Source organism: Pueribacillus theae (assembly GCF_003097615.1).
Classification (GTDB): Bacteria; Bacillota; Bacilli; order Bacillales; family UBA6769; genus Pueribacillus; species Pueribacillus theae.
Genome location: NZ_QCZG01000006.1, coordinates 1 through 57,671, shown reverse-complemented (window position 1 = coordinate 57,671; position 57,671 = coordinate 1). Strand labels below are relative to the sequence as shown.

The following is a 57,671-nucleotide window of genomic DNA, read 5'->3' as shown; positions in this document are numbered from 1 at the left end:
TACAGATGCGCTGACAGTCGATCAAATCGTTCACTTTACGCCAGAACAACTCAAAAAAATAGAGCATGCGATGGAAGACCCCAGCCGACGGCCGCTTCGAATTGTTTGCGATGTACCCGAAACCGGACATTTAATTGGATTGCATTTTAAAGAAGATCATTGTGATTCCGGTGTACATTGTGAGCAAGTCGGTGAAAAACGAGATGTGACCGTACCGGTAAACGGTAGATTCACAGATGCCCAGCTTGTCGATCTCTTGTTTACTGCGGATATAAAGGTGAGTGTTATTGATCGCCACGGTAAGGAAGTTACATCGTTAAACTGCAATGCATCAGTGTTTGAACCTTTCATCCTATGTTATCCTGACGGGACAGAATTGTTCTGTAAGGTAACGAAGGTATTTTGCAAAATTCCTTCTGGTACCGTTCTGTTAAATTCGCCTTGCCCAAGATCATTTAAACTTCACGTCACATTCTGTGTCGATATTCAAGTAGAGGCAGAGGTGAAGCTTGAAGTTCTCGCTAAATTCTGTTCTCCAAGAGAAAACGACATTGAGGCTCCTGAACTTGGCGAACAGTGCCCAGAAATTGTGTTTCCTGAACAATGCCCAGATATTTTTCCTCGACAAAACTGTGATTGTTCAGCAGAAGCGGAAGCAAGCGGGATAACTCCTCACGATGCGACAGAACATGGAAGGATTGGTATTTTTGCCGACATCTGTCCGAACTGCAGCTTAGTTGACAGCGAATTTTCAATGACATTCGATGATACAGATACTTCCGATGGTTTGAAGGATGTCTCTTTTAAGGCAATCGATTTTGACCAATCTACATTAGTATGTGAACCTTGCCATGGTGATGGATTAATCTTAAAAATAAGCGGGTCAGGACGTACGAATAAAGACAGAATGTTAGACTTTAATCTTGCGTTAGTAGATAGCCCAGAAGGAGATCAATTCCAAATTCAACTCTTCGACAGGTGGGGCAAGAAAGAATTCGATTCAGGAATTGTAGACGTGACTGAAGGTAAAATTAGAGTCGAAGATTGTGTAACATTTCAAGATTTGAAATATAAAAAAGCTCCTTAAACATGAAAAGTAAAGGAATAAATCAGGATGGCATAAAAGGGAAACCGGTTATGCCATCCGTTTTTATGCATAAAGCATAAATTTAAGCCAATCTGGCTTCTGGCCTCTGGCGCAAGAAAATCGCGCAAGCGTTTTTTCTTGCGTACGTAAGGCAGGCTCTTTTTCCCGTTTTTTACATATGATGAAATAGATGAGGAAGACAGGAGACAAGGAGGTATTTGTTTGTCAAAATTAAGTGATTTAAGCCATCCACGATTAGTTTTACGAACGATGTATTACCAAGATATGACGCTTAAATTAGAAAAAGAGGTTGCTTTCAAAGATTATGAAATCAGTAAATTGAAAAAGCAATTAAAAAAATTGCAGGCAGAAAATAATGGACGATCCGATGAACGAAATCACAAAGAAAAAATGGAGCAATACAATCAGCAACTGCAAAAGCTTGAAGAAGAAAACAAACAATTAAAGGAAAAACTCGAATCAATGAAAGACATCCAAACATCAAATCCGGAATTAGAGAAAAAAATTGAAGGATTTGAAGAATTGTTGAGCGAGATTCAAATCGAATTGACACAAAAGGAAAAAGAAGTGGATTATTACAAATCAAGAGTTAAAAACCTTGAAAAGAGGGCTCCGCATTTACCTGTACCACAATCAGACCATAATAAACTAACGCTTGATACAAGTTCCGAAAAGGGGTACAAAGATGATTTAGCAATCATTACTTATTTTGATTATTCGATTGTTTGGCAGTCTGAAAATCGATTAATTATTCGAGGAGATTTTCACATAAAAAATATTGGGAATCAAACGTTAAAAAATCCTGTTCTCTGCTTTCGGTTTTCTCCTCCGGAATTTTCAAATATGAAAGGAAAGATTATCTCGGTTGATCAAGCGGCTGCTAACAAACAAATATCTCAGCACAATGCGACGAATTGGATGTTTTTAGAAAGCGAATGGGCAGAGGATGCAAAGGAACGCGGAGAAATTTGGATTGTTCCAATCAATGATTTCATGTTAAATGAAGGGGAAACAGTGTCTTTGAATGAATTTCAAATTCCTGTCCAAACCGAATTTAAGGACACATTGATCGTTGAAGGCTTTGTTTATTTTTCAGATATTCCCCTTAAAGTCAAGTCTTCCAACAATATTATCATATCGTTCTAATCACGAATGATTCGAACGAAAAATAATGGGAGGTGAAAGGACTCCCTATTAGTGCGTGTTCAAAAAGGAGGACAACGAGAGGCAAGAAGGTCAAGGAAGCGTAAGCTGACGTAGAGATTCGCAGCCTTTAAGGAAGTTCGACTAAAAGCATCACGTCCTGTGATAACGTCGAACTGACTTACTTCCTGTAAGCCTCCGGACTTTTTGAACATCCTCTATTAATTTTTTTGAAGGAGTTTTAAACTTATAAGTGGAATACAAAATAAAGCTAAGAAAGGAGATAAAAATGTTAACAGCGAAAACGAAAAATGGAAAATTGATTTCGCTCTTAAATGAGTGGAGCCACAAAGACCTATTAGAATTAAATGACAGGGAAGCATTTTATTGCCCTGCTTGCGGTTCAAAAGTTTTAATGAAACTTGGCTTGAACCGCAGATGGCACTTTGCCCATAAACGTGATTCAGCATGCGGCTCCTCAGAGGCCGAGTCAGATTATCATCTGAATGGAAAAGAACAATTATATGACTGGCTGAAAAGCCAAAATTTAAATGTAAAACTTGAGCCATACATTCCAAAAATTAAGCAGCGCCCCGATTTATTTCTGTCTTCCCCTTACTACACTCCGATTGAATTTCAATGTTCTTCAATTAGTGATTCCCATTTCTTAAAACGAACGAGAAACTATATGAATTTGCGAATAAGCCCTATATGGATTTTAGGCGGAAACCGTTTGAAGCGAATATCGCAAAACGGCTTTCAATTAACGAAGATGGATTGGTTAACATTGCGGGAACCTGAAAACGAATCTAGAGAACCTTTTTTATTCTATTTTTGTCCCAATGCAAAACAATTTGCGCTCCTCACAGACCTCGTCCCTTATTCTTCGACAAAAACCTTGGCAAAACTTTCCTATCTGAATCGTGAAGAAGCCTCTTGCGATGATCTCACACAAAAGAAATTATCACCGATTTATCAATTTCCTTCGAATTGGCTGCAAATCAAAACGACATGGCGATCTTACTCACATTTAAAAAGAACCCCCGCATCCAGATATGTCAGTAAAATGCTGCAGGCTGTAAGCCGAGAGCTTTCATTTTTTCCACCTGAAGCTGGCCTTCCAACACGATACCAGTTTTGGGTTGATACCCCTTCGTACATTTGGCAAACGTGGCTATTGCTTCAATGTGTACACCCGCTCCGAATCGGCCAAACCTTTCGTTTCCATGACGTAAACCGTTCTTTTCAACGAATGCTCTCCAAGCAGATTTTTACAGTTCGCAAACTTCCTCTTATAAAGAAATCCCATTATTCATTTGCCATTATGGATTACTTGCTTGCCTTATGTGACTTGAGAATTTTAAATAGAACAGGCAAAACTTCCTTTGTTAAAAACTCTTCCATATCATTGCCTAACACCATCGATGAAGCGATGCATTTGGATAAAGAAGCTTTACATATTGTCCAAGGAAAAAGAAATTCACAAGTCATTACTTGATTCCCGCTCAAAAAGGTGCATTACTTGAGTATTGCATTTTTTACTCAACACCCTAAAAAAGGGCATACGGGTAGTGTCTCTGGCGGTTGTGACTTTTTTAAACCGCCAATCTCAGGTCTTTCAGCAAATCCTTCAGGGATCTTTTTGATCGTCCTTGTTCATAGGCGTATACCACAATTTGTCCAAGGTGATCCTTTCGTATCCGACGAACCACATCGCCAATCGTTAAAGGAAGTTCCTGTTGCCACTCTTGTCGCTGGTACTCTAGATAATTGTAGGTCAAAAACTCGATGCACCAAAAGCGTTCGATCCCTTTGCGTGAAAGAAGCTGATACTCATCAAAGCCCAATAATTCCTTGAAATAACGATATCCGGTTTCGATGTTCCAGCGCACATTATAATACCGCAGAATGGTCACGAGATTCAGGCTACTATCTGTGCAAAGGAGACAAAACGGAGTTTTGTTCGAAGCGAATTCGTTTTCCCAAGACAACAAGACTTTGGCATACTCGGTGTCAGCAAGGTTTCCTTCGTAGCTGTAAAGTTTATAGGAATGACCATCCACGGTAACGGAGTGGAGGTCAGTTGCCTCGATAAAAGTTGAAGCAAAATCGGATATTTTCACACCGATTCCACTAGGGTATATTTTACGATTTACCCTTAAACCACCGATGAGATGAAATCCTTTTAGGTAACAGGCTTCAATTAGCTTTTTACTCGTATACCAACTGTCAACGAGGACATAAACTTGTTCATCGTCGCTTTGTTGATACGAGTTGATCAACTCAATGGCAAGATCATTTTTGCTTTTGAAAGAAATCCCTTCCTCTTGGCAATAGGATTCTCGGAAATAAGAACGGAAATCCCAAGCAAATGAATAATCTTCACTGACAACATGCGCAGTTACGATACAATGGGACCATACTGTTTTCCCGTCGGAATGGGAGAAGTGGTTATCCAGCCCTTCCATTCGCTTCGTTGAACGATCCTTTTTGGACTGAGTGTCATCGACAATGAAAAAGACAATTGGACGGATATCTCCAGCTTTGGCGCGAGCCCTTCGGATGCGATTGATAACAAATTGAAGTCGGCGTCTTGTCACTCGATTTGGGCACCAAGGGGACTCATTTAGAAAACGAGTCATGCAACTAAGATCCCGAGTGTCGCCGGTTGAACGGCGAATTTGAGCAATATTGACTCGACCGTCTGTCAAAATAATCCCATGAATGAAAGTCAACAGATGATTCATCTGCGGTTTAGAAAGTTGCAGCTGTAAGGCTAAAATGAAATTGACGATATGCGAATAAAAGGTTACCATCATAGTGGACATTCTCCTTTTTGTGGAAATTTGGCTTGGTAACCGAAATTTCAATATAAAGGGAAGAATGTCCTCTTTTATTTTCAGAATCGACAAAGGTTCTAAACATAAGACGGTTTTAGACGAAGTTCGATATGACAAGTTTTTTGCAATAGCCTAGTGCATTAATAAGTTCAATCCATTAGAATAAACTAATAACAAAATTTTCTAATACAAGTGGAGGTGCTTTTATGCCAGAAGAATCATCTGTCCAATCATTGCCAAAGAGAAGTGACATTCCAAAAGAAGAAACATGGAACCTTGAAGCTATTTTTGCAAATGAACAAGAATGGGAAACTGAATTTCAAAATGTAAAAAACCTTCTTCCGAAAATCACTGAATTTCAAGGAAAATTAGGGGAGTCGTCAGAAACGCTTTATGAAGCGTTGGAACTTCAAAATGAGATTTCGATGAAGCTAAGTAAAGTTTATACATATGCGAGTATGCGGAATGATGAAGATACAACGAACGCCCATAACCAAGGGCTGAAAGACCGAGCTTTCAACCTAGCGACGGGGGTAAGCAGCGAATTGGCATTCATCGTCCCTGAGCTTTTATCGATTCCTGAATCAACGCTTAATTATTTTCTTGAAGAAAATGACAAACTTAAGCTGTATACACATGCGCTGGAAGAAATTAATCGCCAGCGGCCCCACGTGTTATCCCAAAAAGAAGAGGCCTTGCTTGCACAAGCAAGTGAAGTAACAAGCTCGCCTAGTAATACATTTGGAATGCTAAATAATGCAGACTTAAAATTTCCTGTTATAAAAGATGAAAATGGAAAAGATGTCGAAGTGACGCATGGCCGGTATATCCGCTTTCTAGAAAGTGACAATCGCGACGTCAGGAAATCAGCTTTCGAAGCGGTTTACAGTACATATGGCGCGTTTAAAAATACGTTTGCAAGTACGCTCTCGGGTGCTGTGAAGAAAAATAATTTTTACGCTCGCGTTAGAAATTACAATTCAGCCAGAGAAGCGGCATTAGACGGTAACAACATTCCCGAGTCGGTCTATGATAATCTCGTTAAAACGGTCAACAGCCGTCTTGATCTGCTTCACCGTTACGTCAAATTAAGAAAGAAAATGCTCGGAATTGATGAGCTGCACATGTATGACCTTTACACCCCTCTTGTGAAAGACGTAAAAATGGAATTCACTTATGAAGAAGCGAAAAAAGTTATTTTAGAAGCATTCGAACCGTTAGGTGAAGAGTATGTAAAAACAGTGGAAAAGGGGTTTGAAAGCCGCTGGATTGATGTCCACGAAAATGTAGGCAAGAGAAGCGGGGCCTATTCATCAGGCACGTTTGGAACGATGCCATATATTTTGATGAACTGGCAAGATAACGTGAACAATTTATTTACGTTGGCGCATGAACTGGGGCATTCGATGCACAGCTATTACACATGGGAAAACCAACCCTATCCTTACGCCAATTATTCCATTTTTGTCGCAGAAGTCGCTTCAACATGCAACGAATCACTTTTGAATCATTATTTACTGGAAAAAACGAATGACAAAGCGGAAAAAATGTATTTGCTGAATCATTTCCTTGAAGGATATCGCGGAACCGTCTTTAGACAGACGATGTTTGCAGAATTTGAACAGCTGATTCATGAAAAAGCCGCATCAGGAGAACCTTTGACAGCAGAACTGCTTACAAATGAATATTATGCGTTAAACAAGAAATACTTCGGTACGGATCTTACAATTGATAAGCAGATTGGACTGGAATGGGCGAGAATCCCACATTTCTACTATAACTTCTACGTTTATCAATATGCGACAGGATATAGTGCAGCCGCGTCATTGTCCAAGCAGATCCTTGAAGAGGGACAGCCGGCGGTGGAGCGATATGTAAACTACCTTCGTGCAGGAAGCTCTGATTATCCAATCGAAGTACTGAAATCAGCCGGTGTCGATATGACATCTCCAAAACCAATTTCTGATGGCTTAACTTTATTCGAGAACATTTTAACTGAAATGGAAAGCTTGTAATTAATCATCAACTTTTGGTTCTCTCTTCTATTCATGCGTTTATTCTTTGTTGTAAAGGGAATAGACAATAGACACAGATAAATCTTAACCATTCAGAGGAGGGAACCTGAATGACGCAAGATAAATATGAAAAAATGAATGAACAAATCATTGGACAAACTCAAGCTCATCAGCCCGGAATCGAAGCAAAAATGGTTCCGGAGCCCATATTTGATGATAAAGATTATAAAGGTTCTGGTAAATTAGACGGCAAAGTTGCACTTATTACGGGTGGTGACAGTGGAATCGGGCGTGCTGTTGCTGTAGCATTCGCAAAAGAAGGGGCCAATGTTGCCATTTCCTATTTAGACGAACATAAAGATGCTGAAGACACAATAAGATGCATTCAGTCATATGGTGTCCAAGCATTAAAAATTGCCACTGACATTAGTAAACCTGAAAGCGGAAAAGAGCTGATAAAGAAAGTATTACATGAGTTCGGCAAAATAAACATTGTCGTAAACAATGCTGGAAAACAATTCCCGCAACAAAATTTTCTCGATATTTCCAATAACCAGCTCCATGAAACATTCGAGACGAATATTTACTCAATCTTTTACTTAGTAAAGTCGGCACTCCCTCATTTATCAAGCGGCGATGTTATTATCAATACATCCTCGATTACAGCGTACAACGGCTCTCCAGGATTAATTGATTATTCAGCATCAAAGGGAGCAATTACAGCTTTAACACGTTCACTTGCTTTAAATCTAGCTAAGAAAAAAATTCGTGTAAATGCCGTCGCGCCCGGTCCAATATGGACCCCATTGATCCCTGCAACGTTTGATAAACAGAAAGTAGAAGAACATGGAGAAGACACTCCAATGGCAAGGCGTGGACAACCTGCAGAGGTTGCACCGGCTTATGTTTTTCTTGCTTCAAATGATTCTAGCTATATGAGCGGGCAAACGATTCATGTAGATGGTGCAGATTTTACAACTTCATAAGACTTACTCCCGAGTTTTCTTAACTCGGGAGTTTTGCTGTAATTATTTTGTTATCTTGTCTTTATAGATTTGAAATCTCCTTGTAACTTTCGAATGGTAAAGTTGGGACAGTAAGAAAAAGGGGGCTTTCAATCTATGAAAAAACAACTTATTGCATTTACAGCATTTACAGCCATCACAATAGGTGCAGCAAGCCAAGCATCAGCAGCTTCTGTACATACTGTAAAAAAAGGGGATACACTTTGGAGCATCTCTCAGGCAAATAATGTTACAGTTCAAAATATACAAAACTGGAATAACTTGTCTTCTACAATTATCTATCCCAATCAACAGCTACAAATTGGAGGAAATGCAAAGGAAGCTGAAAAAACTGTGACACCTGCCGAAAACGGCGCAAATACATACACAGTCAAGAGTGGAGATACACTTTTCGTTATTGCTTCAAACCATGGTATTTCAGTCAGTGAATTAAAAAGCTGGAACGGGCTTTCAAGTGACTTGATTCATCCCGGCGATAAACTATCGGTAAAAGGAACAGTGAAAAAAGAGGCAGCGGTTCAACCTAAAAAGGCTTCTGCACAATCTGAAAAAGCCACTACGCAACCTAAACAAGCTGCTGGGCAATCTAAGCCGGTTTCCGCCCCGGAAAACGCTTCTAAAGAATTGACAGTGACGGCAACTGCCTATACGGCCAACTGTCCTGGATGTTCCGGAGTTACCGCAACAGGCATTAATTTAAAAGCCAATCCTAATCAAAAAGTAATTGCTGTCGATCCGAATGTTATCCCTCTTGGGACAAAAGTTTGGGTAGAAGGATATGGTGAAGCGATCGCAGGAGATACAGGCGGGGCAATAAAAGGCAATAAAATTGATGTCTTTATCCCGTCCAAACAAGCCGCTTCTAATTGGGGAATAAAGAAAGTAAAAATTAAAGTACTATAATTGCAAAAATTATCTAAGCCAAAGAGAAATCGACTCTTTGGCTTTTGTGCGTATGGCAATCATCATTTATCATGCCGCAACCGTCCGTAAGACCCCCACTTGAAGACTTAGAGGAATCAAAGAAGCCTAAGTGGGGGATAACGGACGCTAATCCCCTGATAAGTCTCGTTTATCGAGACTACGAACGAAGTGAGTTAGCGAGAATTATACTCTGTGAGTGCTAACCAGCAGTGGGGGATGAAAAAAACCCCCACTGCTGGAAGTCTCGCTTTATAATAAAACATATCGGTTTATTATGATTTTTTTAGTTTTGGAAAGGAGAATAAAAATGAATGTTCACGAAGCGGTTGAACAACGACGGGAAATTACTTCATTTTCACAACAGGAAGTAGAAAACGAAAAGATTGAACGGATCGTGCGAGCAGGTTATTTGGCCCCAACAGGCAATAATTTGGCATCCAGAGAGCTCATTGTAATTACAGAAAGGGAACAATTACGAAGCCTTTCTGAAGCCACTCCGTTTATGAAATGGTTGGCTGACGCCGGTGCAGGAATTATTGTAACAGGTAGGCCTTCTGTCAGCAAATACTGGTTACAAGACTCTTCCATTGCATGTGGTTTCATGTGGCTCGCTGCAACAGAAGAAAATTTAGGTGCGGCGTTTGGAGCAATTTACCATTCGGAAGATGCACAGGAATCTGAAAAACGTGAAAGCCACGTTCGCAAACTAGCTTCAATCCCGGATGACAGACGGATTACAGCAGTTATTGGCATCGGTTATCCTTCAAATCAACCTAAACCGAAAAAGCATGTCGCCTTTGATGAAATTGTTTACTTTGGAAAATTTAATGAATAAACCCGAAGCGTATTTTTTCACTTCGGGTTTTAATATTTTTGAGGAAATATAACTCAGGCTCGGACTTATTTTTTAAGCGTATTTAAGTAATGATATAAATGGAGAGCAATCTCCTGTGCTTCTAATTCAGCTGAAGTTCCAATAAAAGCTTCACGGAAGGAACGGATGACCGTTTCGATTAAGAGAACTCTCGGCTGTTCTGATTGTAATTCATCGATTAGAAACTCAGGATATTGTTTGCTGCCAAGCTTATTATCGAGTGAAGCTAAAAAATGATGAAGCTTTTCGAGCAATTGCTCTTTGCTGTAACGCTTTTCATTGGACTGTTGTAAAAATATTCCTATATCAAGCAATTTATCGTCCGTTGAAATCATGCCGGAAATAATGGAATCCATCCTCCGCAGAATGAACTGAACGATGATTTCAGGCTCCAAATCCTCATTTGAACCGGGTATTGACACATGATAATGCTGAATCATACCAATCAACATAACTGCGCAGTCTAAAGAATATGGTTTAGCCTCTTGCCCATACACATCAACTAGTCTTTTCGAAAGCCAAGCTAGCTCTGTTAAAAGCTGTTTTTTTATAAACGCTTTTAATTCAGCATCTTTGGAGTGAAAAATTGCTCCAAACAACGGCATCAAATTGTGTTCTCGATTCACTTGCGTACGAACCGCAATCTGTTTGGCTAAAATATTTTTATTTGAAACATCTTTCCCGATAATCAATTCCTGCCTTCTAATCAATGCTTCATCATACGCGTGTTCGAGAATAGCAATAAGACACTCATTTTTAGAAGAAAAATAATTATAGAAAGTCCCCTTGGATATACCCGATTCTTCTAAAATATCTTGAACAGAAGTAGCAGAAAAGCCTTTTTCTAAAAAAAGTCGCTGCGCCGTTAAGAAAACATGCTGTTTTCGATCGATCATATAATCACCTTTATACACTTAGTATAATTACAGATTAATACATAGATCTTTATTTATCAACAATATTGGTAACCTTGAATTTTTTTGTTTGCATAAATTATACTTTCAGTATAAAATATGAAAGGTAATAAAAAGGGGAATGAGGAGAGATTTATGGATATAAAAAAATTACATGAAAACCCACCATATGGCATGATTGCCATTCTTTTTTTCGGAGCTTTTGTGGCATTGTTGAATAATACCTTGTTAAATGTAGCGCTTCCTGCAATTATGACCGAGTTCAGTGTAAAGCCTGCTGTCGTGCAGTGGTTGACAAATGGATACATGCTTGTCAATGGAATATTGATTCCAGCGAGTGCATTTTTCATTCAGAGATTTACAAATAGAAGGCTGTTCTTAACTGCCATGTTATTGTTTACGCTTGGGACAGCGCTTGCCGCTTTCTCACCTTCTTTTGGTTTCCTTATAGCTGGCCGAATGATCCAAGCTTCCGGGTCCGGAATCATGATGCCACTCTTAATGAATGTGATGCTCACTGCCTTTCCGGTTGAACGGAGAGGGACCGCAATGGGAATATTCGGGCTTGTTATGATCACTGCACCAGCAATTGGGCCGACATTGTCAGGCTGGGTCGTTGAACATTATAGTTGGCGGACGCTTTTTGAAATTGTTTTGCCGTTTGCCGCTTTAGCGCTTATTTTTGCCTTTTTTAAATTAAAAAATATCACGCCAAACCGTGATATTAAAGTAGATATTTTTTCGCTTGTTTTATCAAGCATCGCTTTTGGCGGTTTACTTTATGGTTTCAGCTCGGCAGGCGATAAAGGCTGGGATGCACCGATCGTTTACGGAACAATTATCGCCGGAGCCGTTGCCCTTGTGGCGTTTATTATTCGCCAGCTTCGCATGGACGATCCCATGTTGGAATTTCGAATTTATAAATATCCGATGTTCGCTTTGTCCTCTGTCATTATGATCGTATTATCTGCTTCCATGTTTTCAGGAATGATTCTTACCCCAATTTATGTTCAAACGGTAAGAGGAATTTCACCGTTTCACGCTGGAATGCTTATGCTTCCGGGAGCGATTCTAATGGGAATTATGTCGCCTATCACTGGAAGATTATTCGACAAATATGGAGGGCGTGTCTTAGCGGTGATCGGTCTTACGATTACGGTTTTCACTACCTATCTCTTTAGTAAGCTTAGCTTAGATTCTGGATTTTATTACATCATGTTTCTCTATTCGATTCGGATGCTGGGGATGTCACTCGTCATGATGCCAGTCATGACAAATGGTTTGAATCAGTTGCCTGTTTCGGCAAATCCGCATGGAACAGCGATGAACAATACGCTGCAGCAAATTTCGGGTGCCATCGGTTCTGCAGTGCTTATAACGATTATGAATACGCGAATGGAGACAAAAGGAACAGAGCTCGCTGCGAAAGCAGCCGCTTCTAATCATGGAGCAGTCAGCCCTGAAGCAATGGAGCAATTGTCCAAAGTTGCCATGCTAAATGGGATTACCTTTACCTTTTTTATCGCAACTTTCATCGCACTTGTTGCTTTAATCCTGTCTTTCTTTATGAAACGGGTGCAGCCACCGAAGACAGATGAAGCAGTTGCGAAAAAATTAAAATTAAAACCCCAAACCGAATAATCGGCTGCTAAAAACGAAACGAGTTCATCACAGCGATGAACTCGTTTCGTTTTTTATTTTAACACTTGACTCTCACGTAGCGTGATACTTTATATTGAGAGTTGAAGGGAGGAAATTTGATGGCATTGAAAGTAAAAGAAGTGGCAGAGTTAGTCGGAATTAGTGTGCGCACACTACACCATTATGATGAAATCGGGTTATTAACTCCAGATAAAGTAACAGAGTCTGGTTACAGGATCTACTCCAACGAAAATCTCGAAACACTGCAACAGATTTTATTTTTCAAGGAGCTTGGCTTCCCTTTAAAAAAAATTAAAGAGATTATCAATCGCCCTTCATTTAATCGTCAAGAAGCATTAGAATTACACCACAAAATGTTGCTTGAAAAGCGAAATCGGCTAGATAAAATGATTGCGACGGTTGAGAAAACAATGATGCATTTGAAAGGTGAGATAGAAATGACGAATGAGGAAAAATTCGAAGGATTTGACTTTAGCCATAATCCGTACGAACAGGAAGCGAGGGAAAAGTGGGGGGATGAAGCTGTTGATCATGCGAATAAGAAAGTTGGCAATATGACGAAAGATGAACAGGAAAAGATGTCTAAAACAATGGCTTCCATTTTTAAAAAACTTGCGGACCTTCGCAATCATTCACCTGAGTCAAAAGAAGCCCAGGCTGCGATTAAAGAATGGTATGATTTCTTAAATAACCACTTCGGCCACCAATATACTCTTGATGCGTTCAAAGGATTAGGACAGATGTATGTTGATGATGATCGCTTCATGAAAAACATTGACAAGTATGGTGAAGGTTTAGCGAAATTTATGCGGGATGCCATGGCAGCTTTTGTAGATAAAAATAAAAAATAATGTCATTTGAGCAAGGCGGTCATTACGGACTGTATGCCGCAAGAAAAAGCTGGAGCTATACCATCCAAAAACGGATGCTAGCTGCAGCTTTTTTAAATTATCAATTTTTATTTTTTACTGTCTCACTAATTATCAAACCCTCGAAAGCGGTGTCGATTATTAACAGTCGAAACTGTGATTAAGATTGAAAAAAATAATAAAAGGACAGCCAGTGGTCTTGGAAAAAAGTGAAGTAAACTGAGTATAAACACGATAAAAGAAGCAACGATAAGGAGAATACAGAAAAAAAGAAGTGCTTTTCGCATGTTGCCACCTCCAATTACAATTGTATGCAACTGGTTTGGGAAAAGAAGCTTATATTTCAAAAAAAGCTCGACTAGTTAGAGGAGAAATATTAACTGTTACTGAAAAAGTACAGATGCGAATGGGAGGGTTTGATTTGATGATGTCATTTACTCCTTTTCTCAATTTCTATTTTTTGTATTAACATATATAGGCGTTGTTCTTCTACAGGATTAACCCCAATAAATTGAATGCCATAAGAGAAATCGTTAAGAAATTCTTCTTTTCTCACAATTTTTCCTTTAAGAGAAAATTTTTCTTTTTGGAGTTCAAAATATAGTTGTAAAAAAATCTCTTTTCTGACAGGAAAATTAAGTTCAGAGTTTAGTTTCATCCCTGTATGACTAATATCTAATATTTTTCCCTTTCCAGTTTTATGTTTCAATCCTTCTAGTAATTTGTCGCCAAAATCGATCAGTTCAAATATGCATTCTTGTTCGAAAAGTTTTAATCGAAAAGCCCTGTTCTTTTTAACTATTTCTAATTCGAATTGCATATTAGCAAGTGACTTTTCCAAGTCATGAATTTGCTCTAAGTTTTTCCCTAATTTTCTGTTATAAAACAAGTATATTGATAAAAGGATAAGTAGAAACAGCAAGATTAAAAAAATGATTCCCCATGTTAACATTTTTCATCAGCCTCTTCCTCGAATTAAATCCACGATCGAGGTGGGCTTTTTCAACAAATAACCTTGCCCTAAATGAACACCCAGAACTTTTGCAACCGCCAAATCGATCGGTTCTTCAATTCCTTCTAAAATCAAAAGCATTTTTTTTTGTTGACAAATTTCCAATAGGTGTTGAATCATGTTCTGTTTTTCCATCGATCCAGATAAATTGGTTGAAAAATATCGATCCAGTTTGACAAAGTCCAGTTCTAGTTGCATGACAGATCGCATGGATGATTCTCCCTTGCCGAAATCGTCTAATGCGATGGCATATCCTTTTTCTTTTAATAAATGCAAGGTTCTTCTAAGCAAACCCATATCTGGTATATGTTCTGCTTCATTGATTTCAAATACAATAGTGTGATTCAGGAGAAATCTATCCACTTGCTTTTCTAAAAGACCGGGAAAATGAGGATGAACCAATGTTGAAGGATAAACATTCAAAAAAAGTGTAGTATATCCAAAATTGTCCAACAATGCGAGGGCACGAAGAATAGAAAGACGATCTAACTCAAACAATCTGTTTTTTTCCTTCACCAATTGAAACAGTTCTTCAGGATTACTAAAAAATTTGCAACGAAGTAACGCTTCATAGCCTAAGACTTCCCAGTTTTCTAAATCATAAAGTGGCTGGAAAACATGATAAAAGTTCTTCTCCCGTATGATATCTTCTAAAACCTTATCCTTAGCACCAAACATGATGAAATCCCCTTATAAACTTAATTTGAGAAATACACTCCAAAAGAATTAAATCAAAAGTCACAAATAATATTTATAGTATATCATTTTAAATTTTGAATATCTATAGTCTATTGGGGGAAAATAAAGATATATCTACAGTATCCTTTAGAGGTGATTATATGGGAGACTTAAAGAAAATAATTGGTGAAAGGATACGAAATTTTCGAAAAGATAAAGGGTTGAGCCAAGAGGAATTAGCTCATATGTCTAAGCTTCACTCTACATACATTGGACAATTAGAACGCGGGGAGAAGAATGCTACTTTGGAAAGCATAGAAAAAGTGGCTAACGCCCTTAATATTTCATTAGAAACCCTATTTCGGATAAGCCAGCCAAGGCAAAATGAAAATGAATACACATTGTCCCAAATTGTTACGCAATTGCAAGCCAGAAGCATTAAAGATCAAAAATTCATTCTGGAGTTGATTGATCTTCTGTTAGATTGGAAAGGTAAATAATATACAATAAAGAAATCCCCAGTTAAGGAAAACGCTAACGCGTTTTTTTGGAAATTATAAGATTGGCGACCTGCCAATTTCTTTCTTATTTTTCGCAAAAAAGGTTAAGTCGGAAGATAAATTCCTACTTAACCTAAATTTGTTTATATCGCCAGAAAGTCCCGTATTTTACAGGTACACGCTCAATTTTTTGTTTTAAGAGAAGTTTTTTCATCTCACGTTCGACGTTTTCTATTGTCATATCATATACAACAGCAATTTCCTGTGACGCAACAAATTCATGTTTTGCCAAAAATTGTTCAAGCGGTGGAGGATCGGCATTTTCAAGTCTCTCATTTAATACTTCCGACATGACTTCCAAGTAAACATCAAAAGAATAAATCCCCGATACTTTAATGCCAGCTTCTTCTATATTTTCATTAAAAAAGACAAGTGTTGGATATTCACGGATGTCCATTTCTGAACTTATTTTCAGATCACATTGAAAGGCTTTTAAAGCTCGATCAGAATATAAATCATTCTCAAATTCGAACAAATCTAAGCGGGCTTTATCAGCACACTCCATTAAAACTGTTTTTTCAGCAATGTTTTGTTTTTCTAAAAAAAGATATTCCCGGATTTTTCTAAGAAACCGCGCTCCCGCTTTCCGTCCTTGAAATTCTGCCGCTTTAATTGCCACCGATGCAGCAAAAGGGGATGAAATTGGATTTTCAAACCAAATATCGCCATCACAAGACATTCCTGAGCGATGGGCTGTTTTTTCCCACTTTCTTGCTAAGTCTTTCCGTTCCTGCATTCTATCCTTCTGATTGAAATGTTTCAACGTTTCAACCTTACCGCCGATAAAATAAACAATCTTAAAATAGTTTCCGTATTGTGTTTGCAGTTTTTTAATAATTGGTTCCAAAGCCCAGCATTCAGGGCAGAGGGGATCGATAAATAAATAAACTTCAATTGGCTTATTTATGCAAGATTGCCTTGAAGCTGTCCACTCTTCGCAAGCGTTGATGCAGTTTAATGTTTGTACCGAATGAGAGCCAGCTTTGTTGTATGCCACAACGATTGCTCCTTTCTAATCAGAATCTTCGGTGTTTACCATATGGTGTGCAACCTTTGTTAACCGATTAAAAATTTGCTCACGCCAAGGTTGAGGGAAGTTTACTTCTTCCATCGCTTGATTCATACAGCTAAGCCACGCTTCTGCTCTTTTCGGCGTGATTGGAAAGGGAAGATGCCTGGCACGCAGCATGGGGTGCCCATGTTCTTCATTGAATAATGGCGGCCCTCCCAAAAACTGGGTAAGGAATTGCTTTTGCTTTCTTGCGGTTTCAGTTAAGTCGTCTGGAAAAATAGGGATCAAATCAGGATGTCTGCCAACTTTATCATAAAAGGCGTCCACCCAAACATCGATCATTTGTGAACCGCCTATTGCTTCGTAAGGAGTATTCTTTATCGTATTCATCATTAACTGTCTCCTTTTAGGAACAACAAAAGTAAAACTGAAGTTAAGTTAATTGTAGCAAGGTCTTATTTCTTCGGCAAATAAGATGCTTTTCTGCTAGTAAGAATAACGCGTCCTCTTTTAAAGTTAGAAGTGGGAAGTTGGACTAGAAACCGGCGAAAAGGGAAATTTAGACGCGTATCTTTTCAAAAAAACGCCGATTAGGCGTTTACATACGAGTGCAATACTTTTTTAACGTAATTTTGTGTTTCTTTAAATGGCGGGATGCCGTTGTATCGATCAACATTACCCGGGCCTGCGTTATATGCTGCAAGAGCCAATGTTTTGTTGCCATTATATTTGTCTAGCATCTGCTTTAAATATTTTGTTCCGCCCTCTATATTTTGGACAGGATCAAGCGGGTTCACAACACCTAAATAGCTGGCTGTTTTAGGCATTAGCTGCATGAGGCCAAGAGCTCCCGCTTGGCTTTTCGCATGAGGATTGAAATTCGACTCATGTTTAATGACAGATTGGATGAGCTTAGGATCAACCCCATATTTTTTCCCGGCGTTTTCAATAAGTGAGCGATACTTTCCGCCAATATCCGTTGATTGGTCAGATTGCGGAGGATGGCCGTTGCGGCTCGCCGAAGGATGCAAGGATGTACGATTGGATAAAGCGTGGGCGGCAAACGAATCCGGCAATACTTTAGAGCCAAATAAGGGAATTGCCATATTTCGGCGAGCAAGTTCGGACGATAAAAGCAGTGAAAATAAGCCATCAAATGAAGGGTTGTTCGAATTTTGTTCATTAAATTGCTGTACGTTTTGCATTTGTATCAATGGTTGAAGAAATTGTAGTCTCATAGGTAAATACTCCTTAACATTATCTAATCACATCTTACCAAATGATTTGGATTTTTGCCGTTCTTTTTCGACAAAAAAACGTTTTATTTTATTTTTTGCGGGTTTTTTTTCGATGTTTAAGTGGTTCAATAATGCGTCAAAATGCTCAATTCCCTTTTTTTTGTTTTGAACCTCGTATTCGACCTCATAGTCTTCCACACCTAAATAGCGGCTATGATCCAAAGCAATCATACCATCTTTATATGGGAATTCACTCCGATTTGTCGTTAAAACGCCTATGCAAACGAGTTCCGACGTATTCACGGAAAGGGCGGTGGTAATCATTTCTTTCATTTCGTCCGCTTGTGTTGGGAATCGATTGCCATGAATGAACGCGATTGCTTCCTTTTCATTAAGAGCTATATTCGTTTCCAGTAATCCGTCGGGATGCGGCTGTTTCAACGTTAACTCGTAGCTGTGGTTTTTTATCCGAATCCGTAAAGCGCTTTTTTTGGCAGCAAGGTTGAGGAGTGGAGTGTCGAAATAAAAGTTTTTTTGTTCAATAAAGTTTTCAGGTTTAAGTTGAAAGTGATTTTTTATGATTGTAAACTCTTCTTTTGTTAACATATTTTTAAATTCAATTTCCAGATACTGATCGATGAGAGTTCACCTCATTTTTCTGTATTAAAAATTTGACATGTATTATGATACACTAAAATGGAGTGCAAAGCTTTAAATTGTATCCTCTTTAAAAGGAGTGAAAAATATGGCGGCACGTTATGAAGCAGTGCAGATTCGCATTGAGGAAAATAGGGTCATAGCCTCAGTTTCTCCTTCAATGGAAAACATCCAATCTTTTTCTCCAAGCGGACAGATGCTTGTTGATTCAGAAAATCTAGCTTTTTTATATATTCTTGACAGTGAAGAGGGATACCAGTATGTTTCTTTTCGGCATGATTTATGGGAAACTTTGAAAGAAGGCATCAATCAGGATATGCACGTTTTTATTGAAAATAATAACAACATGATTGAACTGAAAGATTTTTATACAGAATTGGCTTATTTAATACATAATATTAAAGACAACCCGAATTATGGAGAACGAATGGAGAAAGAAGTAGAAACTAATTTCTTTTAGTGCGTGTTCAATGAATTAAAACTTAAGGTGGTGCTGGCTTGAAGTTTTCAGTGTTGTCTAGAGGTGACCATACTTCAAATAAGCTAAAACGAAAAATAACGAGTTATTTGGAAGACTTCAATCTTTCATACGATAATGAAGAGCCGGATATCGTCATTTCAGTCGGCGGGGATGGAACATTTTTGCAGGCTTTCCATCATTATAAAGACCGTTTGGAAGATACGGCGTTTGTTGGTGTACATACGGGGCATCTTGGCTTTTATACAGATTGGACCCCTGAAGAAGTTGAAAAATTAGTTATCCATATCGCAAGAACACCTTTTCAAATTGTAGAATATCCATTGTTGGAAGTGACAATCCGCTATACTGACGGCTCTGACGAAGACCGTTATCTTGCTTTAAATGAATGTACGGTTAGAACAGTGGAAGGCTCTCTTGTTATGAATGTTGAGATAAAGGGAGAACTATTCGAGACGTTTCGCGGCGATGGGCTTTGCATTTCAACCCCTTCTGGAAGTACCGCTTACAATAAGGCGCTCGGAGGAGCGATTGTCCATCCCTCTCTTGCGACATTGCAATTAGCCGAAATGGCTTCAATCAATAATCGCGTTTATCGGACGATCGGTTCCCCGCTTTTATTACCTCAGCATCATACGTGTATGCTTAAGCCAGTTAACGATGTCGAATACCAAATTACGATTGATCATCTTACTTTGAGGCATACAAATGTAAAATCCATTCAATGCCGGGTAGCCGAAGAACAAATCCGCTTTGCACGCTTTCGTCCTTTTCCTTTTTGGAAACGTGTGAAAGAATCATTCGTATCGGATTAGAGGTGACAGGTGGGAGGTTGGTTTGTTCGCAGGAACGTAGGCTAAGTACGCCACATCGTGTGGCAATGCCTGCATGACCGCTTCCTGTCGTTCTTAAAACAGATTACATTTTGTCAAAAAAGAAAGGATAATTTCATGAAGCCGTTAACTTTTACGTGGAATGTTCCCGAGGAGTGTAATGGGGTGTTTCTTCGAGAATTTTTAGTTGAAAAGAAGAAGGTTTCGCGAAGCCTTTTAACAGATATTAAATTCCGTGGCGGCCATCTCCTCGTTAATGAACAGCCAGTCACGGTCAGGAAAGTTTTAAATCAAGGAGACGAAGTGACGGTTGTTTTTCCTGAAGAAAAAAGAAACGAGTTCATGAAGCCTTTTCCTTTCAAGCTATCGATTTGTTATGAAGATGATCATGTTCTTATCATTAATAAACCGCCCGGTTTACCTTCAATCCCATCTCGAAATGAACGAGACGTTTCGCTTGCACAGGCGCTTTTGCATTATTACCAGATGAATGAAATCTCTTCAGCGATTCATATTGTAACGAGGCTTGACCGCGACACATCCGGTCTCATGTTAGTTGCTAAACATCGGTACGCACACAGCCTTTTATCTCAGCAACAAATCGAGAGAACAATTGACCGAACTTATACGGCCATCGTTCACGGTACGATAGAGAGTGAACACGGAACGATCAACAATCCGATTGGAAGAAAAGAAGGCAGCATGATCGAGCGGGCCATTCGCCAAGACGGGCAAGAAGCAATTACACATTACCGTGTATTAGAGCGGATGAAAGGTAAGACTGTCGTAAGGGTCAAGTTAGAAACAGGAAGGACCCATCAAATAAGGGTTCATTTTTCTAATATGGGTTTTCCGTTAGTCGGAGATACGTTATACGGAGGTACGTCGGCGCAAATGAATCGCCAAGCACTGCATAGTTCTACTTTACGATTCTTGCACCCTTTTACAGAAGAAACAATGTCTTTTCAAGCACCTTTACCGCCTGATATGCAATCAATCATCGAATGAACGAAATTTCTCCGGAACAAAAGGCTGCTTGGAGGGAACGGACACAGTTGTTAGTTCTGGATAACGAAAAGCCGTTAGTTTTCCGCCGAATACGCATCCTGTATCAATGTTAATTGTATGATTAATGATGCGAGGAGAAAGGACAGGCGTATGCCCATAAACAATCCAAGCGCCATCTTTTGCTTCTCTTTTCGCCCAATCCCTCCTTACAGGCCGTCCGTCGTCTTCACTTTCACCCGTTATATCACCATAAAGGACAAATGTTTTTATACGATTGTTTGTTTTTCCAATCCATTCCCGTTTCAATCCGGCATGGGCAACAATTAATTTTTTGTTGTCAAGAATTAAATAAAGGGGTGAACACTCCACCATTTCTTTAAAATCAGTTGCTACCTTTTTATACTTTTTATATTCCAAAGCTTTCAACTCTTCTACTGTTGTCTCAAGGCCATGAGTGACTTGTACGTTTCGGCCAATTAAATAACGGTAAAGCTTATTGCAGTGGTTTCCAGGCGTGTAATAGGCTTTTTTCTTTTTAACGAGCCGATAGACCAATTCCATAACTGCGACGGAATGGGGGCCGCGATCGGTTAAATCGCCAAGAAAAACAAGTATCCGTTCTTCTGGATGAATTGGAATATTTTCGTTATTCCACTCATACCCCAGCTTATGTAATAAATGGCTAAGTTCTTCATAGCACCCATGAATGTCGCCAATAATATCATAATTCAAATCACTTTCCCTCCTTGCATTGACTTAGTATATCCTGAAATTAAAAAAAGCCTCTTTAAAGAGGTTGTTCAAAAAGTCCGGTACTTCTTTTTCTTTTGAACAAATGCTCTTTAAAAAGGCTTAAACTAATCAAACATGTATTTCTTCGTTCGGGAAGCAACGTTTAGAACAACTCCCAAGGATAGCATGGAAGTGAGGAGCGAGCTTCCTCCAAAGCTGATGAAAGGAAGAGGGATTCCCGTAATCGGCAACAAGCCAATGTTCATTCCGATGTTCTGAAAAATTTGGAATGTCAGCATCCCTATAATCCCTGCACACAAATAGCTGCCGTACGGGTCATTGCTTTCAAGTGATGTATGAATAATACGGTAAATTAACATAAAAAAGACTGAAATCACAATGCTGGTTCCTATAAAACCAAATTGTTCTCCAATAATCGCAAAAATAAAATCTGTATGCGATTCAGGCAAATAGACATTGTTTGATCCAATGCCTTTCCCCGATAATTGTCCCGAACCAATCGCTGTCATCGCCTTTACGAGCTGGTAACCAATTCCTTCTGCATTTTCATAAGGATTGAGCCAGCCATAAATCCGATCAAGCTGATATTCGTTGCCCCTTAATATAAATTTAATAAAAAAATCGGGAAAGCGCAAAAATGTGAAAATAAGCAAGAACACACCGAGAATACCGGCAAAAAAGAGTCCGATTAAAATTCTCCACCGAATCCCGCTGACAAGCAATAAACTGCATACAATTGCCAGAATGATTAAAGAAGTGCCCAAATCGGGTTGAGTTAATATCAGGGCAAAAGGGACAAATGAAACGATCGCAATTTTTCCAACCAAGATGAAATCTTCACGAATACCGCGTTTTAAATATTTCTCATTATGGTGGGCAATTATTGTACTCAATGTTATAATCAAAAAGATTTTCATAAATTCGGAAGGCTGGATTGATCCAAAATATTTAATATCGAACCAGCTCTTTGCACCATTTTTTATCGGAGCAATCGATTTAGGCGCGAATTTCAAAGCGATTAATAAAAAAATGCCAAAACCGTATAAATACCAGTTGATTTGTTTGAAGCGGTCAAAATCAATGACCATCGCAAACCCAATAGCCACCAGCCCAATGATGTAATATATAATTTGCCTAGCTACAAAATTATAATCTCTTAAATGCACAGGAAGATTGGGCTGTGCCCCATGAATTGCAACAATACTAATACAAAGCAGCAGAAATATTAAAAACAATATTGTATAATCTATCTGTTGCCATGGAGTACGAGATTCTTTATTCATGTTGAATAAATCCTTTCTAAGTAATCAAAGTAAAAGGGGTCATTCTAATCTTATCTGAAAATGACCGGCTTGCAAACAAGCAAATGTAAAGAAAAATTGAAGATTGTCATTTATTCGTAATAGAAAGGAGGAGCGGTACATGACCGTACAAAATGAAAATCCTCAAGAATTATACTTGGAAAAGCTTAACCAAGCAATTGAAAACGATGAAATTGATTTTTTTCGCAAAAATTTTCTAGCCTTGCATCCCTATGATCAGGCAAAGTTTTACGTCACATTACATGAAGAAATGAGAATGCGTCTTTATACGTACTTATCTCCTAAAGAGATGTCCGAGGTTTACGAGAATATTGAAGAGCTTGACGACCAAAAAAATTTAATTTCTGAAATGGAGCCGTTTTATGCGGCGCAAATGCTTGCTTCGATGTATGTAGATAACGCGGTTGACGTCCTTAATGAACTTAGCGCAGAACAGATTGCGAGCTACTTGGCGTTAATGGATGCCCATGCGGCAAGAGAGATCAAACAATTGCTTCATTATGAAGAAAAAACCGCCGGAAGTATTATGACAACAGAGTTTGTCTCGATTGAAACACATCAAACAGTTCGTGAAGCAATGGACATCTTAAGGTTTGAGGCTCCAACAGCTGAAACAATCTATTATATTTTCGTCATTGATCCTAGTAAAAAACTAGTTGGCGTTATTTCACTTAGAGACTTAATTGTTGCAGATGGAAATGATAAAATATCAGAACATATGAATGAACATGTTGTGTCTGTTTCAGCCGGGGAAGACCAAGAATCGGTAGCCAAGATCATGAAGGATTACGACTTTCTTGCATTGCCTGTCGTCGATTTTCAAGGGCATTTACTCGGAATTATTACACATGACGATATTGTCGATGTCATTGACGAAGAAGCTTCTGACGACTATTCCAAATTTGCGGCGATTAGCGATGTTGATGCAGTTTATAAAAATCCAATCTCAGCCGCCAAAAAAAGGCTGCCGTGGCTTATTATCCTGCTTTTTCTAGGAATGTTGACGGCCAGTTTAATTGGAAGGTTTGAAAAAACGCTGGAGCAAGTTGCCATTTTAGCAGTTTTTATGCCGTTGATTGCGGGAATGGCAGGTAATACGGGGACACAGTCTCTCGCTGTCGTTATCCGCAGGCTGGCAACAGGAGACCTGGAGGAAGAAAGCAAAATGCGCCTCATTATGCGCGAAGCCGGAACAGGCTTGATTACAGGGTCAACATGTGGTTTGTTAATTAGCGTCATTGTGTTTATTTGGAAAAAATCGCTCTTTTTAGGATTCCTTGTTGGTTTTTCACTTTTTTGTACGTTAATCGTCGCAACCGTTGCCGGAGCGATTATTCCTTTAATTATGGAGAAGCTTAAAATTGATCCGGCCGTTGCCTCTGGGCCGTTTATTCAGACACTGAATGACATTTTAAGCGTGCTTATTTATTTTGGGTTAGCAACGACCTTTATGAGTTATTTACTTTAGAGATTGTTCAAAATGGGACCGAAAATCCGCGGCACATCTCAGCGTTACGTCCTGAAAAACCTTGCTCATGTACCAAGAAACGTACACCCCGCCGGTTTTTCATTCCGTGCCTTGAGCTGTTTGCGTCTGATTCAATCCCTTTTTGAACACGCATTTTAGAGAAAAGCTGAGGTGGGCTATGGAACAGAACGCTTCTGTTACTTCACTCGTTATCGTCGTACTTGTTGCTTTTTTTACGCCAATTGTCCGGGAACGGCTTAAGTTAACGGTCGTTCCCGTTGTCGTGACAGAAATTATCGCAGGTCTCATTATCGGTAAAAGCGGATTTGATTTAATTGGCAATGATCCGTGGCTTGAGATTCTGTCCACGTTTGGGCTTATCTTTTTAATGTTTTTAAGCGGTGTTGAAATTGATTTCTCCATCTTTTCAAAAAAATCACAATCGGCAAGCACAAAAAACGGAAAAAAAGAACCGAACAGCTTCCTTATCTCATCTATTATTTTTCTGTTTATTTTAATTTTGTCATACTTGCTTTCACTCGGCCTTGCTTGGCTTCATTTAATTGAAAACACTTTTTTCATGACACTTATTATCGCGACCATTTCGCTCGGTGTCGTTCTTCCGACATTGAAAGAGGAAAACCTAACAAAAACGGTTATCGGCCAAACCATCCTAATTATCGCAGTTCTTGCCGATCTCGTGACAATGGTTCTGCTTGCTGTTTTTGTTACCTTCTCTTCAAAAGAAGGCGGGAACACTTGGCTTTTGCTCTTACTATTTGCTGCCGGCGTTCTTCTCTATTTCCTTGCGAGATGGTTTAAGAAAGTATCTTTTTTTCAGTCAATGTTAAGGGGCAGCATACAAATTGATACGCGGGCCATTTTTGCGCTTTTAATTGTGTTGGTAGGGCTGTCTGAATCTCTTGGCGCTGAAAATATATTAGGAGCCTTTCTCGCCGGTGTCCTTATTTCACTTTTGTCGCCTAACCCCGATACGACACAAAAGCTCGATTCATTTGGCTACGGATTTTTAATCCCAATATTTTTTGTCATGGTTGGCGTTGAGTTAGACATTTGGACATTGCTATCCGATCCAAACACTTTATTGCTCATCCCATTGCTTTTCTTAGCTCTCGTTATTTCAAAACTATTGCCGATTCTTTTATTAAAACGGTGGTACGATTGGAGAACGGTGTTAGGGGCAGGGTTTTTGCTAACATCAACGCTTTCCCTCGTTATTGCGGCTGCAGAGATCGGCAAGCGTGTTGGTGTCATTGGTGAACAGAAAGCGAATACACTCGTTTTGCTTGCGGTCGTTACATCAATCATTACGCCAATGCTATTTAAAAAAATCTTTCCTCAAGAAAAAATGCAAAGCGAGGTAAAAAATGTTGCATTCATTGGGGCCAATCAATTGACACTCCCTTTGTCAATTGAGCTTGATCCGAATAAATTTAAAACATTCCTATACCATACAAAACAAGAAAAAGTGGAAGAAAACAAGCGGGATTCAAGTTTTTCCATTAGGGAGCTGCCCACTTATCATGTCCTTGAATTAAAAGAAGCCAATGTGTTCGAATCAGATATTGTTGTCATTTCAACCGGGGATGAAGAATCTAATGCTGAAATCGCCCGCTACGCGAAAGAATTCGGAGTAGATCGTGTCATTGCAAGAATTGAATCTCAAGAACTTGGCGATGAGTTAAGAGAAGAGGATATTGAAGTGTTCTCTACAATGTTTTCTTCGAAAGTGTTGCTGCGTGAATTAATTGAATCACCAAGCGTCGCGCAAATGTTCACAAAGCAGGAAAATGGGCTTTTCCAAATCAATATGAGCAATACGCAATATGATGGGATTCCACTGCGGCAGTTTCCTTATTTAGGCGATGCGATTATTGTCCGGGTGTTCAGGGGGAAAGATTCGATCGTTCCTCACGGAGACACCGAACTTAAATTAGGAGACCGGATTGTTGTGACTGGCAGCACAGAAAGTGTAAATGAGCTTAGAAATTTATTAAGTTATTAATTAAAATAACGAAGCAAATGAAGCAAGGAAACTTGTTTCTTTGCTTTGTTCATTCATGCTATACTTTACTGATAGAAAGGCATATTTTGGTTACATACAGATTACGAAATGATTTAAGGGAGGATTACGATGAGTCTTTTATTGGAAGGACAAACATATGTTGTCATGGGTGTCGCAAATAAACGGAGTATCGCATGGGGAATTGCGAAAAGTTTAAGCGAAGCGGGCGCTCGTTTAATTTTCACTTACGCTGGGGAACGTCTAGAGAAAAACGTTAGAGACTTGGCAGAAACGCTGGAACGTAATGATTCGATTATTTTACCTTGTGACATTACTGACGATGGTGAAATTAAAGAAACATTCGAAAAAATCAAGCAAGAAGTTGGCGTCATTCACGGTTTGGCGCATTGCATCGCGTTTGCAAACACAGACGAACTGAAAGGCGAGTATATGAACACAACAAGAGACGGTTTCTTGCTTGCGCATAACATTAGTTCTTATTCGTTGACTGCCGTAGCGAAAGAAGCGAGACATCTTATGACAGAAGGTGGAAGCATCCTTACGATGACCTATTTAGGCGGGGAGCGGGTGCTTCCGAATTACAATATTATGGGTGTCGCAAAAGCATCTCTTGATGCAAGTGTCCGATATCTTGCAAGTGACCTCGGCAAAGATAATATTCGAGTGAACGCGATTTCCGCCGGGCCGATCCGTACTTTGGCTGCAAAAGGCGTATCAGATTTTAACAGCATCTTAAAGCAAATTGAAGAAAAAGCACCGCTCAGGCGTACAACAACCCAAGAGGAAGTCGGAGATACTGCACTATTTTTAATGAGCGACTTATCCCGCGGAATCACAGGCGAAATCTTGCACGTTGACAGCGGTTATCATATTATGGGTTAATTTCAATGTAAAGGCTTTGACTGTCTTCTTTCGACAGTCAAAGCTTTTTTATTCGCCCAGATTTAACGCTAGAGGAGCGCCTTAATATTCGTTGCCTTTCGAGGTGCTGGCATTGCAGACTCGCGAAGTACATGAAAATTTGCTTTTTTCTTGCCGCGGTCTTCCAGCTAGGCACAATCCTCTTTTCTTCGCATAATCTATGGATGTGAATTTAAAAGTGGAGGAGGGTTCCAAGTGTCTAAAAAAAATGATCAGATACTTAAAAGCAGACCTCTAATGTATATTCATCAGCCAAAATTTGAAGGAATTTTCCTTGATCAACAAGTGAAACAAGTGAAAGCAATATCGAAACAAGAATGGGAAAAAAATAACATTCCTATGGCGGAAGATACAGAAATACAAAAGAAACAGGATGGAAATGAAAAGAATTCTGTTAGGGAAGGGAAAACGGAGCAATCTAAACCATTAGGGTCTGAAAATGTCATTGAACATGGTGTACGAAAAAATGCATTCGTAAATAAAACAATTGAAGAAAAACTGCTTTTTTTAACACAACTTCCGAATAACATGCCAACCGTCACATGTGAAATAAGGACACAGGAAAAATTTTATCAATGCCATATTCTATCTTATCTAGATGGACTCGTAACTGTTCGGTTATCAGATAATCATCAGATTGTTGAACTGCCCAGAAAAGAAATCAAATCACTTTCAATTTTAAGGGCTGTCTAATGTGACAGATTTTTAAGGCTGTGCATAAATCCAAGTTCTAGCCTATGAATGTCATACGGGATGATGTGAGCAGCCATGCGATCGAAAAAGGCTAACCAACTTTCCTCCCCAGATTAATTTAGCAAGGTTTTCATATTTTATATGTAGAAGCCTATACGTCCGTGGTTCAATCAGCATATATATGTCCTGAAAATGAAATTTGGAGGGGATGAAAGAATGTCGGACAAAAAAAGACGGAGGGCAAAAGAGATTCACGTTGATAAATTAATCGTGAAAGCAAATGAAGTTATTTTCGTTGATGAAGATGGAAATAAAAAAGAACCCCGAAACGAAGAAGCTCCGGTAATGAGAGATCCGTGGGGATTTTTCTTTCCGCCAAGGCCTGAACAAACCGAAGGTACAGCAGAAAGGGAAGAACACACTGGGGAAGAAAATCAAGAAACGGCAAATGAAAATCAAGAGGCAAATCAAGAGGAAAATCAGCCTGGTGGTTGGCGCTGGATTTAATAAAGCGAAACTTCCCTCAATGGGGGGGTCTTACGGACGGTTGCGGCGTGATAAAGAAATAGGGTATACTCAAGGTATTCACTGAAAATTTAGAAACCAATTGAAGTATGGGAGAGATGTTGATGGGTTATATTTCTCCAATTTCTTTTTCTCATTACTCACAATATCAGGAAAGAATGAGTCAACCGAAAAAAGTAATCGTTTCGCGGATTGACTCGGTGAAAAAAATAAGCAAATATGAAGCATCTTATCGATCATTTACAGATAAAAAACATGAATATATGGAAAAAACACAGCAAACAAAAGCAAACATTCCATATCAATCGTCTTCAGGGCAGTTTATCGATAAAAGAGTGTAGAAGAGAACCGTCCGAGGACTTTAAGGAGTACGGACGGCTCACACTCTTCTCATTCTTACAAAGGCTGTGAACAGTGGATTTTACTGTTCCCCTTATGTGAATGAATGATAATGAAATATCCCCAGACATGAAAGTCTCGCTTTATCGAGATTTTTTTCTTTTTATATCTTTTGACAGTAAAAACCTTCATCTTGTTTCCACTCTGCGTAAAATACTTCTTTGGCATTGGATATTTTATTTAATTTTAATTGTTTACTCAGCCATGCTTCATCAAACCCTGCTTCTTTCAAGTTTTCTTCGTCAACGATCCCATCGCTAATAATTGGGAAAGCTAAATGAACAGGCTTCGGCGGGATTTTAAGATCACTTTTTGTTGGCGTTGCGTACATAGGCTTTTTTAAGACACTTAAACTTCCATTTGACTCCAAAATGGCGTATTCTACTTCACGTATCGAAAATACATCTTTTTGCCGGAGCAAGTTTTGCAGTTGATCAATATCAATCTTGTTCTTTTTTAATTGCTTTCGATCAATAAGGCCGTTGCGGATTACGATTGAAGGTTCACCTTCGAGGAATTTTCTCGTTTTTCTTAATTTTTGTGTGATCCATTCTGCTATAATTATTAAAAGCGCCCACGTAAATGTTGCAAATAAAATGAAACCAAGGTGAACATTTTTATCATAAATGGCATTACCAACAAGTTCACCTAAAATTAATGCAGAAATAAAATCAAATGGTGTAAGTTGGCTAATTTGCGTTTTTCCAAACAGCTTCGTTAAGATGAGAAGCATGATAAAGCCAACGACCAGTTCAATTGCTATATAACCGTAAGACATAAAAATTCCCCCTTTGGCATGTACTTCCTCTTAGATTTGCCTGAGGGGGGAAAATTTATGAGCCAAAATTAACTTTCTTCATTGAAACATGAGGAATTCCCGCTTCCATAAATGTTTCGGAGCATGTCGAATAACCAAGGCTTTTGTAAAAGGTTTCAACTTGAATTTGGGCGTTTAACAGAAGAGGCAGCCATTGCTTTTCTTTTGCAGTTTGTTCAATCTTTTGCATAAGCAGGCGCCCTAGGCCCTTATTGCGGAACTCTCTTAATACAGAAATCCTTTCGATCTTTCCTCCGTTATCAACTTTTCTTAATCTTCCGGCACCGATCGGTTTTTCTTCATCGTTGTAAACAATAAAGTGTATGGCATGATTCTCATGTTCATCAATTTCCAATTCGACCGGAACATGCTGTTCTTCAACAAAGACGACGGATCGAACATATAGCGCATCGTTCATTTCTTTATCCGTTTCAACGGCTTTAACAATCATACCTTTTAATCCTTTCCTGCTTGTTTCTTCAATCATTATAGCATATTTGGCGTATGCTTGATGGCTACTCCCCGTTTCGCCATTTCTTTCACGTACAGATCACCTGGAACGATTTGCTCTGGGGGAAATACGCCTTTTTTAGAGATCGTTCCGTTTCCGATCATTTGGGCGACGACGGATATTGTGTTTGCTGTACATCTAGCCATCGCTGTTACATTTTGTGTTCGATCTTTCAATGTTTCCATTTTAAAATGATGGGCGATCGGCTGACCGTCTTTTAGCCCTTCAACTTTTATTTTCAGTAGTACGACATCATCTTTATCATCAAGTTTAAGAATTGGTTCTAATAGTGCTAGCAAAAGGTCCCTAGGTTTAACTTTTACTCCATCAATCTCGATATCGAAATCATTTCTTGTCATATTTAAATCAACGAGAAGTTGAAATTTTTCCGCATGACCTTTATAGCGGATTGTTTTATACTCTAAATTTTTCAAATGCGGAAACGTGTAAGCTAAAGTTGATGTCCCTCCAGCAGTGTGAAAGGCTTCGAGATTACCAAACCCTTCAAAAGTAATCGGCTCAATTTCCGATAAAGAACGCACATGCATTTTCTTTCCGTCCCTTATGATTGTCGAGAGATCTGTATAATGATCGAGAAGCCCTTCAAGTGAAAAAACATGATTGTATTCAAGCGGTGGTTCGGGACGAAGCGGAATCCCGCCAACGGCAAGATAAATGGAATCCACCTGATCGAGCATGCTGGCTCCATACCCGGATAATATATTAATCATTCCGGGGGCGACACCTAGGTCAGGAATGTATGTGATTCCGGCTTTTTTAGCTTCGGAATGAAGGTTCAAAATATGATCAGTGATTTTCCCGATGTGCCCGCCTAGATCAACTGCATGCACGCCCATCCGAATGGCTGCCATTGCAACGTGAACATTAAATGAATAATATAACGCATTGATGATTACGTCAAAAGGTTTTATAAAAGCATCTAAACTTTTGCTGTCAGACGCATCAACGAATGCATGGGATAGCTTTTTTGATTGCAATTCCTGGCAAACTTGCTCAGCTTTTTTGACATTAAGGTCTGCAAGAACAACGTTTTCAACTTGCTGACTGTTTACGAGGTCTCTCGCCGCTTCTTTGCCCATTAATCCGGCGCCTAAAACTGCGATTTTCATTGGTTGTCCTCCTTAATTGCCGTATTTGGTATATCACATTATTCTATTCACGATGGCCAATATGGATAACTGAACCGGCATATTTAAATGATTGTCCTCCATACATTAGTAGTGCATCGAATTTATGTCGAAAAGGGGATGGCTAATGAAGACAGCAATGAACTTTATTAATGGGAAATGGGTGTCATCTAAAACGAATCAATTTGCGGATAATACAAATCCAGCTACGGGCGAGTTGTTGGGTCGTGTCATCCAATCTGATCAGTCTGATGTGAATGCGGCTGTTCTCGCAGCAAAGGAAGCACAGAAACAATGGCGGCTTGTTCCTGCTCCCCAGCGTGCGGAAATCCTATTTCGCATCGGAGCGATGTTGAAGGATCAAAAAGAACAACTGTCACAAATGTTAACGCTTGAAATGGGAAAGGTGATCGATGAAGCACGGGGCGAAGTGCAGGAAGCGATCGATATGGCTTTCTATATGGCTGGAGAAGGAAGGCGCTTATTTGGACATACGACACCTTCAGAGCTTGGCAGTAAATTCGCAATGAGTGTCCGCGAACCAATTGGCGTAGTCGGAATCATTACACCGTGGAATTTTCCAATTGCGATTGCATCTTGGAAAGCATTTCCGGCCATTGCCGCCGGCAACACAATCATTTGGAAACCAGCAACGGAAACCCCTTTTTTAGCTGAAGCATTTGTGAAGATTTTCGAAGAAGCCGGGCTTCCAGACGGTGTAGTAAACCTTGTGTATGGAACAGGCCTTGAGGTTGGATCCGCCATCGTTGAACATCCGCATATACAGGTCATTTCATTTACTGGCTCAAATGAAGTCGGGCGGACAATTGCGGAAAGGGGCGGCAAGCTTTTAAAAAGAGTTTCGTTGGAAATGGGTGGAAAAAATGCAGTTATTGTCATGGATGATGCAGATCTTGACTTGGCGATTGACGGCATCGTTTGGAGTGCGTTCGGTACGAGTGGGCAGCGGTGCACGGCGTGCAGCCGTATCATTGTTCATCGCAAAGTGAAAACCGAATTGGAAAATCGTTTAATTGAAAGAATGCGTTCATTGAAAATAGGAAACGGATTAGATGAAACGGTACAAATTGGGCCTGTCATTCATGAACAAGCTTTGGACCGAATTCACAATTATGTTGAAATCGGCAAGAGGGAAGGGGCAAAATTGCTTGTTGGCGGCAGGAAATTATCGAACCGCTCGCTCGCTGGCGGAAACTACTATGCGCCGACATTATTTACAGATGTAAGTCCATCTATGCGAATTGCGAAAGAGGAAATTTTCGGACCGGTTACTTCGCTGATCCCGGTTGACAGCTTAGAAGAGGCTGTTGATGTCAATAACAATGTTTCTTACGGATTATCGAGTTCAATTTTTACGAAAAATGTGAACAAGGTTTTTCAGGCACTGCGTGACTTGGATACGGGCATTGTTTACGTAAATACCGGAACGACAGGGGCGGAAATCCATCTTCCATTTGGCGGGACGAAAGAAACCGGAAATGGGCACCGTGATTCCGGATTAGCAGCTCTTGATGTTTTTACGGAATGGAAAAGTATTTATATCGACTACAGCGAAAAACTTCAAAGGGCTCAAATTGATGTCTAAAAAATATATTAGGAAGAATTTCTAATTCGCTTCAAGGAAAAAGATCGGTTGAAATTTCACCGGTCTCTTTACTTTTTTATCCAAGAATATTTGCCATCTTTAGGAGGTATTTTAAAAAAAGAAAGGAAACATTATCTTCTAAGGAGCATCACAAATGAAGAAGGTTCTTTTTTTACCTTTTCTAAAAATGCCTTCAGGACATCATCAAACGGCTAAAGCGTTGGCATCCTGGATTAAAACCTATGACAAGTCCATCATTTGCGAAAGTGTGGATATTTTTTCATTTGCTTTTCAAAAGACTGAAGCCTTTATTTCGCGCTCCTATTTATATGCTATTCAATATTTACCTTCATTCTATAGTTGGCTTTACCGGAAAAACGCTTGTGAAAACCAAGAAAAAGGACGTTTTCTCTTTTATGAACTGCTATTTGAAAGGGAAATGGCAAAACTTATTCGAGAAAAACAGCCTGACTGGCTTATTTGTACGCATGCACTTCCTTCCTATATTTTAAACCGACTAAAACTAAAACAACATATTGATCTTCCTATTGTAAATGTATACACCGATTATTTTATCAATTCCGTATGGGGGACAGAAGCGATTGATTTCCATTTGGTCCCGGATACGTCTTTCAAGGAGCAACTAATGCAACGTGGGGTAAATGAGCGTTCCATTTTTGTAACTGGCATCCCATTGCACCCTTCTATACAGCGTTCAGAATCTTTCAATCACACGTTTTCAAAATACAATCTTCTCGTGGCTGGCGGCAGTCTTGGAGTCGGGGGGATTCAATCATTTATCCGCAAGCTCACGCCTTTTGAAAATATCCACTTTTACGTGCTTTGCGGTAAAAATAAACGTTTGTACGAAACCCTTAAAAATATGAATGAATCGCATGTAACGCCGTTGCCTTATATTCAAAACCCCCGGGAAATGAATGGCATTTATGAGCAAATGAATGGCATTATTACAAAGCCAGGCGGTGTTACTGTAACCGAGAGCTTATATAAACATATACCGATATTTATTTACCATACATTGCCCGGACAAGAAGAGATGAATTTTTCTTATTTGTCTGCCAATGGCCTTGCATATGATTTGCGCCGTCCTAAAGAAGAATGCATTGGACAAGCCGTTCTCACATATTTGTCGGATGACAAAGAAATGGGAAATTACAAAAAAAGATTAGCCTTTTTCAGAAAAGGATTGCTGATCAGAATCTAGCGATGTTCCTTTCGCATATTGTATAGAGACAACTGTAAAAGGAGACTTGTGATGGTTTTAAGGTTAGGCTTATTTTACATTTGGAAATGTTTTGATCCCCTATATTATTATTGTACGCGCCTTACTTCATTGGCCAAACGGTATCCCAATCACCATAATATACTCAGAGTACGAACCACTTGCTATAAAGGGTGTGAGGCAGTCCTCTCCGATGGAACAGCAATCAAACGCAATGATATATTAATTAAGATCCACTTGCATAATGTTCAAATTCTAAAAGAGACGAAGCACTTTGCGAACGAACTGCAAAAGGGAAAGTGGATTTACCGTTCGGTTGAGCGTTCGCTGCCTGAACTTGTCACTTTCATTAAAGAACACGATAAATGTGACGAGATAAAGGGGATTATTGGCATCACAACGCTAAATCGTGGTTCCGGGCGCCTCGGATTTGAAACAATTGAGATTTCAAGCCGTTTCTATAAATGGTTTAAATGGTTTATTCAGTTTCCAATTCTTTATTTAACGACTGCTAATTTATCGTGGAAAGATTCGTTTCGTCACAAGCCGAATTATTTGTTTATGTCAAAAGCAGCATTGTTTGAGAAGTATAGTAAATCATAAGTATGCCCATGATTTACCACTGTACCTGCCAATTCTCGTCTTCTATACTTAAATATAGAGGGAGTGGATTGGTATGCTTTTTTTTATTTTGCTATCTATTGCTCTACTGCTAATAGGTTTACTTTTTAAAGCATATAAAAATACGAAAGATGTCGTTATTAACGAAATTGAAATTCCTATTAATGGAGTGAGGCTAGATGGAACAAATCTTCAGATTCTCCATATTTCGGATTTGCATCTTGAGAATATTTCTGTCACGCCTGAGGATTTGTACGAGCATTTAAAAGATCGTCCAATTGATCTCATTGCACTTACTGGTGATTTTCTTGATCGAAAACGTTCGATTCCAAAATTAAAGCCCTATTTAAAAATACTGAAAACATTAAAACCGAAACATGGCATCTACGCTGTATTTGGCAACCATGATTATGTCTTGAGGAAAAATCATTTACAGCTCTTAGAGGAAACATTGCGTTCTTTCGGCTGCCATATTTTGAAAAATGAATATCAGTCAATTGAAATGAATGGGGAAATGCTGAATATTATTGGGATTGATGATTATAGTACGAATCGAAGCAACATTTCCGCTTCCTATTCAGGTGTAGGAAAAGGGATTAATTTAGTTTTAACGCACGATCCGAATATCGTGCTTGAGATGGAAAATGTTCAATACGACTATTTGTTGTCCGGGCATTTCCACGGCGGACAGATTCACTGGCCGAAGCCATACCATCTTGCCAAAATGGGAAAGCTCGTCCAGATGAATATCGTCAAAGGGCTTCATATGCTGCATGGCAAGCGATTTTACATTAGTGAAGGCCTTGGACAAACCGGTGTGAATATCCGAGTCGGGAGCAGACCTGAGGTAACGGTTCACAACCTTATTTTTTCAAAAACAGATAAAAAATCTAAAAATACTTTAACCGCAGTTTAGTGGTAAAGTATTTTTTCTTTTTATGGCATAATGTAAGAAAAGAAAAATGTTTTTGAAACGAGGTTCTTCGAAGTTGAAACGTTTAGTCGTTTGGATAAGTTTAATTTTGTTTATTGGACTTGCATTTACCTTTGAAAAGCCACTTTCTGTAAAATTTGATGAGAAAATCCTTTTGTTTTTTGAGAGCATCAGAACAAACTTTTTGACAGTTGCGTTTTACGTATTTACCGAAATTGGATCGTTCAAAATTTTGCTTCCTATCACGATTATCGTTTCTATCTTTTTAATCTATAAAAAGCGTTTTATTGAATTCGCTTTTTTGATGATCGCATTTTGGGGCGTGAGAGGAGTCAACACTTTGCTAAAAGGATGGTTTGAGAGGGAACGCCCTTCCTTTCATTCGCTTATCGAAGTTGGCGGCTTTAGCTTTCCTAGCGGACATGCGATGAATTCTACCGTTGTGTTCGGTTTTTTGTTTTATTTATTTTTGCATATTCTTAATGTCAGGCAGAAAAACAGAATGATGTGGCTGCTAGCAACCATTGCCATCGTTTCTCTTATTGCGATAAGCAGAGTTTATCTTGGCGTTCACTACCCTACGGACATTGTTGCAGGTGCGGGCTGCGGCTTGCTCTATCTGTTTATCATCATCTATTTGTATCAACTCACACTCCGTTTAAAGCGGTAAAAAACCTCCTAAATTTAAACAGATCTGGCTTCCGGCCGCTGACATCTGACTTCTGTCATTTATAATGCCCCCCAATCTTTTTCGCTCGTTCGAACGCTTGCCCGGCATCTGTAAGAGACGAGGCGCGAACGATAGAGGACGCGCCGTATTTTTGATAAATCGCATCAATGGCGCTATTCAGGCTTTCTCTTTTAAGCACAGCATCGAAATCAAATAATCCAAGCTGGAGAGCCGACGCCGGCTGAAGCTGTGACAGCGCAACCCCGGCACTCCGGATCGGAAGCCGATCCCAATGCTGGCAAAACAATTGGAAAGCCGCTTTGAAAATGGTCATTCCGTCATTTGTAGGAGATAAAAGTTTCACCTGCCGGTTCAGTCTAGTCGGAAAATCGAAATCGGCGCCTCTGACGCTGATTGAAACAGTCGAGCCGCGATAATTTTTTGTGCGGGCCCGGCGTGCAACCTCTTCACTTAGTTCAAGCAAAACCACTTTAATATCATCCAGCTTCCGGTAATCGCGCGGCAATGTCATATGGTGGCCAACGGCTTTTTGTTGCTCATATGTTTTCAATGTGACAGGGGAGTAGTCAATCCCATTCGCGGTAAGCCAGAGCACTTGGCCATTAATGCCCCATCGCCGCTTAAGTTTTTGTAATGGAAAGTTGGCTAAATGTCCAATTTGGCGTATCCCCATTCTTTGCAAATGTTTTTCCATTCGGGAGCCTACACCGAACATTTTTCCAATAGGCAGCGGCCATAAGTCTTTCTTTAGGTTCGTTTCATCCAACCGAAAGATGCCTTTGGGATTTTTTTTCGCAAAATTATCACAAGCCATCTTGGCGAGAACCTTATTTGGCCCGATGCCAATCCTTGCTTTAATCCCCTTTGTCTCTTCACCCTGTTCAATGGCAATTTTTATTTTTTCCGCAATTTCAAATGGCTCGCCGAAAAAGCGCTGGCTTCGTGTAACGTCAAGAAATTGCTCATCAACTGAATAAGGCTCAACAAGGTCAGTAAATGTTTCCAGCATTTTGGTAATTTCGTATGAAACATCAAGATAGCGCTGCATTCGCGGACGGACAATCGTTGCCTGCGGGCATTTTTGCTGCGCTTCCCACAGTCTTTCAGCATTTTGCACCCCATATTTTTTCGCAAGCGGGCAGGCTGCCAGTACGACACCGCTTCGCCTTTCCGGATCGCCGGAAACGATAACAGGCTTATCATTTAAGGATGGGTTATCCATTTTTTCAACTGAAGCATAGAAAGATTGCATATCAACAAGAAAAATGTGCCTATTTTCCATCATAATAAAACCCTGCTCTCTTTATTGGAAACATCAGGAACATGTGTTCCTTTTAAACCTATTATATGCAAACATATGTTTTATATTCAATGGAAATTGCTGTAAACAGAAAAAGCGATAACGCGTTCTTTTTGCACCATATGGGGAGGCAAGCAAAAAAAGGAACAGCTTTTACTTTAATTACCAGTGTTAAAGAACTGATGTTCGCATATAATATGTGTAAGAATGCTTCACAACAGGGAGGGATTGCCTTGGGTTTTCGCCAAGGGGAAATCATTGAAATTATCTATATTGATCGCTATGGCGAGTTAAGCCAACGGTGGATTCGCATCATTTCAGAAGAAAATGAAAGGATCATAGCATATTGCTACGCGAAACGGAAGGTGCGTTCTTTTTTAATTAAAAATATTTTAGGAATGAGGAAGGTGAATGCCTCATGACATTTAAACCTTCGAAAACCACACCTGGATTTAACCTTATGTGGGAAGGTAGCAGAATGATGCTGCCTGAGCATGTCACGATGCTGCAAAAACACCGTAAAGAGTCCCTAAAAAAACCAAAACCCAATTTAGATGAACAGCAGTTGGATGAGATATCTGCTGTCATTCAATATTCTTACCAAGCCAGTGCCCCAATTACTTTAACTGTTTTTGGCGAAGATCAGGATCAACATAAAACCGGAATCATTGTGAATGTAGATTTACAGCTTAAAAAGCTAAGGCTTGAAAATAACGGGGAATGCGAATGGATTGATTTTGCACGAATTATAGATGCTTTTTCATAAGGTTTAAAAAGGGATTCTTCACTTATGCAGAATAAGTAAAACGGGATAATTTTGCGTAGGGGCGTTTCGGGGCAGATTGGGTAGACAGAAAGAATATATGGAAAAAGACGAAAGAAAATATGGATCAGGTGGTTATCTTTAGGGGTCAGGCTCCAGACTTAAGCATAGGTGGGAACTTTCAATCAGGCGGGGCCTGGACTCCACCTGATTTCCGAGGCTTCAACTTGCTCGAACAAGTTCGCTTACAGATGTTTTAAACCAACATTGAAACCATGAATATTAATACGCCGACAAGGACAACAATTACCCCTATCCCAATCGCAATTAAACTTTTATTATTCGCATCTGAACGATGATTCCTGTTTACAGGCTGAATTTTATTTTGTTGTTCCCGATCTTTAGCCAATGAAAAAACCTCCATGTGGTTAAAAGTTTCAATCACATTTCCATTTTAACGCAGACAAGCTACTTATTCATCTGATTTTTCAAACGAAATTCGACTTTTTCGCAGGTTCTCCATTCGCTAAATGTCCATGCTCAAATTTTTCTCATCCTTCATATTGTAACTGTGAGTGGCAAAAACCTAAAGGAGGCAATATTTTTGGAAAATCAATATTATTTAGAAGAAGATGAGCAGCGTCAATTTGGAGGCCAATATTATCCTCATTACCCTTATTCACATTATCATGAGCATCATTCAGGACACTATTTAGGGCATCACTCTGGGCATCATTACGGCTATCATCACCCACATCATTATCCGCAGCACCCACAACACTATTATCCGCACGATCCATACCATCATTATCCACCCCAATACTACCCACACCAACCTTATCCATTTCCTGGGGGATACGGTCCAAGATAATAAAGCAACATTTCCATCAGCGGTTACGAGACTTCTTGTAGCCGCTGATATTTTTTTAATAAAAAGGAACACTATAAACAGAAATCAGAGGTCAGAAGCCAGGCTAGAAGAAATCGGCGAAAAAGACCGATTTCGATTTTTTTAAAAAATACACGGAGGGATTTGTTTCGATGCATACGATGTGGAAAGGTTCAATAAGCTTTGGCCTTGTAAATATACCAGTGAAAATGTACAGTGCGACAGAAAATAAGGATATTCGGTTTAGGCAGCTTCATAAAGAGTGTGGTTCACCAATTAAATATAAAAAAACTTGTCCGAATTGTAATAAAGAAGTGGTCGAGGATGACATCGTAAAAGGATATGAGTATGAGCCCGGAAAATATGTCATTATAAAAGAAGAGGATCTTGCTTCAATCGCCCCAGAAACCCATAAAACAATTGAAATTATCGATTTTGTTAACTTAGAGCAAATTGATCCGATCTATTTCAACAAAACATATTTTCTTTCCCCAAATGAAACAGGAGACAAGCCATACCAATTGCTGCGGGAAGCAATGAATCAAACTGGAAAAATCGCCATTGCCAGAGTCATGATTCGTTCAAAAGAAAGTCTGGCTGCCGTTCGCATCTATGAGAACTGTATTGTCATGGAGACGATATTCAGCCCAGATGAAGTTCGTTCCGTCAACCTCGTACCTGGTTTGGATAAGGAAATCAAATTGAACGAAGCAGAAATGAAAGTGGCGGTCCAGTTGATTGAAAATTTGGCGACTGATTTTAACCCGGAAAAATACACGGATGAATACAGAGAAAGGTTAAATGACCTGATTCAAACAAAAATTAGGGGAGAAGAAATTGTGAAAGAACCTGACTTGCCAAAGGCCAACGTTGTCGATTTAATGGAAGCACTTCAAGCGAGCGTGAAAGCTACGAAACAAGAAAAAACAAAGAAAACCGCTAAGCCAAGAACTCGTAAAAAGAAAACATCGAGCGGATAATATAGGGCCCGCGGGTCCATTACTCTTTTTCATCGAAAACACACTTACTTGGAGGTACATTGACAAAAGCTTGAATAACAGGTTGCCTCAGTTCATGTCCTTCTGTCCATTCAAGAAAATGAACTTTCACGGTTAGCTTCGGCTTTATCCAAACAGCTTCCTTTATCCGAGCTGGGTTATTAAAAAACGGATTATTATTCGTTTTTAAATGGTTTATTTTTTCTGTTAATTGCCTCCATTCCGTTGATTTCATTTTTCCACTCCCCGCATGCCCAATGTACCAAAGCCGGCCTTTCTGATCATAAAGGCCAAGTAAAAGAGAATTTACAATTCCGGATCGGAAGGTAACTCCTGCAACGACAGCAATCAAGTCGTTGTAGTTTTTTTTCTTTTGCCAACTCGCATTTTTTCCATTAATCACGTACTTACTGTTCAAATCTTTTATAACCATTCCTTCTAATTCCTGTTGTTCAATCGCTTGATACAATAACTGTCCATTGCCAAAAGAGGGGACGAGCTGAACTGCGTTTCCAGGAATAATAAGATCGGAAAGAAGCTTGAGACGTTCTTCTAGCCGGAAGTCGTTCATCCATTCTCCGTTATAGAAGATAATATCAAAAATCATATACGTTACAGGGACACTGTTTCTCAAATGGGAAACCCGTTCCAAACGGCGAATGCCATCCCGGCGCATCACCTCGTGAAATGATGGTTTACCGTCAATTCCTAGCGCGATAACTTCACCGTCCAGAATCACGGAATCGGCCTTGCAAAATGAACGGATATCGGTTAATTCCGGATAATGGAAAGTTCGTTCGTTCTTTTTCCGATTAAACAATTGAACATCTTTTCCATCATAATAAGTTAACAATCTCACACCGTCCCACTTTACTTGGAAGATCCAATTTTCACCTGTGGGAATATCTTCAGTTTTTATTGGCTCGAAAGGAATAATTGGTTGAAATTGCATAGAAGCTCCCTTCTAATTAAATTGGGACTCCTAAGGAATCCCATTAAATTCATATTTTAACAAATGCTTAAGTAAAATATTCAATTCGGGCTTTCGGAAACAACGTGTTAATATAGCTTTCCAATGTATCTTTTATTTCTTCTTGCTCGCGATCCGTATATACGTATTTGCCAATACCGTAGCGTCCCCATTTCCATTTTCTTTTGGACTCGTCAAGTTCAAGTTTCGTCATTGGATAATTTTGTTCGATGACCCGTTTAGCAGGCTTTGTAAAGCGGTGCTGGATCATTTCAAATGTTAAGCCGCCTTTCGCATAGTCCGGAAGTTTATTCTCCAATTTCACAAGCATCTCTCTGTACCCGTCTTTCCATCCTTCATGTAAATAAATCGGCGCAATGATAAATCCTAGTGGGTAATTTGCTTTCGCCACTTTAACTGCCGCATCAATTCTTTCATCCAATCTTGATGTGCCCGGTTCAAAATATTTAATAACATAATCATCGTTTATACTAAACCGAAAACGCGTTCTGCCGTTATGTTTGGCATCGAGTAAATGGTCGACATGCGCAAATTTCGTGACAAACCGCAATTGGCCATACTCCGATTGCCCAAAAAATTCAATTGCTTTTTTTAGTGTATGAGTTAAATGATCGACACCGACAATATCAGATGTACATGACGCTTCAAATCTTGTTTGTTCAGGCGCCCGTTCCATCATGTATTGGTTTGCAGCATCAAAAATTTCATTGATATTAACATAGGTACGGATATACGGCTTGCTGCCCATCGTTGTCTGCAAATAGCAATAGTGACAGTGCCCCATACAACCTGTTGCGAAGGGAATCGCGTATTCAGCGGACGGCTTTGACGTATCGAATTTCAATGTTTTTCTGACACCGACGACCAATGTTGATTTTGCCATGCGATATTTTTGGAAATGGTTCTCTCCAGGAAGATTCCGAATCTGGTTGTGGGATGTCGTTTGCCTTATTTCAATGCCCATCTTTTCGAATTTTGAAATCAATTCTTTGCCAAGGGAATATTCCAGCGCCCGAGGTTCAACATAGACAAGTTGGGGAAGAAAGGGCTTAACCATAAAAATCTCCCATATCTGCCAAACCAAATGCTTCTCGGTAGGCTCTTTCAGCTTCGTCCGCTGTTTCAAATACCGCAACTTCTTCAGTTAAAGGGTAGTACGTTTCATACAAAAAAAGAGCTAGATCGCCAGGTGACTCAGGATGGTGAACAATTGCAGCTTCTTGGACATTTGCAACATCTTGGGCATGGGGATTACGAATAATTACGTACACAACTTGTCCCGGGAAACAACGTTGATTTAACATATTTTCACCCAATCTCCTTTACATTCTTTTGGTTATTTTGCTAAGCCAACTTTTCTCTATTACTTTCACCTAGCGCATACTTTCTATTCACAAAATCAACACTAAGGAAACAATCTATTTTTAGAAGCGGGGGATGGCAGTTGACCCAGCAGTTTGAATTAGAAATTGAAGGAAAGCTCATCCGAATAACGAATCCCGACAAACTATTTTGGCCGGAGTTGGAGATAACGAAGCTGGACTATATCAAATACCTCGTTGATATGTCACCGTTTATTCTTTCTTATACAAAAAATCGCCTATTGACGACGATTCGTTATCCGAATGGAATTTACGGAAAATCATTTTATCAAAAAAATGTGCCGAGCAATAAACCAAATTGGGTTCTTACACACGAATGGCAAGGCACGAAATATGTGCTGCTTAACGATCTGCCGACATTAGTATGGTTGGGAAGCCAAGCATGCCTCGAGATCCATGTGTCGTTTAATTATTATGATGCTATAAACAAACCAACGGAATTAGTCTTCGATCTCGATCCATCCGATCCTTCCAATTTTTGCTTAGTTCTCGAAGTCGCTTTAAAGATTAAAGAAGTATTGGACTCTTTAGGGCTCGTGAGCCAGGCAAAAACATCAGGAGCAACGGGTTTGCAAATGTATATCCCGATAGACCCGCGCTATACGTATGAAGAAACAAACAAAATTAATAAATTCATTGCTTTATACATAGCTGAAAAATACCCGCAACTTGTGACTATTGAGCGGCTGGTGAAAAATCGGGGAAAAAAACTGTATTTTGATTATATACAGCACGGGGAAGGGAGAACGTTGTCAGCGCCTTATTGCCCGCGTGCAAGAACGGAAGGATCAGTCTCGGCGCCTGTGACGTGGGAAGAAATCGAGAAAGGTTTTCATCCGCGTGATTTTACGATAAAAAATATAAAGACACGCATCAAAGAAAAAGGAGACTTATTCTCGATTGTTACAACAGAGAAACTAAATCAAAGCCTTGATGATTTACTTAAAGTGATAGGAAAGAAAGTAACATCCACTTGAAATTTTCTTTAAAAGGGAATCAACTATCCAATAAATTACTAATCATTGCATTTTATTTATCAAAATAAGCAATTTATCGTATAATTAACTATTAGAATAAAAAATAAAAGGTGGGACCACAGTGGCTGTAACTCCAAAACCGGCATCAACCGTAATTTTAATGGATAAACAGGATAGAGTGTATTTGACAAAACGCCCAAAAACGATGAAGTTTTTAGGTGGATTTTTTGTTTTTCCAGGTGGGGCAGTTGATAAGGAAGACAATGTACCAAAATGTGAGTATATAAAAAATTGGGATTCAAATGCATCATTAAATCATGCGGACTTTATTGCTGCCGCAAGAGAGCTATTTGAAGAAGTCGGCGTTTTAATTGCAAGAAAAGACGACGGATCATCCGTACAGCTTGAACACGAAAAAGCGTTGGAATACCGCCGCCTATTGGTGCAACGGAAAATGTCATTTGTCCAACTGCTGCAGCAGGAACGACTCTATTTAAATCTTGAAAGCTTAACCTATTTTGGTTGTTTTACGACACCAGAAGATAATCCATATCGTTTCGAGACTCGATTTTTCCTCGCTCAATTGCCGGAGGGCCAATCCCCGGAACCAGATAATTATGAAATCGAAGAAGCTTTTTGGACCACGCCAAGCGAAGCGCTTTTAGCGTATGAAAAAGGAGAGCTGCCGATGGTTCCTCCAACGATTCTTTCGCTTCGTACGATTTTGAATTACCAAAATGGCGCGCCTTTAATGCTTCCAGTGATTGAAGATAAAGATTTACAGATATTGAGATCAAAAATGATGAAACAATAATATCAAATCAAGAATTTAGTGAATAAACACTATCTTTCTGTGAAACTAAACCTTCTTTCATTAATTTTGCAAGATGTGCCTCAGTCGTTCTTCTTGCAACATCAAATACACTTGGATGGATCGTATTTTCATAGATCATTTCTGTTAATTGGGTTGAGGTTAGGCTTCCTTTTTCTTCAAGGAAAGATTTAATTTGCTTTTCACGCTGCAGTCTACGGTTTATAACGAAGTCAATCTGTTCATAAGGACTCAAAACCCATTCGCCGTGTCCGGGTCCGATTTTTTTTAACTTTAACTGTTTGAGACGATGCAGTGTATCAAGATAATCCCTCATGTCACCATCAGGAGCGCCAATCCATGTCGTGCCTTCAGCTACGATATTATCACCAGCAATGAGTATTTCTGCAGAAGGGATATACAGGTTTAATTGCCCGGAGGTGTGCCCCGGCCCGTGGATGATTGTAATTTTCACACCAGCGACAGCTAAAATGTCTCCTTCCTCAAGAAATGCCAAATGATCCATAGGTGAAATCGCTTTTTTGATTTCTTCTTTTTCATTTTTATGGCAATAAACAAGTGGGGACCAATCCGCTAATCGCCGGACACCTGGCGCATGATCGGGATGGGAATGCGTTAGAACAATTTTGTCGGGTTTCGCGAGCTTGTTTTCTTTTATTGCTTTTTCCAGCTCTTCTTTCGTTTCCGGCCGATCATATCCCGCATCAACGAGCAAGCTTTCCTGTTCATTTCCAATTAAATAAGAATTCGTTGTTGTGTTCGGCCACAACGTTGGAGTTGGGACAGGCACCCGTATAATTTTAATTTTATTATTCACTGACCTCATCCTTTCATCAATTCAGACAAAAATATACAAATCACGCATTGAAACATATTCATCGTTAATCATCAAATTCCTTCAACAATGAAAAAATCTATCGATTGACATGAAATAAAGGATATGATATTTAATTAGTGATATTATCACTCTTATTAGCAGAATGCTAATACATTTGCAACGGAATGATTTTCAGGAAAGGAAGAAGGCTAGTGGAAAAAAAACAATTTCAAGCTGAATCCAAACGATTATTAGAGATGATGATTAATTCCATCTATTCTCAGCGTGAAGTTTTCCTAAGAGAGTTAATATCGAATGCAAGTGATGCCATTGATAAAATCTATTATAAAGCCTTAACCGATGACACCTTAACGTTTGATAGAGACAGCTACTACATAAAAGTAACTGCTGATAAAGAAAACCGTATGCTGAAGGTCATTGACACCGGAATCGGGATGACGAAAGAAGAGCTTGAAAATAATCTCGGCGTCATCGCAAAAAGCGGTTCGTTGGCATTTAAAAATGAAAATGAAATAAAAGATGGACATGATATCATTGGCCAATTTGGCGTTGGGTTTTACGCGGCCTTTATGGTGGCTGATGTCGTTACCGTCATTAGTAAAGCATTGGGAAGCGATGAAGCATACAAATGGGAATCAGAAGGTGCTGACGGCTATACCATTGTTCCATATGAAAAAGATGATGTGGGCACTGAAATTATATTACAGATTAAAGAGAATACAGAAGATGAGAATTACGATGAATTTTTAGAGGAAGATCGTTTAAAAGAAATTATAAAAAAGTATTCCGACTTTATCCGCTACCCCATTAAAATGGATGTTACCGTCCAAAAACCTAAAAAGGATAGCGAAAATGAATATGAAGATCAGATCGAAGAACAAATTATAAATAGTATGGTTCCCATTTGGAAAAAGAATAAAAGCGAACTGACTGACGAAGATTATGAAAACTTCTATACTGAAAAGCATTACGGTTTTGATAAACCGCTTAAACATCTTCATATTAGCGTCGATGGGACGATCAGGTACCAAGCGATCTTATATATTCCAGAAACCATTCCATTTGACTACTATTCAGCAGAATATGAAAAAGGGCTTGAGCTCTATTCCAATAGTGTCTTGATTATGAGCAAATGTCCAGAATTGCTGCCTGATTACTATAGCTTTGTAAAAGGAATGGTCGATTCCGAGGATTTATCGTTGAACATTTCACGAGAAATGCTTCAACACGATCGCCAATTGAAAATCATCGCAAAAAACATTAACAAAAAAATAAATAATGAATTAAAAAATATGTTAAAAAACGAACGAGAGAAGTATGAGAAATTCTACGAATCATTCGGCAGACAGCTTAAATACGGAGTGTACAGTGATTTTGGAAGAAACAAAGAAGAATTACAAGACTTGCTGCTGTTCTACTCCTCAAAAGAGAAGAAAATGGTGTCGCTTGATGAATATGTTTCCAGAATGCCGGAAGAGCAAAAATATATTTATTATGCTTCAGGGGAATCATATGAGAGACTGGATAAATTGCCTCAAACTGAATTAGTATCTGAGAAAGGCTATGAAATTCTATATTTCACAGAGGATATTGATGAGTTCGCCATAAAAATGTTAATGACATACAAAGAGAAAGAATTCAGATCGGTATCAAGCGGCGACTTAGGGATTGAGCCTGATGAAAACGATAGCCAAACAGACTCAGAAGATAAAGAAAACAAAGAGCTTTTTGACGCGATGAAAGAAATTTTGTCAGACAAGGTGACAGATGTAAGAGCATCAAAACGATTGAAATCCCATCCCGTCTGCTTAACTTCAGAAGGTGAAGTAACGATCGAAATGGAAAAAGTCCTTCAAGCGATGCCTGATAATCAAAACATAAAAGCGAATAAGGTATTGGAAATTAATCCAAATCATGAAGTCTTTGAATCGTTAAAATCCGCTTTTGAACAAGATAAAGAGAAGTTAACATTATATACAAATCTACTGTTCAACCAAGCACTGCTCATTGAAGGGTTGCCAATCCATGATCCGGTTGAATTTACAAACGATATTTGCAAAGTGATGGTTTAAGAATGGGTAACAGCTCTATGAATGAATAGAGCTGTTATTTTTTTTAGATGAATTTTTACATTATTATGATAAAGTAATGATAGGATGTAGTTAGCTGTTCTATAAAAAGGGGTGCTAAACAAATGGCAGAAGATAAAGTGTATGCAATCCAAGATGATTATCCAGATAATTTTGCTTGGTGTTATGGATGTGGACGTCTCAATAAAGATGGCTATCATTTTCGAACGGTATGGCAAGGAGATAAAACGCTCACAGTTTACGAACCACCTGAAAAACAACTTCACAGCGGAGGAATTCCAGGATTTGTGTATGGGGGATTTATTGCCTCTCTCATCGATTGCCACGGTACTGGCTCAGCATCCATTGCAAAGCATCGGAAAAATGGCTTCGAACCTGGAAGCGGAGAGGAGCCACCAAGATTTGTGACTGCCTCGCTGCATGTAGATTATATTCGGCCGACGCCCCAAGGAGTCATGTTAAAGGCAATAGGAGAAGTGGAAGAAATCCATCCTAAGAAAATGAAAGTCGAAGTCGAAGTTTTTGCGGACGATACATTGTGTGCCAAGGGAGAGGTTATTGCGGTCGCCATGCCGAAAACGTTTGGAAAGGAATGAAGAAACATATCTATTAAGGACCATCCGCTAGCCCACTTTTAGGCGATTCTTCCTCTAGTCTGAAAGTGGGGCCATTATTAGGGCAGATAGTCGATAAAGCGATACTTCCATCCGCGAAGATCTTACGGACGGTTGCGGCGTGATTAATCGCAACTTGGTTTTGAAATAATTAAAATATTAAAACTTTTTATGCCTTTGATTTATTGTAGTATAATGGTAACGTTCTTTTATACCGCATAGAAAGCAGGCAAATAAGATGGGAACTTGGCATCTGCTAATCGGCCATTATGGATATATCACAGCTTTTATTATATTGTCTTTCGGGGTAATCGGCATCTGGTTCCCTGTGCCTGACGAAATCATTTTAACGTATTTGGGCTATGTTACTTCTTTAGGCGAAATGAGCTTCTTTTTGCTATTAGCATCCGCCTTTTTTGGGTCGCTTTGCGGAATTTCAATTAGCTATTTACTGGGAATAAAATTGGGAGAGCCTTTCCTTAACAAATACGGCCCAAAGCTTTTTATTAAAGAAAAAACCATACGTAAAACAAATCAATTGTTTCATAAATATGGTTCTCTCATGCTTATTATTTCTTTTTTCATACCTGGCGTCAGACACGTTGCTGCCTATCTCGCCGGGATTACCCGTTTTTCCTTCAAACGGTTTGCCTTGTTTGCGTATATAGGTTCTTTCGTTTGGGTGATCATCTTTTTGGGCATTGGTTATCATCTCGGAGAAAATTGGGAACATATTTTCTTATATATTCAAAAATATATGTGGAGTTTAATACTGTTCCTGCTTGTTCTTACAATTATACTCATTTTCTATAAATGCTATTCTAAAAAACGAAGAACAATATAGCGGCTTAAATTCTAAGTCCATTCGCCAATGGGTTGTCCCATATGCACTTCACTATTAATCACGGTTGTCGGCTTGAAGCGCGGATTTTTTTCGATAAATAGCATGACCGTAGATCCGAACGAAAAATAGCCTAGTTCTTCTCCTTTTTTAAAATTAGTTGACGAATGGAGAAGGTGGATGCTGTTAATATTTAAAGCACCAATCTTTACAAGGGCAATTTTACCGAAACAAGTCGATAATTCCGAAATTAATCGGTAATTGGTAGAAAACGGTTTATCGCCAAATAGCGTTCCTAAATGATTAACCGGGTAAGATTTCTCCCCGAGTGCATACCGAAAGGCCACTTCCCCATTAATTGGGTAATGGACGCGATGATAATGGCTTGGGGATAAATACAGGATAAAAAAGTAGCCATCTACGTAATCAGCGGCTTTCCGATCATCACCGAGCACTTCCTTCACAGTATATAAGCGGTTTTTAATATAAAAGGACTGGTCGGAAGAGATTTTGCCCATATCACTTAAAATGCCGTCAACAGGAGACACGATTGTATTTGGAGATTGATTAATTGGGCGGACATTTGGCTTCAAGCGCCTAGTAAAAAATTCCTGCAACGTATTGTAGTGATGGATCGGATGCTCCATTTCGTTTTCATTGATTCGATATATAGTAGAAAACGGTTGAATAAGCGGGCGGCTTATTCTTGAGCTTGTCATTGATTTTAGCAAGGAAGAAGCAAAAGGATTTCCTGACAGTTCAACGAAGTATTTAAAAATTGTTTTCAGCAAATAACTCAATTCCTCTTTATCATAATAGTATTTAATGGAGTGATTTTATGTTTTTATTTCGATATATTGATTATACTAAAATAAAAGCCCAACTTGCCAATGGGATTACATTACTAAATCTTAGTTTCGGTATTATTGCGATATTAATTATATTAAAAGGGTACAGCCATATGAGCTTGCTGTTTATTTTCCTAGCTGCATTGTTTGATCGTTTCGATGGGATGGTTGCGCGGAAATACAATGCCGAATCGGATTTTGGCAAAGAACTTGATTCACTGTGCGACCTCGTTTCATTTGGTGTTGCCCCTGCGTTACTAATCTATCAAACAACCTTATTTGAAATGCCACGAATTGGTATGATGTTGACGATACTTTATATTTTGTGCGGGGCAATTCGCTTGGCCCGCTACAACGTAAAAGAATTTGATGGTGTGTTTTACGGCATTCCAATTACTGTTGCCGGAGTAGCGATGACTTTAAGTTCCTTGCTCGTTCCATATCTTCCTATCCTGTTTTTTGCGATTTTAACAGCTTTATTGACAGTGCTTATGGTTAGCAATATAAGAGTAGCTAAAGTATAGTACGGTTAAGAAACGATGAAAGGTGAGGTGTAAGCATGCCATCAAAATGGAAAAATATTGTTGAAGCTGATTGGTTAGTAGAACATATTTCCGATTCGAATCTTGTGATTGTTGATTGTCGTTTTCATCTTGAAGATCCTGAAGAAGGAAAGAAACAATATGAAGCAGGGCATATTTCAAATGCAGTCTATTTTGATCTTAACGAAGATTTATCAGGACCGGTTAAAGAGCATGGCGGAAGACACCCTTTGCCTGACCCGACAGTATTTCTAAATAAACTTGAAAACGCTGGAATAAACGAAACAGTCACGGTCGTAGCTTATGATGATCAAAACGGGATGGTGGCGGCAAGATTTTGGTGGATGTTGAAGTACTTCGGACATCCCGCGGTCTACGTTTTAGATGGGGGATTCTCACATTGGGTTGAAAAAAATTATCCGGTATCTACAAATGTCCCACGTCCTATAAAGCGTAAATTCCAGCCAAAAATCAATGAAGAGATGGTAGTCGATATGAAAGATGTTCAAGAACAACTTCATAAACTGGATACAGTCTTAGTCGATTCCCGTTCAGCTGAACGTTATCTGGGAGTGCATGAGCCACTCGATTCAAAAGCAGGGCATATTCCTGGAGCCGTAAACTTTTTTTGGGGCGAAAATGTAAAAGATGGAAAATGGGATAAAGAATTAATTAAACACCGGTTTGATGGCCTAAAGGAAAAAGAAGAAATTATTGTCTATTGTGGTTCTGGTGTCTCTGCCTGCCCAAATATTTTAGCGATGCAGGAAGCAGGATTAGAAAATGTGAAGTTATATGCTGGCAGTTGGAGTGATTGGAGCAGTTACGCTGACAATCCAGTTGAAACGAAGAAAAGAATGATTTAACCCTATTCAGCAAGGCGTATTTGACTAAGAATCGGTTATTTGCCGGTTCTTTTTTTTATCCCAATCAAAATAAATATGTTTATTGCACGTGTAATTTGCACGTGTTATTATATAATTGAAAGGAGGGGAACAAAAGATCTTCAAGGGAAATCATTAAACTTCTTGAAAATCATGGTTGGTATTTAAAACGGGTTGTAGAAAGTCATTACCACTTTAAATTACCCTTCAAAACCCGGCACAGTGTCAGTTCCTCATCCTAGAAAAGACCTTTTAAACCTGGAACACTAAATTCAATATTAAAACAAGCAGGGCTTAAATAGCTCTTCTAAAGGAGATTTTTCAATAAATGGCAAAGTATTTATTTCCAGCTATTTTTGACCAAGGTAATGATGGAAGTGAAGGATACACTGTAACATTTCCCGACTTACCTGGTTGTATTACTGAAGGGTCTGACTTGCAAGAAGCAATGTCAATGGCACGCGATGCTTTGTCAGGCTTTCTTTATGGAATGGAAGAGGACGGTGAAACAATTCCAACTCCTTCATCTCCTGCAAATGTTCAAATAGAAAAAGGTGCATTTGTCGCACTTGTGGAAGCGTGGACAGATATTATTCGAGAAGAAACGGAAAACAAGGCTGTTAAAAAGACCCTTACCATTCCTAAATGGCTCAATGATGCAGCTGAAAAAGAAGGCGTTAATTTTTCACACTTACTCCAATATGCAATTAAAGAACGACTCGGTATTCGTAAGCGCTCGTCATAATGACGGGTGTTTTTCTTTTGTAGAAATTATCACGCCGCAACCGTCAGCAAGACCCCCACTGAGGGAAGTTTCGCCTTATACACACCCAAAGGTATCTACCTTTGCACGCTGATGCGTACACACATCATAACTAGGTTGGATTTCGTCCCGTTTTTCCAACAGATGCCATTTTTTATTTTTCGTTAAAACACTATCTCTAGAAAAACAACTTTAGCTTTTTTTAAAGGAAATGAAGTTCTTTTAGAGAATTTCCAATCTATATACTTTCATGTGAAGGGAGAAATATAATTTGAAGGCAATCGAACAATTTGTCCATATTAACGACTTAAGAGACCGCTTTTTTCCCCAGTATGAAACGATCACACAAGAACAATTAGAATGGAAAACAGATGGATATGCCAATAATATTGCTTTTTTATTAAGGCATACTGCCCAAGCCGAAGACTGGTTTCTTCACGCAGTCATTTTAGAAAAACAAGATTTTACCCCAAAAAGGAAAAAAGAATTAACAAACACAGAGGAAATAATGGATTATCTCAAAGAAACAAGAGAGAACACAATTAATTTTTTAGAGCAAAACGAGATGTCCATTTTGAAAGAAACGAGAACCATGCCTGACGGCTTTAGGGGAAAAAATGTTGAAAACCCAACGGTGGAGTGGATAGTAAAAAGAATGTTCGATCACGAAGTCTATCATCTCGCACAAGTCAATATCTTACTTAGATTGCAAGGGATCGATCCGCCAAGTATGTGATTTAAGCCAAATATGAACTTTGCTAGAATCCCCAACCATATGGGGATTCTCTTTTTGCTCGATACTTACAATAAAGTCCAAATTTTTATGTTCAGGCTTTCAGTAAACGTCCGGTAATAATTACCTTACATAGCCTGAACGCTTTGGTTAAATACTATCGGAGCAGATGATCGTGTGATTGAAGAAGTCAATCATGAAAATGAAGATACCATCAAACAGCTTTCAAGGAGTAATTCAAGAAAGCCCATTTGAATTCTTAGGAGGTAACATCGTGAAAAGAAGGCTTCTTTTAGGCGCTTTTCTTTTTTTCATAGGGTTATTACTCTTTAATAATAAGGCGTTTACTGCCGAAGAAACGAAAATTTATATTGATTTATGGGATAATACATTGTTTTTAATTAAGCATAAAGAAATTGTAGGGGAATTCAAAATATCGCCTGGAACAGACAATTCTCCGACTCCAATTGGTACATTTAAAATTGTCGAAAAATCAAAAGATTGGGGCGGCGGTTTTGGTTCCAGATGGCTTGGTTTAAATGTTCCTTGGGGGAAATACGGGATTCATGGTACAAACAAATCTTGGCTGATTGGTGAACGTGTCAGCAGCGGATGTGTACGAATGTTTAACGAAGATGTTGAGAAACTTTACGATATGGTGCCGATTGGAACAATTGTACATATTCGCGGTCCAATTACAGGAACGGGAGAAGGCGAGTTCAAAAACCTTTCGCTTGGTTCAAAAGGCACACTTGTGCAAATTGTTCAACAGCGGCTAAAAGCAGGCAGCTATTACACTGGCCCGACAAACGGAATTTATGATGAGGAAACGGAACGTGCCGTGAAGAAATTCCAAAGAAAGCACAGGCTTTACGAAACAGGAGGAATAACCACAATCGAATATAATCTTTTAGGGATATTGGAATAGTTTTTGTAGGAGTAAGATTATGAAAAAGGGAATCATCTTTGCCATTTTTTATGGAAGCATTTTATCTGTAGCTTTTTTGTTACGAGAACCTATGTTGGTTTGGTTAAATCATAGTAATTTGTCCCAACTTCCACTCATGCTTTTCCTTGCTATTTTGTTCAGCATCCTTCCTATTGTTCCATTTACCGTTTTTTCTGGACTTATGGGGGCAAAATATGGAGTATGGATAGGTGCTGCCATTAATTGGACGGGTTCTGTTGGAGCTGCAATCATCTTTTTCTTTCTTTCCCGTTATTTTTTCGTTCTACAATTTCAGCAATATATATCAAGGTATAAAAAGATTAAAAAGTTTGATTCTATTATTAGCAGAAATGCCTTTGTAGCTGTTTTATTCAGTCGAATGATTCCAATTATTCCTCCACCTGTAGTCAATATCTATTCGGGTTTAAGTTCGATGTTTTTTAGAGAATATATACTCGCAACAGCTATCGGCAAGATTCCTGGAATCATTTTCTACGCCTATTTAGGAAAGCAACTATTCACTTCAAACTATTCATTGTTTTTAGGTATCTTTATTTATTTAGGATTTATTATTATCGTGGCTCTCGTATATTTTCTCTGGTATAAAGGAAAAAAAGCTGTAGATTATTAGGATAGAGAAGGATATCCCTATAATTTACCGAATAGTTATAATATATGGAAATATATAAATTCTATCATTGTTTTTGAGAATTAAATTTATAAAAGTGAATATAAATGACTGTAAAGATTGAACAAGCCCTTTAATGGATGCACAGGATTAAAATTTTATAGGGGGGAGACACAAAAGTGAAACCAACTCAGCAAACATTCGATGCTGTTGTTGTCGGAGCTGGATTTTCGGGGCTATATATGCTTTACCGATTACGAGAAGCCGGTTTCTCTACTCGCGTCTATGAAGCTGGTGGGGATGTTGGAGGTGTTTGGTATTGGAACCGCTATCCCGGAGCGAGATGCGATTCTGAAAGCATCTATTATAATTTCACATTCTCTGATGAACTGCTTCAAGAATGGACATGGTCACAAAGATATCCCGAACAGCCGGAAATATTGCGTTACCTTCGTTTTGTGGCAGACAAATTTAAACTTCGCCAAGATATCCAGTTCAATACGCGCGTTGCCGCTGCCCATTACGATGAAAAAGCGAACCGATGGAAAATCCAACTAGACGACGGCACAATTGCGTATGCTAAATATTTTATTACAGCGGTCGGATGTCTGTCTGCCGCAAATATACCAAAGTTTGAAGGCATTGACAGCTTTAAAGGTGAATGGTATCACACTGGGCATTGGCCGCACGAGAAGGTAAATTTCGCGGGAAAGCGAGTTGGGGTTATCGGCACTGGCTCAAGTGGTGTCCAGTCGATCCCTGTTATTGCAGAGGAAGCAGAGCATCTTACAGTTTTTCAGCGAACACCACAGTATAGTTCCCCGGCAAAAAATCACCCGTATGATCCTGAATTCATAAGAAAGACCAAAGAAAATTACAATGAAATTAGGCAGCAAATGCGCAATTCCAGAGTAGGCATCCCATTGATGAGAAATGAACAGTCAGCGCTAGATGCTCCACATGAGGAACGCCTGCAAAAATATGAGGAAGTTTGGAATGAAGGTGGGTTCTGGAAGCTCGCAGCTACATACGGTGATTTGACGACGAATGAAGCAGCAAATGAAACATTGTCCGATTTCCTCCGTTCCAAGATCCGTAAAGTTGTAAAAGACCCAAAGGTAGCCGAAAAATTGATGCCAGATTACTTTTATTTTACGAAGCGTCCAATTATCGATACGAATTACTATGAAACTTTTAACCGTGATAACGTAACGTTAGTAGATGTAAAGGAAGCGCCAATTGAGAGAATTACGCCAACAGGTTTAAAAACTGCAGAAAAAGAATACGAACTGGATGCCATTGTTTTTGCGACAGGCTTTGATGCAATGACAGGCCCATTATTCAAGATTGATATTCGCGGCAAAAATGGGTTGGGATTGAAAGAAAAATGGGCGGAGGGTGCACGCTTGAAGACTTACCTTGGAATGTCAACTGCAGGTTTTCCTAATTTCTTTATGATAACAGGTCCTGAAAGCCCTTCCGTCATCAGCAACATGCCAGTATCCATTGAGCAGCATGTTGAGTGGATATCTGATTGTATCCATTATCTTCACAAGAATAACTTGGAAACCATTGAAGCTAGAACGGAAGCAGAAGAAGCGTGGAGCAAGCATTGCAAAGAAGTGGCAGAAGCTACGCTTTATTCTAAGACTGATTCCTGGTATACAGGGGCGAACATCGAAGGGAAGCCGCAAGGATTTCTAATTTATCTAGGAGGCGTTGGGACATACCGAGAAATTTGCAGCGAAGTTGCTGCTAAAGGGTATGAAGGATTTACTTTAGAGCCCTCTAGTAACTGAAACGAATACAGATCATGAAAGGAAAAATGATAAACTTAATATTTATAAGAGGAGATGAGTAAATAATGGCTCTTGATCCACAAGCAAAATTTGTTCTGGAACAAATGGAAGCGGCAGGCGCTCCGCCAATGCACACACTTACGCCTGAAGAGGCAAGGAAATCTACCGATATGAGAGCTTTGGCCGGAGAGCCAGAAGAAGTAGGAAAAGTAGAAGACAGGACAATTCCTGGCCCAGAAGGTGAGATACCAGTCCGTATTTATACACCTCAAGGCCAAGGACCATTTCCGGCATTGGTTTATTACCATGGGGGCGGTTGGGTTATCGGAGACCTGGATATTGTCGATGTAACGTGCCGATTGTTGGTAAATCGAGCGGGTTGCATCGTTGTCTCCGTAGATTATCGACTGGCGCCTGAGCATAAATTCCCTGCGGCTGCTGAAGATGCTTATGCCGCTGCAAAGTGGGTAGCTGAGAATGCTTCAACGATTCAGGCAGACCCGAAGCGTATTGCGGTTGGAGGAGATAGTGCGGGCGGAAACCTTGCAGCTGTTACAGCATTGATGGCAAGAGATAGAGGAGGACCATCCTTTGTTCATCAAATGTTAATCTATCCAGTCACGCACTACAATTTTGATACGGAATCCTATAACAAAAATGCGGAAGGATATTTTTTAACAAAAGACAGCATGGTCTGGTTTTGGAACCATTATTTGCGCGACGGCCAAGACGGAAAGAATCCATATGCTTCTCCTTTACTAGCAAATGATCTTAGCGGACTTCCTCCAGCATTAGTGATTACAGCAGAATATGACCCTTTGCGTGATGAAGGGGAGGCGTATGCTGAACGGCTAAAAGCGGCGGGTGTTGCAGTAGAAATGACGCGGTATAATGGAATGATCCACGGATTTTTCTGGATGCCCCAAGCATTGGAACAAGGAAAGAAAGCAATTGAACAGGCAGCCAATGCATTGAAGGATGCGTTTCTAAGATAGAGGACACTTATATTATCAAGCCTACTTTGACTTTTATTAACAACCTATCTATAATGAGCATGTTGATACTTTTTAATTTAAGGAGGATTATTGAAGAAGTGTTTATTATCAGACTACGTTCCCAAGTTTTGAACAAGTAATTTAATACGTTCAAAGGCTCTGCTCGTGTATGCAGAGTAAACGGGATTAGTCTGCCTTTTTTAATAATCTTCATTTTAGATACAAATATGTAATGTGAAGAAAGGTGGGTTGTTCTGCCTTTCTTTCTTTATTTGCATAATATTTCTATGGTTTTGTATCGATAAACGTTTATTTGTGGCAGCTCCTATAATTTAACCCTAATTCAATAATGGCAGGGCTTATTCCCTTTACTCTAAATCACAGGCAGATCGCCTGTGATTTTTTTTGTGAAAAGAAAACCATACGCTAGGCGTATGGTTCCGGAAAGCTTTCAGCGATGTATCAA

62 protein-coding genes (1 of these 62 running past the window's edge) are annotated in these 57,671 nt (G+C 39.2%); 41 read left to right on the top strand and 21 right to left on the bottom strand.

Annotated elements, in window-relative coordinates; genetic code table 11:
- The 3 genes from DCC39_RS04545 to DCC39_RS04535 form a co-directional block, all read left to right on the top strand.
- Positions 1-1,087, top strand: partial view of a BMQ_0737 family morphogenetic spore coat protein gene (locus DCC39_RS04545; protein ID WP_116553700.1) — the 3' portion only. Its footprint begins 92 nt before the window's first position; the window shows 1,087 of its 1,179 coding nt (coding positions 93-1,179); its start codon lies off the left edge, out of view; it ends in the stop codon at positions 1,085-1,087.
- Positions 1,088-1,309: 222 nt separating this feature from the next.
- Positions 1,310-2,254, top strand: a complete 945-nt coding sequence (locus tag DCC39_RS04540; RefSeq protein WP_116553699.1) for a hypothetical protein — start codon at positions 1,310-1,312, stop codon at positions 2,252-2,254.
- Between the two features lie 286 nt (positions 2,255-2,540).
- Complete coding sequence (locus DCC39_RS04535; protein ID WP_116553698.1) at positions 2,541-3,749, top strand: competence protein CoiA; 1,209 nt, start codon at positions 2,541-2,543, stop codon at positions 3,747-3,749.
- A 97-nt stretch (positions 3,750-3,846) separates the two neighbouring features.
- Here DCC39_RS04535 and DCC39_RS04530 read toward each other — a convergent pair whose 3' ends face one another.
- Positions 3,847-5,070: an IS701 family transposase gene (locus DCC39_RS04530; protein ID WP_165820778.1), complete on the bottom strand. Its 1,224-nt coding sequence runs from the start codon at positions 5,068-5,070 to the stop codon at positions 3,847-3,849.
- A gap of 227 nt (positions 5,071-5,297) precedes the next feature.
- On the opposite strand from DCC39_RS04530, the gene pepF reads away from it, so the two are divergent.
- From pepF to DCC39_RS04510, 4 genes are all read left to right on the top strand, one after another.
- Positions 5,298-7,106 (top strand): oligoendopeptidase F, encoded by a 1,809-nt coding sequence (pepF, locus tag DCC39_RS04525; protein WP_116553696.1) that lies wholly within the window; start codon positions 5,298-5,300, stop codon positions 7,104-7,106.
- A 110-nt stretch (positions 7,107-7,216) separates the two neighbouring features.
- The gene (locus DCC39_RS04520; protein ID WP_116553695.1) at positions 7,217-8,092 is read left to right on the top strand and encodes a glucose 1-dehydrogenase; all 876 of its coding nucleotides are present in this window, start codon (positions 7,217-7,219) and stop codon (positions 8,090-8,092) included.
- A 135-nt stretch (positions 8,093-8,227) separates the two neighbouring features.
- Positions 8,228-9,034, top strand: coding sequence for a LysM peptidoglycan-binding and 3D domain-containing protein (locus DCC39_RS04515; RefSeq protein ID WP_116553694.1), 807 nt, complete (start codon positions 8,228-8,230; stop codon positions 9,032-9,034).
- Positions 9,035-9,362: 328 nt separating this feature from the next.
- On the top strand, positions 9,363-9,890 hold the full coding sequence (locus tag DCC39_RS04510; protein ID WP_116553693.1) for a nitroreductase family protein: 528 nt from the start codon (positions 9,363-9,365) through the stop codon (positions 9,888-9,890).
- 65 nt (positions 9,891-9,955) lie between these two features.
- On the opposite strand, the gene DCC39_RS04505 is transcribed toward DCC39_RS04510, so the two are convergent.
- The gene (locus tag DCC39_RS04505; protein ID WP_116553692.1) at positions 9,956-10,825 is read right to left on the bottom strand and encodes a TetR/AcrR family transcriptional regulator; all 870 of its coding nucleotides are present in this window, start codon (positions 10,823-10,825) and stop codon (positions 9,956-9,958) included.
- A 153-nt stretch (positions 10,826-10,978) separates the two neighbouring features.
- On the opposite strand from DCC39_RS04505, the gene DCC39_RS04500 reads away from it, so the two are divergent.
- Both DCC39_RS04500 and DCC39_RS04495 read left to right on the top strand, forming a co-directional pair.
- Positions 10,979-12,484, top strand: a complete 1,506-nt coding sequence (locus tag DCC39_RS04500) for a DHA2 family efflux MFS transporter permease subunit (protein WP_116553691.1) — start codon at positions 10,979-10,981, stop codon at positions 12,482-12,484.
- A 119-nt stretch (positions 12,485-12,603) separates the two neighbouring features.
- Entirely contained in the window at positions 12,604-13,356 is a 753-nt protein-coding gene (locus tag DCC39_RS04495) for a MerR family transcriptional regulator (protein WP_116553690.1), read from the top strand.
- Between the two features lie 448 nt (positions 13,357-13,804).
- Here DCC39_RS04495 and DCC39_RS04490 read toward each other — a convergent pair whose 3' ends face one another.
- Both DCC39_RS04490 and DCC39_RS04485 read right to left on the bottom strand, forming a co-directional pair.
- Complete coding sequence (locus DCC39_RS04490; protein ID WP_240613533.1) at positions 13,805-14,326, bottom strand: PilZ domain-containing protein; 522 nt, start codon at positions 14,324-14,326, stop codon at positions 13,805-13,807.
- A 6-nt stretch (positions 14,327-14,332) separates the two neighbouring features.
- Entirely contained in the window at positions 14,333-15,064 is a 732-nt protein-coding gene (locus tag DCC39_RS04485; RefSeq protein ID WP_116553689.1) for an EAL domain-containing protein, read from the bottom strand.
- Positions 15,065-15,225: 161 nt separating this feature from the next.
- On the opposite strand from DCC39_RS04485, the gene DCC39_RS04480 reads away from it, so the two are divergent.
- Positions 15,226-15,564 (top strand): helix-turn-helix domain-containing protein, encoded by a 339-nt coding sequence (locus DCC39_RS04480; protein WP_116553688.1) that lies wholly within the window; start codon positions 15,226-15,228, stop codon positions 15,562-15,564.
- 133 nt (positions 15,565-15,697) lie between these two features.
- On the opposite strand, the gene DCC39_RS04475 is transcribed toward DCC39_RS04480, so the two are convergent.
- The 4 genes from DCC39_RS04475 to DCC39_RS04460 form a co-directional block, all read right to left on the bottom strand.
- Positions 15,698-16,573: a ClpXP adapter SpxH family protein gene (locus DCC39_RS04475; RefSeq protein WP_116553751.1), complete on the bottom strand. Its 876-nt coding sequence runs from the start codon at positions 16,571-16,573 to the stop codon at positions 15,698-15,700.
- 63 nt (positions 16,574-16,636) lie between these two features.
- On the bottom strand, positions 16,637-17,026 hold the full coding sequence (locus DCC39_RS04470; RefSeq protein WP_116553750.1) for a globin domain-containing protein: 390 nt from the start codon (positions 17,024-17,026) through the stop codon (positions 16,637-16,639).
- 200 nt (positions 17,027-17,226) lie between these two features.
- Complete coding sequence (locus tag DCC39_RS04465) at positions 17,227-17,874, bottom strand: lytic transglycosylase domain-containing protein (RefSeq protein WP_116553687.1); 648 nt, start codon at positions 17,872-17,874, stop codon at positions 17,227-17,229.
- 27 nt (positions 17,875-17,901) lie between these two features.
- The gene (locus DCC39_RS04460; RefSeq protein WP_276309883.1) at positions 17,902-18,495 is read right to left on the bottom strand and encodes a CYTH domain-containing protein; all 594 of its coding nucleotides are present in this window, start codon (positions 18,493-18,495) and stop codon (positions 17,902-17,904) included.
- Positions 18,496-18,619: 124 nt separating this feature from the next.
- On the opposite strand from DCC39_RS04460, the gene DCC39_RS04455 reads away from it, so the two are divergent.
- The 3 genes from DCC39_RS04455 to DCC39_RS04445 all read left to right on the top strand — a co-directional run bounded on the left by DCC39_RS04455 (position 18,620) and on the right by DCC39_RS04445 (position 20,850).
- The gene (locus DCC39_RS04455; RefSeq protein WP_116553685.1) at positions 18,620-18,991 is read left to right on the top strand and encodes a UPF0738 family protein; all 372 of its coding nucleotides are present in this window, start codon (positions 18,620-18,622) and stop codon (positions 18,989-18,991) included.
- Between the two features lie 38 nt (positions 18,992-19,029).
- Positions 19,030-19,824, top strand: a complete 795-nt coding sequence (locus DCC39_RS04450; protein ID WP_116553684.1) for an NAD kinase — start codon at positions 19,030-19,032, stop codon at positions 19,822-19,824.
- 135 nt (positions 19,825-19,959) lie between these two features.
- Positions 19,960-20,850 carry an RluA family pseudouridine synthase gene (locus DCC39_RS04445; RefSeq protein ID WP_116553683.1) on the top strand — a complete coding sequence of 297 codons (891 nt, stop codon included), beginning with the start codon at positions 19,960-19,962 and terminating at the stop codon, positions 20,848-20,850.
- Here the strand turns inward: DCC39_RS04445 and prpE are convergent.
- Together prpE and DCC39_RS04435 are read right to left on the bottom strand one after the other, a co-directional pair.
- Positions 20,836-21,582: a bis(5'-nucleosyl)-tetraphosphatase PrpE gene (prpE, locus tag DCC39_RS04440; RefSeq protein ID WP_116553682.1), complete on the bottom strand. Its 747-nt coding sequence runs from the start codon at positions 21,580-21,582 to the stop codon at positions 20,836-20,838. The genes DCC39_RS04445 and prpE overlap by 15 nt on opposite strands.
- A 125-nt stretch (positions 21,583-21,707) precedes the next feature.
- Positions 21,708-22,886 carry an FtsW/RodA/SpoVE family cell cycle protein gene (locus DCC39_RS04435; RefSeq protein WP_116553681.1) on the bottom strand — a complete coding sequence of 393 codons (1,179 nt, stop codon included), beginning with the start codon at positions 22,884-22,886 and terminating at the stop codon, positions 21,708-21,710.
- A gap of 139 nt (positions 22,887-23,025) precedes the next feature.
- Here DCC39_RS04435 and mgtE point away from each other — a divergent pair, with 139 nt between their 5' ends.
- The 6 genes from mgtE to DCC39_RS04405 all read left to right on the top strand — a co-directional run bounded on the left by mgtE (position 23,026) and on the right by DCC39_RS04405 (position 28,920).
- Entirely contained in the window at positions 23,026-24,393 is a 1,368-nt protein-coding gene (mgtE, locus tag DCC39_RS04430; protein WP_116553680.1) for a magnesium transporter, read from the top strand.
- Between the two features lie 178 nt (positions 24,394-24,571).
- Positions 24,572-26,419, top strand: a complete 1,848-nt coding sequence (locus DCC39_RS04425; protein WP_116553679.1) for a monovalent cation:proton antiporter family protein — start codon at positions 24,572-24,574, stop codon at positions 26,417-26,419.
- A 129-nt stretch (positions 26,420-26,548) separates the two neighbouring features.
- On the top strand, positions 26,549-27,322 hold the full coding sequence (fabI, locus tag DCC39_RS04420; RefSeq protein ID WP_116553678.1) for an enoyl-ACP reductase FabI: 774 nt from the start codon (positions 26,549-26,551) through the stop codon (positions 27,320-27,322).
- Positions 27,323-27,556: 234 nt separating this feature from the next.
- On the top strand, positions 27,557-28,054 hold the full coding sequence (locus DCC39_RS04415; RefSeq protein ID WP_116553677.1) for a CotO family spore coat protein: 498 nt from the start codon (positions 27,557-27,559) through the stop codon (positions 28,052-28,054).
- Between the two features lie 216 nt (positions 28,055-28,270).
- Positions 28,271-28,561, top strand: coding sequence for a hypothetical protein (locus DCC39_RS04410; RefSeq protein WP_116553676.1), 291 nt, complete (start codon positions 28,271-28,273; stop codon positions 28,559-28,561).
- Between the two features lie 122 nt (positions 28,562-28,683).
- Positions 28,684-28,920, top strand: a complete 237-nt coding sequence (locus DCC39_RS04405) for a hypothetical protein (protein WP_116553675.1) — start codon at positions 28,684-28,686, stop codon at positions 28,918-28,920.
- A gap of 161 nt (positions 28,921-29,081) precedes the next feature.
- Here the strand turns inward: DCC39_RS04405 and DCC39_RS04400 are convergent, their stop codons facing one another.
- Genes DCC39_RS04400 through DCC39_RS04390 form a run of 3 tightly spaced genes read right to left on the bottom strand, consistent with a single transcriptional unit; the run spans position 29,082 to position 31,436 of the window.
- Positions 29,082-29,756: a DUF421 domain-containing protein gene (locus tag DCC39_RS04400; protein WP_116553674.1), complete on the bottom strand. Its 675-nt coding sequence runs from the start codon at positions 29,754-29,756 to the stop codon at positions 29,082-29,084.
- 55 nt (positions 29,757-29,811) lie between these two features.
- Complete coding sequence (locus tag DCC39_RS04395) at positions 29,812-30,246, bottom strand: GNAT family N-acetyltransferase (protein ID WP_116553749.1); 435 nt, start codon at positions 30,244-30,246, stop codon at positions 29,812-29,814.
- Between the two features lie 35 nt (positions 30,247-30,281).
- The gene (locus DCC39_RS04390; protein ID WP_116553673.1) at positions 30,282-31,436 is read right to left on the bottom strand and encodes a saccharopine dehydrogenase family protein; all 1,155 of its coding nucleotides are present in this window, start codon (positions 31,434-31,436) and stop codon (positions 30,282-30,284) included.
- A gap of 145 nt (positions 31,437-31,581) precedes the next feature.
- On the opposite strand from DCC39_RS04390, the gene DCC39_RS04385 reads away from it, so the two are divergent.
- The 5 genes from DCC39_RS04385 to DCC39_RS04365 all read left to right on the top strand — a co-directional run bounded on the left by DCC39_RS04385 (position 31,582) and on the right by DCC39_RS04365 (position 36,528).
- Positions 31,582-33,060 carry an aldehyde dehydrogenase family protein gene (locus DCC39_RS04385; RefSeq protein ID WP_116553672.1) on the top strand — a complete coding sequence of 493 codons (1,479 nt, stop codon included), beginning with the start codon at positions 31,582-31,584 and terminating at the stop codon, positions 33,058-33,060.
- 154 nt (positions 33,061-33,214) lie between these two features.
- On the top strand, positions 33,215-34,285 hold the full coding sequence (locus tag DCC39_RS04380; RefSeq protein WP_116553671.1) for an MGDG synthase family glycosyltransferase: 1,071 nt from the start codon (positions 33,215-33,217) through the stop codon (positions 34,283-34,285).
- 51 nt (positions 34,286-34,336) lie between these two features.
- Complete coding sequence (locus DCC39_RS04375; protein WP_116553670.1) at positions 34,337-34,906, top strand: YkoP family protein; 570 nt, start codon at positions 34,337-34,339, stop codon at positions 34,904-34,906.
- 73 nt (positions 34,907-34,979) lie between these two features.
- Positions 34,980-35,840 carry a metallophosphoesterase gene (locus DCC39_RS04370; RefSeq protein WP_116553669.1) on the top strand — a complete coding sequence of 287 codons (861 nt, stop codon included), beginning with the start codon at positions 34,980-34,982 and terminating at the stop codon, positions 35,838-35,840.
- Between the two features lie 73 nt (positions 35,841-35,913).
- Positions 35,914-36,528 carry a phosphatase PAP2 family protein gene (locus tag DCC39_RS04365; protein ID WP_165820777.1) on the top strand — a complete coding sequence of 205 codons (615 nt, stop codon included), beginning with the start codon at positions 35,914-35,916 and terminating at the stop codon, positions 36,526-36,528.
- Positions 36,529-36,583: 55 nt separating this feature from the next.
- Here DCC39_RS04365 and DCC39_RS04360 read toward each other — a convergent pair whose 3' ends face one another.
- Positions 36,584-37,831 carry a DNA polymerase IV gene (locus DCC39_RS04360; protein WP_407071835.1) on the bottom strand — a complete coding sequence of 416 codons (1,248 nt, stop codon included), beginning with the start codon at positions 37,829-37,831 and terminating at the stop codon, positions 36,584-36,586.
- Between the two features lie 251 nt (positions 37,832-38,082).
- Here DCC39_RS04360 and DCC39_RS19005 point away from each other — a divergent pair, with 251 nt between their 5' ends.
- Together DCC39_RS19005 and DCC39_RS04350 are read left to right on the top strand one after the other, a co-directional pair.
- The gene (locus DCC39_RS19005; protein ID WP_133243468.1) at positions 38,083-38,271 is read left to right on the top strand and encodes a hypothetical protein; all 189 of its coding nucleotides are present in this window, start codon (positions 38,083-38,085) and stop codon (positions 38,269-38,271) included.
- Entirely contained in the window at positions 38,268-38,615 is a 348-nt protein-coding gene (locus DCC39_RS04350; RefSeq protein ID WP_116553665.1) for a YolD-like family protein, read from the top strand. Before DCC39_RS19005 ends, DCC39_RS04350 begins: the two co-directional genes overlap by 4 nt.
- Positions 38,616-38,868: 253 nt before the next feature.
- Here the strand turns inward: DCC39_RS04350 and DCC39_RS19060 are convergent, their stop codons facing one another.
- Both DCC39_RS19060 and DCC39_RS19055 read right to left on the bottom strand, forming a co-directional pair.
- Positions 38,869-39,021, bottom strand: a complete 153-nt coding sequence (locus tag DCC39_RS19060) for a hypothetical protein (protein ID WP_165820776.1) — start codon at positions 39,019-39,021, stop codon at positions 38,869-38,871.
- A gap of 142 nt (positions 39,022-39,163) precedes the next feature.
- On the bottom strand, positions 39,164-39,427 hold the full coding sequence (locus DCC39_RS19055; protein WP_165820775.1) for a hypothetical protein: 264 nt from the start codon (positions 39,425-39,427) through the stop codon (positions 39,164-39,166).
- Positions 39,428-39,653: 226 nt separating this feature from the next.
- Between DCC39_RS19055 and ku the strand changes: the two genes are divergently transcribed.
- Positions 39,654-40,481, top strand: a complete 828-nt coding sequence (gene ku / locus DCC39_RS04340) for a non-homologous end joining protein Ku (RefSeq protein ID WP_116553664.1) — start codon at positions 39,654-39,656, stop codon at positions 40,479-40,481.
- Positions 40,482-40,500: 19 nt separating this feature from the next.
- On the opposite strand, the gene DCC39_RS04335 is transcribed toward ku, so the two are convergent.
- The 3 genes from DCC39_RS04335 to DCC39_RS04325 form a co-directional block, all read right to left on the bottom strand.
- A complete protein-coding gene (locus tag DCC39_RS04335; protein WP_116553663.1) occupies positions 40,501-41,451 on the bottom strand; it encodes an ATP-dependent DNA ligase in 951 nt (316 codons plus the stop codon).
- A gap of 67 nt (positions 41,452-41,518) precedes the next feature.
- Positions 41,519-42,547, bottom strand: coding sequence for a spore photoproduct lyase (gene splB, locus DCC39_RS04330; protein WP_116553662.1), 1,029 nt, complete (start codon positions 42,545-42,547; stop codon positions 41,519-41,521).
- Positions 42,540-42,794, bottom strand: coding sequence for a transcriptional regulator SplA domain-containing protein (locus DCC39_RS04325; protein WP_116553661.1), 255 nt, complete (start codon positions 42,792-42,794; stop codon positions 42,540-42,542). Before DCC39_RS04325 ends, splB begins: the two co-directional genes overlap by 8 nt.
- Positions 42,795-42,934: 140 nt before the next feature.
- Here DCC39_RS04325 and ligD point away from each other — a divergent pair, with 140 nt between their 5' ends.
- Together ligD and DCC39_RS04315 are read left to right on the top strand one after the other, a co-directional pair.
- Positions 42,935-43,849: a non-homologous end-joining DNA ligase gene (ligD, locus tag DCC39_RS04320; protein WP_116553660.1), complete on the top strand. Its 915-nt coding sequence runs from the start codon at positions 42,935-42,937 to the stop codon at positions 43,847-43,849.
- Between the two features lie 121 nt (positions 43,850-43,970).
- Entirely contained in the window at positions 43,971-44,663 is a 693-nt protein-coding gene (locus tag DCC39_RS04315) for an NUDIX hydrolase (RefSeq protein ID WP_116553659.1), read from the top strand.
- A 7-nt stretch (positions 44,664-44,670) separates the two neighbouring features.
- On the opposite strand, the gene DCC39_RS04310 is transcribed toward DCC39_RS04315, so the two are convergent.
- Positions 44,671-45,498: an MBL fold metallo-hydrolase gene (locus DCC39_RS04310; protein ID WP_165820774.1), complete on the bottom strand. Its 828-nt coding sequence runs from the start codon at positions 45,496-45,498 to the stop codon at positions 44,671-44,673.
- 212 nt (positions 45,499-45,710) lie between these two features.
- Here DCC39_RS04310 and htpG point away from each other — a divergent pair, with 212 nt between their 5' ends.
- The 3 genes from htpG to DCC39_RS04295 all read left to right on the top strand — a co-directional run bounded on the left by htpG (position 45,711) and on the right by DCC39_RS04295 (position 49,067).
- On the top strand, positions 45,711-47,591 hold the full coding sequence (gene htpG, locus DCC39_RS04305; protein WP_116553657.1) for a molecular chaperone HtpG: 1,881 nt from the start codon (positions 45,711-45,713) through the stop codon (positions 47,589-47,591).
- Between the two features lie 122 nt (positions 47,592-47,713).
- The gene (locus DCC39_RS04300; RefSeq protein ID WP_116553656.1) at positions 47,714-48,205 is read left to right on the top strand and encodes a PaaI family thioesterase; all 492 of its coding nucleotides are present in this window, start codon (positions 47,714-47,716) and stop codon (positions 48,203-48,205) included.
- 256 nt (positions 48,206-48,461) lie between these two features.
- A complete protein-coding gene (locus DCC39_RS04295; RefSeq protein ID WP_116553655.1) occupies positions 48,462-49,067 on the top strand; it encodes a DedA family protein in 606 nt (201 codons plus the stop codon).
- 11 nt (positions 49,068-49,078) lie between these two features.
- On the opposite strand, the gene DCC39_RS04290 is transcribed toward DCC39_RS04295, so the two are convergent.
- A complete protein-coding gene (locus DCC39_RS04290) occupies positions 49,079-49,855 on the bottom strand; it encodes a phosphatidylserine decarboxylase (protein WP_165820773.1) in 777 nt (258 codons plus the stop codon).
- Positions 49,856-49,902: 47 nt separating this feature from the next.
- Here DCC39_RS04290 and pssA point away from each other — a divergent pair, with 47 nt between their 5' ends.
- From pssA to DCC39_RS04245, 9 genes are all read left to right on the top strand, one after another.
- Positions 49,903-50,436: a CDP-diacylglycerol--serine O-phosphatidyltransferase gene (gene pssA, locus DCC39_RS04285; protein WP_116553653.1), complete on the top strand. Its 534-nt coding sequence runs from the start codon at positions 49,903-49,905 to the stop codon at positions 50,434-50,436.
- A 35-nt stretch (positions 50,437-50,471) separates the two neighbouring features.
- The gene (locus DCC39_RS04280; protein ID WP_116553652.1) at positions 50,472-51,320 is read left to right on the top strand and encodes a sulfurtransferase; all 849 of its coding nucleotides are present in this window, start codon (positions 50,472-50,474) and stop codon (positions 51,318-51,320) included.
- Positions 51,321-51,469: 149 nt separating this feature from the next.
- The gene (locus DCC39_RS19760) at positions 51,470-51,580 is read left to right on the top strand and encodes a type II toxin-antitoxin system HicA family toxin (RefSeq protein ID WP_407071834.1); all 111 of its coding nucleotides are present in this window, start codon (positions 51,470-51,472) and stop codon (positions 51,578-51,580) included.
- Positions 51,581-51,666: 86 nt separating this feature from the next.
- Entirely contained in the window at positions 51,667-52,083 is a 417-nt protein-coding gene (locus DCC39_RS04270) for a type II toxin-antitoxin system HicB family antitoxin (RefSeq protein WP_116553651.1), read from the top strand.
- A gap of 289 nt (positions 52,084-52,372) precedes the next feature.
- On the top strand, positions 52,373-52,837 hold the full coding sequence (locus DCC39_RS04265) for a DinB family protein (protein ID WP_116553650.1): 465 nt from the start codon (positions 52,373-52,375) through the stop codon (positions 52,835-52,837).
- 271 nt (positions 52,838-53,108) lie between these two features.
- Entirely contained in the window at positions 53,109-53,762 is a 654-nt protein-coding gene (locus tag DCC39_RS04260) for a L,D-transpeptidase family protein (RefSeq protein ID WP_240613532.1), read from the top strand.
- A gap of 19 nt (positions 53,763-53,781) precedes the next feature.
- Positions 53,782-54,414 carry a TVP38/TMEM64 family protein gene (locus DCC39_RS04255; RefSeq protein ID WP_116553649.1) on the top strand — a complete coding sequence of 211 codons (633 nt, stop codon included), beginning with the start codon at positions 53,782-53,784 and terminating at the stop codon, positions 54,412-54,414.
- A 176-nt stretch (positions 54,415-54,590) separates the two neighbouring features.
- Positions 54,591-56,210, top strand: a complete 1,620-nt coding sequence (locus DCC39_RS04250; RefSeq protein ID WP_240613531.1) for a flavin-containing monooxygenase — start codon at positions 54,591-54,593, stop codon at positions 56,208-56,210.
- 65 nt (positions 56,211-56,275) lie between these two features.
- Positions 56,276-57,205, top strand: coding sequence for an alpha/beta hydrolase (locus DCC39_RS04245; RefSeq protein ID WP_116553648.1), 930 nt, complete (start codon positions 56,276-56,278; stop codon positions 57,203-57,205).
- The last annotated feature ends 466 nt before the right edge of the window (positions 57,206-57,671 follow it).

Bases quoted from the DNA above. Each gene is read 5' to 3' on its own strand.
- splB (WP_116553662.1), bottom strand. From the start codon at position 42,547: ATGGTTAAGCCCTTTCTTCCCCAACTTGTCTATGTTGAACCTCGGGCG.
- DCC39_RS04480 (WP_116553688.1), top strand. From the start codon at position 15,226: ATGGGAGACTTAAAGAAAATAATTGGTGAAAGGATACGAAATTTTCGA.
- DCC39_RS04325 (WP_116553661.1), bottom strand. From the start codon at position 42,794: ATGTTAAATCAACGTTGTTTCCCGGGACAAGTTGTGTACGTAATTATT.
- DCC39_RS04505 (WP_116553692.1), bottom strand. From the start codon at position 10,825: ATGATCGATCGAAAACAGCATGTTTTCTTAACGGCGCAGCGACTTTTT.
- DCC39_RS04455 (WP_116553685.1), top strand. From the start codon at position 18,620: ATGGCGGCACGTTATGAAGCAGTGCAGATTCGCATTGAGGAAAATAGG.
- DCC39_RS04535 (WP_116553698.1), top strand. From the start codon at position 2,541: ATGTTAACAGCGAAAACGAAAAATGGAAAATTGATTTCGCTCTTAAAT.
- ku (WP_116553664.1), top strand. From the start codon at position 39,654: ATGCATACGATGTGGAAAGGTTCAATAAGCTTTGGCCTTGTAAATATA.
- DCC39_RS04490 (WP_240613533.1), bottom strand. From the start codon at position 14,326: ATGTTAACATGGGGAATCATTTTTTTAATCTTGCTGTTTCTACTTATC.
- DCC39_RS04350 (WP_116553665.1), top strand. From the start codon at position 38,268: ATGACATTTAAACCTTCGAAAACCACACCTGGATTTAACCTTATGTGG.
- DCC39_RS04375 (WP_116553670.1), top strand. From the start codon at position 34,337: ATGGTTTTAAGGTTAGGCTTATTTTACATTTGGAAATGTTTTGATCCC.
- mgtE (WP_116553680.1), top strand. From the start codon at position 23,026: ATGACCGTACAAAATGAAAATCCTCAAGAATTATACTTGGAAAAGCTT.
- DCC39_RS04495 (WP_116553690.1), top strand. From the start codon at position 12,604: ATGGCATTGAAAGTAAAAGAAGTGGCAGAGTTAGTCGGAATTAGTGTG.
- DCC39_RS04465 (WP_116553687.1), bottom strand. From the start codon at position 17,874: ATGAGACTACAATTTCTTCAACCATTGATACAAATGCAAAACGTACAG.
- DCC39_RS04515 (WP_116553694.1), top strand. From the start codon at position 8,228: ATGAAAAAACAACTTATTGCATTTACAGCATTTACAGCCATCACAATA.
- DCC39_RS04510 (WP_116553693.1), top strand. From the start codon at position 9,363: ATGAATGTTCACGAAGCGGTTGAACAACGACGGGAAATTACTTCATTT.
- DCC39_RS04295 (WP_116553655.1), top strand. From the start codon at position 48,462: ATGGGAACTTGGCATCTGCTAATCGGCCATTATGGATATATCACAGCT.
- DCC39_RS04445 (WP_116553683.1), top strand. From the start codon at position 19,960: ATGAAGCCGTTAACTTTTACGTGGAATGTTCCCGAGGAGTGTAATGGG.
- DCC39_RS04390 (WP_116553673.1), bottom strand. From the start codon at position 31,436: ATGAAAATCGCAGTTTTAGGCGCCGGATTAATGGGCAAAGAAGCGGCG.
- DCC39_RS04400 (WP_116553674.1), bottom strand. From the start codon at position 29,756: ATGTCTTACGGTTATATAGCAATTGAACTGGTCGTTGGCTTTATCATG.
- DCC39_RS04470 (WP_116553750.1), bottom strand. From the start codon at position 17,026: ATGAATACGATAAAGAATACTCCTTACGAAGCAATAGGCGGTTCACAA.
- DCC39_RS04280 (WP_116553652.1), top strand. From the start codon at position 50,472: ATGCCATCAAAATGGAAAAATATTGTTGAAGCTGATTGGTTAGTAGAA.
- DCC39_RS04425 (WP_116553679.1), top strand. From the start codon at position 24,572: ATGGAACAGAACGCTTCTGTTACTTCACTCGTTATCGTCGTACTTGTT.
- DCC39_RS04520 (WP_116553695.1), top strand. From the start codon at position 7,217: ATGACGCAAGATAAATATGAAAAAATGAATGAACAAATCATTGGACAA.
- DCC39_RS04435 (WP_116553681.1), bottom strand. From the start codon at position 22,886: ATGAATAAAGAATCTCGTACTCCATGGCAACAGATAGATTATACAATA.
- DCC39_RS04385 (WP_116553672.1), top strand. From the start codon at position 31,582: ATGAAGACAGCAATGAACTTTATTAATGGGAAATGGGTGTCATCTAAA.
- DCC39_RS04335 (WP_116553663.1), bottom strand. From the start codon at position 41,451: ATGCAATTTCAACCAATTATTCCTTTCGAGCCAATAAAAACTGAAGAT.
- pepF (WP_116553696.1), top strand. From the start codon at position 5,298: ATGCCAGAAGAATCATCTGTCCAATCATTGCCAAAGAGAAGTGACATT.
- DCC39_RS04245 (WP_116553648.1), top strand. From the start codon at position 56,276: ATGGCTCTTGATCCACAAGCAAAATTTGTTCTGGAACAAATGGAAGCG.
- pssA (WP_116553653.1), top strand. From the start codon at position 49,903: ATGTTTTTATTTCGATATATTGATTATACTAAAATAAAAGCCCAACTT.
- DCC39_RS04530 (WP_165820778.1), bottom strand. From the start codon at position 5,070: ATGATGGTAACCTTTTATTCGCATATCGTCAATTTCATTTTAGCCTTA.
- DCC39_RS04255 (WP_116553649.1), top strand. From the start codon at position 53,782: ATGAAAAAGGGAATCATCTTTGCCATTTTTTATGGAAGCATTTTATCT.
- DCC39_RS04300 (WP_116553656.1), top strand. From the start codon at position 47,714: ATGGCAGAAGATAAAGTGTATGCAATCCAAGATGATTATCCAGATAAT.
- DCC39_RS04500 (WP_116553691.1), top strand. From the start codon at position 10,979: ATGGATATAAAAAAATTACATGAAAACCCACCATATGGCATGATTGCC.
- DCC39_RS04270 (WP_116553651.1), top strand. From the start codon at position 51,667: ATGGCAAAGTATTTATTTCCAGCTATTTTTGACCAAGGTAATGATGGA.
- DCC39_RS04405 (WP_116553675.1), top strand. From the start codon at position 28,684: ATGGGTTATATTTCTCCAATTTCTTTTTCTCATTACTCACAATATCAG.
- DCC39_RS04395 (WP_116553749.1), bottom strand. From the start codon at position 30,246: ATGATTGTTAAAGCCGTTGAAACGGATAAAGAAATGAACGATGCGCTA.
- fabI (WP_116553678.1), top strand. From the start codon at position 26,549: ATGAGTCTTTTATTGGAAGGACAAACATATGTTGTCATGGGTGTCGCA.
- DCC39_RS04410 (WP_116553676.1), top strand. From the start codon at position 28,271: ATGTCGGACAAAAAAAGACGGAGGGCAAAAGAGATTCACGTTGATAAA.
- DCC39_RS04485 (WP_116553689.1), bottom strand. From the start codon at position 15,064: ATGTTTGGTGCTAAGGATAAGGTTTTAGAAGATATCATACGGGAGAAG.
- DCC39_RS04360 (WP_407071835.1), bottom strand. From the start codon at position 37,831: ATGGAAAATAGGCACATTTTTCTTGTTGATATGCAATCTTTCTATGCT.
- DCC39_RS04370 (WP_116553669.1), top strand. From the start codon at position 34,980: ATGCTTTTTTTTATTTTGCTATCTATTGCTCTACTGCTAATAGGTTTA.
- DCC39_RS04380 (WP_116553671.1), top strand. From the start codon at position 33,215: ATGAAGAAGGTTCTTTTTTTACCTTTTCTAAAAATGCCTTCAGGACAT.